Source organism: Gemmatimonadota bacterium (assembly GCA_041390105.1).
GTDB lineage: Bacteria > Gemmatimonadota > Gemmatimonadetes > Longimicrobiales > Gaopeijiaceae > JAGQIF01.
In genome coordinates, this window is sequence record JAWKQO010000003.1 from 230686 (window position 1) to 288356 (window position 57671).

At 68.2% G+C, this 57671-nt stretch carries 46 protein-coding genes (2 of these 46 only partly in view); 26 read left to right on the forward strand and 20 right to left on the reverse strand.

From position 1 onward, the window contains the following. The 3 genes from R3E10_14095 to R3E10_14105 all read left to right on the forward strand — a co-directional run. On the forward strand, positions 1-1498 hold the 3' portion of the coding sequence (locus R3E10_14095) for an ABC transporter permease (protein ID MEZ4416877.1). 1169 nt of this gene lie to the left of the window's left edge; only the last 1498 of its 2667 coding nucleotides appear in the window; its start codon lies beyond the left edge, outside the window; the stop codon is at positions 1496-1498. 41 nt (positions 1499-1539) lie between these two features. After that, positions 1540-2685: a hypothetical protein gene (locus R3E10_14100; protein MEZ4416878.1), complete on the forward strand. Its 1146-nt coding sequence runs from the start codon at positions 1540-1542 to the stop codon at positions 2683-2685. Positions 2686-2770: 85 nt separating this feature from the next. Further along, a complete protein-coding gene (locus tag R3E10_14105; GenBank protein ID MEZ4416879.1) occupies positions 2771-3205 on the forward strand; it encodes a nuclear transport factor 2 family protein in 435 nt (144 codons plus the stop codon). Between the two features lie 39 nt (positions 3206-3244). On the opposite strand, the gene R3E10_14110 is transcribed toward R3E10_14105, so the two are convergent. Continuing rightward, complete coding sequence (locus tag R3E10_14110; GenBank protein MEZ4416880.1) at positions 3245-4735, reverse strand: hypothetical protein; 1491 nt, start codon at positions 4733-4735, stop codon at positions 3245-3247. A 129-nt stretch (positions 4736-4864) separates the two neighbouring features. On the opposite strand from R3E10_14110, the gene R3E10_14115 reads away from it, so the two are divergent. Then, positions 4865-6436, forward strand: a complete 1572-nt coding sequence (locus R3E10_14115) for a benzoate-CoA ligase family protein (protein ID MEZ4416881.1) — start codon at positions 4865-4867, stop codon at positions 6434-6436. Positions 6437-6451: 15 nt separating this feature from the next. Here R3E10_14115 and R3E10_14120 read toward each other — a convergent pair whose 3' ends face one another. Together R3E10_14120 and R3E10_14125 are read right to left on the reverse strand one after the other, a co-directional pair. Beyond that, positions 6452-7549, reverse strand: a complete 1098-nt coding sequence (locus R3E10_14120; protein MEZ4416882.1) for a hypothetical protein — start codon at positions 7547-7549, stop codon at positions 6452-6454. A 66-nt stretch (positions 7550-7615) separates the two neighbouring features. Next, entirely contained in the window at positions 7616-8320 is a 705-nt protein-coding gene (locus R3E10_14125; GenBank protein MEZ4416883.1) for a hypothetical protein, read from the reverse strand. A 176-nt stretch (positions 8321-8496) separates the two neighbouring features. Here R3E10_14125 and R3E10_14130 point away from each other — a divergent pair, with 176 nt between their 5' ends. Beyond that, entirely contained in the window at positions 8497-9177 is a 681-nt protein-coding gene (locus tag R3E10_14130; protein ID MEZ4416884.1) for a hypothetical protein, read from the forward strand. Positions 9178-9323: 146 nt separating this feature from the next. Continuing rightward, positions 9324-9884, forward strand: coding sequence for a hypothetical protein (locus tag R3E10_14135; protein ID MEZ4416885.1), 561 nt, complete (start codon positions 9324-9326; stop codon positions 9882-9884). Here the strand turns inward: R3E10_14135 and R3E10_14140 are convergent. Then, positions 9820-10431 carry a hypothetical protein gene (locus R3E10_14140; protein ID MEZ4416886.1) on the reverse strand — a complete coding sequence of 204 codons (612 nt, stop codon included), beginning with the start codon at positions 10429-10431 and terminating at the stop codon, positions 9820-9822. The genes R3E10_14135 and R3E10_14140 overlap by 65 nt on opposite strands. Positions 10432-10571: 140 nt before the next feature. On the opposite strand from R3E10_14140, the gene R3E10_14145 reads away from it, so the two are divergent. From R3E10_14145 to R3E10_14160, 4 genes are all read left to right on the forward strand, one after another. After that, complete coding sequence (locus R3E10_14145) at positions 10572-12641, forward strand: S9 family peptidase (GenBank protein ID MEZ4416887.1); 2070 nt, start codon at positions 10572-10574, stop codon at positions 12639-12641. Between the two features lie 68 nt (positions 12642-12709). Then, positions 12710-12886: a hypothetical protein gene (locus tag R3E10_14150; protein MEZ4416888.1), complete on the forward strand. Its 177-nt coding sequence runs from the start codon at positions 12710-12712 to the stop codon at positions 12884-12886. A 3-nt stretch (positions 12887-12889) separates the two neighbouring features. Further along, positions 12890-14389, forward strand: coding sequence for a sodium:solute symporter family protein (locus tag R3E10_14155; protein ID MEZ4416889.1), 1500 nt, complete (start codon positions 12890-12892; stop codon positions 14387-14389). Further along, positions 14389-14988, forward strand: coding sequence for a GNAT family protein (locus R3E10_14160; GenBank protein MEZ4416890.1), 600 nt, complete (start codon positions 14389-14391; stop codon positions 14986-14988). Before R3E10_14155 ends, R3E10_14160 begins: the two co-directional genes overlap by 1 nt. A gap of 51 nt (positions 14989-15039) precedes the next feature. Here R3E10_14160 and R3E10_14165 read toward each other — a convergent pair whose 3' ends face one another. The 7 genes from R3E10_14165 to R3E10_14195 all read right to left on the reverse strand — a co-directional run bounded on the left by R3E10_14165 (position 15040) and on the right by R3E10_14195 (position 24454). After that, the gene (locus R3E10_14165; protein ID MEZ4416891.1) at positions 15040-15831 is read right to left on the reverse strand and encodes an ATP-binding cassette domain-containing protein; all 792 of its coding nucleotides are present in this window, start codon (positions 15829-15831) and stop codon (positions 15040-15042) included. Between the two features lies 1 nt (position 15832). Beyond that, positions 15833-16783, reverse strand: a complete 951-nt coding sequence (locus tag R3E10_14170) for an ABC transporter permease (protein ID MEZ4416892.1) — start codon at positions 16781-16783, stop codon at positions 15833-15835. Positions 16784-16793: 10 nt separating this feature from the next. Further along, positions 16794-17789 carry a sugar ABC transporter substrate-binding protein gene (locus R3E10_14175; GenBank protein ID MEZ4416893.1) on the reverse strand — a complete coding sequence of 332 codons (996 nt, stop codon included), beginning with the start codon at positions 17787-17789 and terminating at the stop codon, positions 16794-16796. Between the two features lie 122 nt (positions 17790-17911). Then, positions 17912-20269: a hypothetical protein gene (locus R3E10_14180; GenBank protein MEZ4416894.1), complete on the reverse strand. Its 2358-nt coding sequence runs from the start codon at positions 20267-20269 to the stop codon at positions 17912-17914. Continuing rightward, complete coding sequence (locus tag R3E10_14185) at positions 20266-21516, reverse strand: hypothetical protein (GenBank protein MEZ4416895.1); 1251 nt, start codon at positions 21514-21516, stop codon at positions 20266-20268. Before R3E10_14185 ends, R3E10_14180 begins: the two co-directional genes overlap by 4 nt. A gap of 243 nt (positions 21517-21759) precedes the next feature. Further along, positions 21760-23118, reverse strand: a complete 1359-nt coding sequence (locus tag R3E10_14190) for a hypothetical protein (protein MEZ4416896.1) — start codon at positions 23116-23118, stop codon at positions 21760-21762. Positions 23119-23263: 145 nt separating this feature from the next. Then, positions 23264-24454, reverse strand: a complete 1191-nt coding sequence (locus R3E10_14195; protein MEZ4416897.1) for an ArgE/DapE family deacylase — start codon at positions 24452-24454, stop codon at positions 23264-23266. Positions 24455-24648: 194 nt separating this feature from the next. Between R3E10_14195 and R3E10_14200 the strand changes: the two genes are divergently transcribed. The 3 genes from R3E10_14200 (at position 24649) to R3E10_14210 (ending at position 27580) form a co-directional block, all read left to right on the forward strand. Beyond that, positions 24649-24918: a hypothetical protein gene (locus R3E10_14200; protein MEZ4416898.1), complete on the forward strand. Its 270-nt coding sequence runs from the start codon at positions 24649-24651 to the stop codon at positions 24916-24918. Next, positions 24915-25826: a hypothetical protein gene (locus R3E10_14205; GenBank protein MEZ4416899.1), complete on the forward strand. Its 912-nt coding sequence runs from the start codon at positions 24915-24917 to the stop codon at positions 25824-25826. Before R3E10_14200 ends, R3E10_14205 begins: the two co-directional genes overlap by 4 nt. A gap of 218 nt (positions 25827-26044) precedes the next feature. Continuing rightward, positions 26045-27580, forward strand: coding sequence for a multicopper oxidase domain-containing protein (locus tag R3E10_14210; GenBank protein ID MEZ4416900.1), 1536 nt, complete (start codon positions 26045-26047; stop codon positions 27578-27580). Positions 27581-27625: 45 nt separating this feature from the next. Here R3E10_14210 and R3E10_14215 read toward each other — a convergent pair whose 3' ends face one another. From R3E10_14215 to R3E10_14235, 5 genes are all read right to left on the reverse strand, one after another. After that, positions 27626-29896, reverse strand: coding sequence for a hypothetical protein (locus R3E10_14215; GenBank protein MEZ4416901.1), 2271 nt, complete (start codon positions 29894-29896; stop codon positions 27626-27628). Positions 29897-30137: 241 nt separating this feature from the next. After that, complete coding sequence (locus R3E10_14220) at positions 30138-30704, reverse strand: hypothetical protein (GenBank protein MEZ4416902.1); 567 nt, start codon at positions 30702-30704, stop codon at positions 30138-30140. A 168-nt stretch (positions 30705-30872) separates the two neighbouring features. Further along, entirely contained in the window at positions 30873-32294 is a 1422-nt protein-coding gene (locus R3E10_14225) for an Ig-like domain-containing protein (GenBank protein MEZ4416903.1), read from the reverse strand. 71 nt (positions 32295-32365) lie between these two features. After that, positions 32366-32947 (reverse strand): hypothetical protein, encoded by a 582-nt coding sequence (locus tag R3E10_14230; protein ID MEZ4416904.1) that lies wholly within the window; start codon positions 32945-32947, stop codon positions 32366-32368. A gap of 389 nt (positions 32948-33336) precedes the next feature. Next, positions 33337-34413: an adenylate/guanylate cyclase domain-containing protein gene (locus R3E10_14235; protein MEZ4416905.1), complete on the reverse strand. Its 1077-nt coding sequence runs from the start codon at positions 34411-34413 to the stop codon at positions 33337-33339. Positions 34414-34589: 176 nt separating this feature from the next. Between R3E10_14235 and R3E10_14240 the strand changes: the two genes are divergently transcribed. The 10 genes from R3E10_14240 (at position 34590) to R3E10_14285 (ending at position 47088) form a co-directional block, all read left to right on the forward strand. Then, positions 34590-34916 carry a helix-turn-helix transcriptional regulator gene (locus tag R3E10_14240; protein MEZ4416906.1) on the forward strand — a complete coding sequence of 109 codons (327 nt, stop codon included), beginning with the start codon at positions 34590-34592 and terminating at the stop codon, positions 34914-34916. Then, positions 34913-37522: an ABC transporter permease gene (locus tag R3E10_14245; GenBank protein ID MEZ4416907.1), complete on the forward strand. Its 2610-nt coding sequence runs from the start codon at positions 34913-34915 to the stop codon at positions 37520-37522. The genes R3E10_14240 and R3E10_14245 overlap by 4 nt, the downstream gene beginning before the upstream one ends. A 152-nt stretch (positions 37523-37674) precedes the next feature. Further along, positions 37675-39192 carry a D-alanyl-D-alanine carboxypeptidase/D-alanyl-D-alanine-endopeptidase gene (gene dacB / locus R3E10_14250; protein ID MEZ4416908.1) on the forward strand — a complete coding sequence of 506 codons (1518 nt, stop codon included), beginning with the start codon at positions 37675-37677 and terminating at the stop codon, positions 39190-39192. 135 nt (positions 39193-39327) lie between these two features. Further along, positions 39328-40173 (forward strand): creatininase family protein, encoded by an 846-nt coding sequence (locus tag R3E10_14255; GenBank protein ID MEZ4416909.1) that lies wholly within the window; start codon positions 39328-39330, stop codon positions 40171-40173. 243 nt (positions 40174-40416) lie between these two features. Beyond that, entirely contained in the window at positions 40417-40932 is a 516-nt protein-coding gene (locus tag R3E10_14260) for a (2Fe-2S)-binding protein (GenBank protein ID MEZ4416910.1), read from the forward strand. Next, positions 40929-43112, forward strand: a complete 2184-nt coding sequence (locus tag R3E10_14265) for a molybdopterin cofactor-binding domain-containing protein (protein MEZ4416911.1) — start codon at positions 40929-40931, stop codon at positions 43110-43112. The genes R3E10_14260 and R3E10_14265 overlap by 4 nt, the downstream gene beginning before the upstream one ends. A 163-nt stretch (positions 43113-43275) precedes the next feature. Then, a complete protein-coding gene (locus R3E10_14270; GenBank protein MEZ4416912.1) occupies positions 43276-43590 on the forward strand; it encodes a hypothetical protein in 315 nt (104 codons plus the stop codon). A gap of 190 nt (positions 43591-43780) precedes the next feature. Continuing rightward, positions 43781-44917, forward strand: coding sequence for an FIST C-terminal domain-containing protein (locus tag R3E10_14275; protein ID MEZ4416913.1), 1137 nt, complete (start codon positions 43781-43783; stop codon positions 44915-44917). Positions 44918-44938: 21 nt separating this feature from the next. Continuing rightward, positions 44939-46849 (forward strand): EAL domain-containing protein, encoded by a 1911-nt coding sequence (locus R3E10_14280; protein MEZ4416914.1) that lies wholly within the window; start codon positions 44939-44941, stop codon positions 46847-46849. Positions 46850-46923: 74 nt separating this feature from the next. After that, positions 46924-47088, forward strand: a complete 165-nt coding sequence (locus tag R3E10_14285) for a hypothetical protein (GenBank protein MEZ4416915.1) — start codon at positions 46924-46926, stop codon at positions 47086-47088. Here R3E10_14285 and R3E10_14290 read toward each other — a convergent pair. Continuing rightward, positions 47052-48206: an NAD(P)/FAD-dependent oxidoreductase gene (locus tag R3E10_14290; GenBank protein ID MEZ4416916.1), complete on the reverse strand. Its 1155-nt coding sequence runs from the start codon at positions 48204-48206 to the stop codon at positions 47052-47054. The two genes, R3E10_14285 and R3E10_14290, sit on opposite strands and share 37 nt — an antisense overlap. Before the next feature lie 61 nt (positions 48207-48267). Beyond that, positions 48268-50775, reverse strand: coding sequence for an ABC transporter permease (locus R3E10_14295; protein ID MEZ4416917.1), 2508 nt, complete (start codon positions 50773-50775; stop codon positions 48268-48270). Positions 50776-51040: 265 nt separating this feature from the next. Between R3E10_14295 and R3E10_14300 the strand changes: the two genes are divergently transcribed. Next, positions 51041-52141: a cystathionine gamma-lyase gene (locus R3E10_14300; protein ID MEZ4416918.1), complete on the forward strand. Its 1101-nt coding sequence runs from the start codon at positions 51041-51043 to the stop codon at positions 52139-52141. 82 nt (positions 52142-52223) lie between these two features. Here R3E10_14300 and R3E10_14305 read toward each other — a convergent pair whose 3' ends face one another. Next, positions 52224-55040, reverse strand: a complete 2817-nt coding sequence (locus R3E10_14305) for a serine/threonine-protein kinase (protein MEZ4416919.1) — start codon at positions 55038-55040, stop codon at positions 52224-52226. Positions 55041-55170: 130 nt separating this feature from the next. On the opposite strand from R3E10_14305, the gene R3E10_14310 reads away from it, so the two are divergent. Next, on the forward strand, positions 55171-56883 hold the full coding sequence (locus R3E10_14310) for an amidase family protein (GenBank protein ID MEZ4416920.1): 1713 nt from the start codon (positions 55171-55173) through the stop codon (positions 56881-56883). Between the two features lie 68 nt (positions 56884-56951). Further along, positions 56952-57194: a zinc ribbon domain-containing protein gene (locus tag R3E10_14315; GenBank protein MEZ4416921.1), complete on the forward strand. Its 243-nt coding sequence runs from the start codon at positions 56952-56954 to the stop codon at positions 57192-57194. 88 nt (positions 57195-57282) lie between these two features. Here R3E10_14315 and R3E10_14320 read toward each other — a convergent pair whose 3' ends face one another. After that, on the reverse strand, positions 57283-57671 hold the 3' portion of the coding sequence (locus R3E10_14320; protein MEZ4416922.1) for a hypothetical protein. 145 nt of this gene lie beyond the right edge of the window; only the last 389 of its 534 coding nucleotides appear in the window; its start codon lies off the right edge, out of view; its stop codon occupies positions 57283-57285.

A 57671-nucleotide genomic window follows, 5' to 3' on the forward strand; every position in this document is an offset into this window, starting at 1 on the left:
CATCCGCGCTTCCCTCGGCGCCTCGGGCGCGAGCATCCTGCGCCTGCTCATCACGGAGAGCCTCCTCATCACGGGCTTCGGCGCGGTGTTGGGGCTGGTAGCAGGACGCGCGGGCGTTGCCTGGATCTGGTCGATGCGACCTGCCGGACTGGCGCGTGCCGAGGTGGTTGCTTTGGATGGCAGGGTCGTCACCTTCGCGGCAGCACTTGCCGTGGCCACGGGACTGATCTTCGCCGCGGTCTCCGCCTTCGCGGCGCGCACCCTGCGGCCCCAAGGCGCGCTCGGAAGCGGAACCCGGCTGCTGGGTGGTGCGGGCACCCGCATGCGGGAGCTGCTCACCGCCGTCCAGATCGCGATCGGTGTGGTCCTGGTGGTCGGTTCGGCGTTGATGGTACAGAGCTTCTCACGGCTCGGACGAGAAAGCGTGGGGTTCGATCCGCGAAGAGCGATCACCTTCAAGACCGCGCTCTCCGCCTTCGGCGAAGACGAGCGGCTTCTGGTGGTCGACGAACTGACCCGGCGCCTCCAGGCACTCCCTGGCGTGCAGACGGTCGGAGCGACTTCGCACCTGCCCTTCGCGGACTGGGCGAACTGGGCCGACGCCGCCCCTCCGCAGGGGACTGCCGAGTCCGAAGCCAACCGCTACTTCGCCGATCTGCGCTCGGTCACGCCCGGACTTCTTTCAGCGCTGGGGGCGGAGCTCCGCGCCGGACGGTTGCTGGACGAGCACGACGACGGGAGCGCGCAGTCGGTCGTGGTCATTGATGAGACGATGGCGGCGCGCGCCTTTCCCGACGGTGACGCGGTGGGACGCTCGCTCGTGCCCTCGCGATACCGGGAGGGGGGCTTTCAGCCCACCCCGGCTGTGGTCGTCGGTGTGATCCGTGATCTGCGCGACCGCTCCCCTTCTCGCCCCTCGGAGGGTCAGGTCTTCTGGCCCTACGCCCAAAGCCCGCGCTGGGAACTCACCTGGTTCGTGCGAACCGCCGGAGTCCCGGCGCTGTCGAGCGAGCAACTTCTCCGCGAAGCCCAGGCCGTTCGGCCCGAGCTCACGGTGTCCGACGTGCGCCCAATGGAGTCGTACGCCCGCCAGGCCACGGCCCTCACGCGCTTTCTCGCCCTCGTGGGGTCGGCGTTCGCGCTGGTGGCCCTCACGGTGGCCGCCTTGGGACTGTACGGGGTCGTCACCTTCGTGACGCTCCAACGTACACCAGAGTTCGGAATGCGGATCGCGCTGGGGGCCAGCGCGCGCCGTGTTCTATCCGGGGTTCTACGGCAGGGCGTACGCATCGGCGCGCTGGGGGTGACGCTGGGGGTCGTGCTGTCGATCTCGCTGGCGCGCTATCTGGAAAGCCTGGTCTACGGGGTGGAGGCTCGGGACCCCCTGACGGTTGGGTCCGTTGCGGCCCTGCTTCTGGTCGTGGCGCTGGTGTCCAGCATGGGTCCAGCGCTACGAGCGACCCGCACGGACCCGGCGATCGCTCTGCGCGAGCTGTAGGGCCGACAACGGTAGGGGCCCCACGCGCGTCGAATCACGCGATGAGGTATTCCGGCATGCAGCGGCAGCGAAGGTCCTCGATCGTCTCGAGGTGCGGGGCGCCCCTGCGCGTCGCCCCGGCCGCTCTTCTCCTCGCCGTCGCCTGTACGGATCAGGGCGATCGGGCGTCTCTCCTCGCCCTGCTCGACAACGAGCGCGCCGCGCACCTCACAGCCGATGCGTCCCTCCTCGTCCAGTCGATCGCAGACACGCTGCTCACGGTGGACGCGGGGGTCGTCCGGCGTCAGGCCCGGGACGAGGTCGAGGCGTCGTTTCGCGACTATTTCAGCGGAGCCCGCTACAGCGAGTGGTCGGATGTAGAGCCCCCGGTGATCCGGCTGTCCGCAGACGGGTCCCTGGCTCACGTCACGCGCGTGGTCATCTCGGATCGCGAGGCTCCCGCGTTCGGGGGCGGACGCGAGCGGGAGCGCTTCCAATCGGCGTGGACCGCCACCTATGAACACAGCGCGGGTCGCTGGCGGATGACGTCCGTGACCTCGACGTTCCTCGAGGGTCCCGCGGCGGCCGCCGTCGTGGCCGGCGCCCTGCGCCGGCTGAGCGCCGACGGCGTGCCGCGGCTACCCGGCATGGTCCGCTTCGACGCCTCGGCACGGGGACCGGGAGGCGAATTCGATGTATCCGTGCAGTCCGCCGCGGACCGATCGCTGCGGATCGACTTCCCACCCGGTTTCTCGGCAGCCATTACGCGGGACGACGCCTGGCTGCTGGCACGACCGGGCGAGCCTCCAGGTCCCTTGGGCGACACGCTGATCTCCTACGTGCGCGGGCACGACCTGATCATGAACCTGCTCGATCCCGAGAGCCGGGTCGGACCGCTCCACCACGCCGGCCTCGAGGAATTCGATGGGCAACCGGCGCTGCGGCTGCACGGCCTCGACGCGCTCGGAGGCCCCGTGGAGCTGTACTACGCCGCTCGTGACACGCTGCCGCTCGGCTACCGGGTCGTGGACCACTTGCGCGGGCAGGGGCCCGTCACGGTGACGGTCTCCGACTGGCAGCTGGTTGGCAACGTCCGTCTACCGCAGTTTGCCGTCTTCACCCAGGGCGCCGAGCGTTTCGAATACCGGATGCGGCTGCAGGCGTCCGAGGTTGTGGATCCAGCCGCCTTCCTTCGGCCGGGCGCCTGAGCAGAGCGCCGGATCCGCAGAGCGCGCGCCGGGCTGTAAACCGCCGGGCGTGGCACACGTAGCTCCAGGCCAGAGGAGGCAGGTCATGAGACAATCACGTGGCTGGGGATGGATGGCGATCGCGGTCTGGGCGCTGGTCGCCGCTCCGGTCAGCGCCCAGGACGCCGAGGCGAGCGTGCGTACCGTGGTCGAGGAGTTCGTCGCCGCCTGGAAGGCGGGTGATTCACAACGGCTGGCTGGCCTCATGGCGCCCGCGGGGACCGTCGTGTGGGTGTCGGACACGGCATCGGGCACAACGGTGGAATCCATGACCTTCGAGGAGCTCCTGCGCAATCGTCGTCCCCAGGAGCGCTACGAGCTCGAGGACATGCACAACCTCCACATCGTAGACGATCAGCTCGCGACGGTGGATGTGGAGATCCGCATCGCCACCGGGACCTACCACGACCACTACGTGCTCTACCGTGTCGGGCAGGAGTGGCTCATCGCGAACAAGGCGTTCGTCCTCAGGCGCCACTGAGGAGAGGTGACCAGGGCCTCCTGCGCTTCGGCACGTGTCCTACGCGCAGACCAGCTCCACTACGGTGTCGTACTCCGCGCGCACTGTCTCTCCGCGCCAATAGGCCAGGTTGAAGGTCGGCACCTCCAGGAACGTGAAGCCCACACACCCGGCGTGGGCAACACGTACGATCGCGACGCCGTTCGCACCGTATCCGTGGAGGATGGGGCCGTCCGCGAACGGGTTCCGACCGATCGCGACCCGGCCTTCTCCGTCGGCGACGGCGGTCAGATCGGGAATGTTGTCGAAGCGCTTCGCGAACCGCTGGATGTTGGGCTCCGCCCGATACACGGACACCTCCGCACCCGACAGCGGCTGACCGGTTCGGTCGGTCAGGCGCAACACGTTGTCTTCGGGCAGATCCTGCAGGAATACCCCGATGTTGTCCGGAGAGTTGGCGTTGCCCGCCACGGCTCGATGGCCGGCGATGAGGTTCAGAGCCGCGGCGCTGTACCGGTCCATGCGATCGTACTGCGCGTTCATGAGACCCTTGTAGCTCTGGTGCACGAGGATCCCGTTCTGGACCCCCGCAGGGCTACCGAAGATCACGGGCCCCAAGCTCGGCATGTAGTCGGATCCAGCGATCAGGACGCCGCCCTCCTCGATTTCGATGGTGTCGCCGCGGATGCCGTTGGCGACCTCGAAGCCGTACACATCGATGAGGTAGCGTGCATGGCCGAGCTCGTGCAGCAGGCTTCCGTTGGCCCCGGTGCGCAGGAGAGCGGCGTAGTAGGGCGCATCGTAGATCGGAAACCCCCACTGCAGATCGATGGACCGGTCGTCCGGTGCGGGTCGTGTCGGGCCTTCCAGGCTCTGGTCCGGAACCAGAACGATCTTGTCGATCCGAACGCGATCCAGAACGCCATTCGGCGTCTCTGGAAACACCGCGCCCTCGAGCATCGTGTTCCAGCGCTCGATCTCGAAGTGCGCCCAGTCCTCGAACGGAATGCGGACGCCCTGGAAGGTGTCCTTGTAGAGCCCTTCCTCGATCCAGAACCCGATCGAAAGAGCGTCGCTGTAGAAGGTACGCGTGTTGTTGAAGGGGTTGGACTCCCCAGCGCCGTCCACGGGCTCGATGTCGATGGCGATGCGCTGGCGCTGGAACGACCAGCGCAGGTCCAGGTCCACCGCAGCCTCGCCCCCGGGAGGCACCTCCACGGCAGCGAAGGGCGCGGCCACGCCGTCGACGGTCCAACGTCCCCCCACGGAGCGTGACGTCGCCGACGTGTTGAGCAGCACGGCGTGCCAGGTGACCGTCGAGCCCTCCGCCGGCCACCCCTCGCGAGTCGGATCCGCGCTACGCTCCACGTAGTCAATGGTCGGGAGTCGCTGCACGTAGCGGATCAGCAGGTCGCCGGACCCGTCGCGCGCCGACGGACCCACGCCGTCGCCACAGGCCGCGCCGCCCAGCAGCAACAGCCCGGTGATTGCCGCCCAACGGGTCCCGGCGTGGACGCCGCCAACCCGGGTGCCCCGCTTTCCTGCACGCATCCGCCACCTCTCGAGAATGACCCAAGGGTCTACGAGGGTGCCGAGCTCGCCTTACCGGAGCTGAGCGAACGTGGCGAAACCCGTGACCTTCCCCGACATTGCCCCGCTTCACCGAAGGAGCACACGCCCATGGAGCCCCATTCCATCGCGGTGGATCGCACCAGCGCCACTGCAACGATCACGTTTGCGGACCCCTTCAACGTGGCCGTGCCCTTCATCGACCGACACGTTCAGGAGGGCCGCGGAGCCAAGGCCGCCATCGTGGGGGACTTCGGTGAAGTGACCTATGCCGAGCTGGCTGAGCGGGTCGATCAAGCCGGCACAGCGCTACAGTCCCTTGGGGGATCGCCCGGCGCCCGCGTCCTCCTGTTGCTCCAGGATGGCCCCGAGTTCTTCTACCTCTTCTGGGGCGCGATCAAGGCAGGCTTCATCCCGGTTCCACTGAACACGCTGCTGCGCGCCGCAGACTATCGCTTCATCATCGAGGATTCGCAGTGCTCGTGCGTCCTCTACTCGGAGCGCTTCCGGGACGAGCTGCTGGCCGCGCTGCCGGAAGTCGACACCCCGCCACCGGTGATGCTCCCCTACGAAGGCGATACCGGCTTCGCGGCGGCGATGGCCCGTGCCACGCCTGCCCTGGAGGCCGCACCCGCACACGCTGAAAGCCCCTGCTTCTGGCTCTACTCGTCGGGCTCCACCGGTCGGCCCAAGGGAGTGGTGCATGCGCACAAGGACATCCCCGTCACCTGCGTCCACTATGCCACTGGCGTCCTGGGGCTCGGGGCAGCGGACATCTGCTATTCGGTGGCGAAGCTGTTTTTCGCGTATGGCCTCGGCAACGCCATGACGTTCCCGCTCTGGGTGGGTGCCACCGCGGTGCTGTCTTCCGACCGACCCACACCGGCGCTCAGCGCCGACCTCATCGAGCGCTACCGCCCCACCTGCTTCTTCGGTGTCCCCACACTGTACGCCGCTCAGTTGCGCGACCTGGGTCCCGAGCGCGACCTGTCCTCCGTCCGGACCTATGTCTCCGCCGGCGAGGCGTTGCCTGCCGACATCCTGCGGCGCTGGAAGGAGCGGACCGGCTGCGTGATCCTCGATGGGATCGGATCGACTGAAATCCTCCACATCTTCATCTCCAACACGCCGAGTGACTATCGCCCCGGCAGTAGCGGTCGGGTGGTTCCGGGCTACGATGCCAAGGTCCTCGACGCAGACGGAACCGAAGCCGCGCCGGGCACGCCGGGCGCTCTCTGGATTCGTGGTGCATCGGTGACGCCCGGTTATTGGAACGATCCCGAGCGAACCCAGCGATGCATCCGCGACGGATGGATCGACACCGGCGATACCTACGTCCGCGACGCCGATGGCTGGTTCATGTACTGTGGCCGCAACGACGACATGTTGAAGGTCGGCGGCATCTGGTGCTCTCCCTTCGAGATCGAGGCCGCGCTCGTCGAGCATCCCGATGTGCTGGAAGCCGCGGTGGTGGGGCGGGAAGATCAGGACGGCCTGGTCAAGCCGGAGGCGTTCGTTGTGACCATGAGCGCCGAGATCCCGCTCGAGCGACTGGCGGGAGAACTGCGTGAGCGCTGCAAGTCCACCCTCGCGCCCTACAAGTACCCGCGTTGGATCAACTTCGTCCCTGACCTCCCCAAGACCGCCACGGGCAAGATCCAGCGGTTCCGCCTCCGTCCCTGACGCCGGCGTCGCGAATCAGCCCCCGAGCCGATCGATGTCGAACTTTTCCTTGAGGTAGCTCTTCAGCCATGCCCGCGTGTCAGGATCCAATTGGGACGCGCGCGTGACGAGCCCCCGGATCTCCTCTCCGATCAAGAAGGGGTAGTTGCCGACCTCCACTCGGGCTTTGGCCACGAACTCGGGGTCGGCCACCATGCTCCGCGCTGCGGCCCTGAGGTCTCGCACCGCAGCTTCCGGGGCGTTCCCGTGCAACCAGAGCACCTTGGCCATGTTCACGCCCGCAACCAGGGTGGCGTGGTAGGCGTCCCAGACCGGGCCGGATGGTTCCTGGCCGTGCATGGCCAGGAACACCTCCCGCACGGTGGGCAACTCGGGAACTGACGGATCGCGGATGACGGAGCCGTCCGGGCCCACGAGCCCGAAGCTGAACATGGGAACCGCCAGGCCCTGATCGACCAACGGAACCACGTTGCTCAGATACGCCGGCATGGTCTGGTAGTCGATGTTGGTCTCGCCTTGTTCGAAGGCGATGCGGGCCGCCCCCTTGGAGGCGTACCCCAGGATGGCCTTCACATCGAGATCCAACAGCTCGAACGCGAGCAGCGGAACGATATCGAAGCCTGAAGCGGCGATGCCCCCATAGACCAGCTGGCCGCGCAGCGATCCCAGCTGGGCGGGGTCCGTCACCCCGAACGAGGGCGAGAGAAACACCACGCCACCACCCGGCGAGGCCACGATGGGCGACAGTTCACGGAAGTCGTAGCGGACCATGGGCTCTTCCAGGAGCGCCGACAGGAACGTCGAGTTGCTGCTGGCCAACGCCGCCAACCCGTCCGGACGCCGCCGTAGCACATACGCATTGGCGCCAGCCACGCCCGACGCGCCCGGCTCGTTGATGACCGCCACACCCGCACCCTCCCCCAACCCCGCCTGCAGGTAGGGAGCGATCATGCGTGTCCACGTATCGGTCCCTCCGCCGGGGCCGTAAGGAACAACGACTTCGAGGGTCTGGCCCACGTAGAAGGGGCCTTCGGAGTCATCGCTCTCCGCGCCGGAACACCCCAGTACCGCAGTCGTGATCAGGAGGTGGGGGATGGCGCGCGCAAGGGACACCGGACGAACTCCTGGGGAAACAGGGGACTCGCAAGATGGGCGGGCGCGCGGGAGGACGGCAACCGCTCAGGGCTCGTCTGCGCGCCTGTCCAGCGCGCCGCGCTCCGCACGCGCAAGCAACTCGTGCTCGAGCCGATCCGCCACGTTTCGCAGCAGCCGCACCTTGGCACGGGCGCTCAGGGCCCAGGGAAGCGCCGCGGCAGCGACACCCGCAGCAACGGCCGGCGGAAAGGTGAGCGCTGCCCACCCCAACGTAGACGCGCCCACACCGGCGAAGATCCCGCCCAGCGGACCCGTGCCGAGGAAGCCGCCCAACACCGCTTCGCGGAAGCTCCCCATGAGGTGCAGCCGTGTTCCCCCTGCGTCCGGGCGGATCGTCACATGAACCGGCCCCACCGCGCTCTTCCCCCGCCACTCCACCCCACCCAATACCTCACTCACGGTGCCCTGGATGCCGGCGATCCGCCGGATAAGAGCCACGAGATCGGGCAGGTGATCCGGATCGAGGGGTGCGTCGACCCATCGCTCCTGCTGCGCCACGAGCGGTATGCCGAGGATCCGGCGCACCTGCATGTCCGCCCGGTCGAGACCTCTCGCCGCCGCCTCGATACGCACCGGATCGATCCCGACCTCACGTCCGATCACCTTGAGCTCGTTGAGACTGAGGTCGAGCCCCGCGTCGCGGCGGGCGAGGTCGGTCCCCGGAGAGGGTCGAACGGCCTCCTCGAGGATCCGCGCCACCTCCGTTTCGCTGTAGCGTCGTTCCCCCATCCCACCTCGCTCTCGGTAGCCTGCTCCTCGCGCAGAGATTGCGACGCCAACGGCCTGTCCGTCCAGGCGCCAGGACTCCTTCCCCCACCCGCCTCAAGCATCCGCGTGGGCCGTCCGATCCTCGAAGCGTGGAGGGAGGCCCTCCCGAGGTGTCCGCTCGCCGTCAGAGACTCGTCATGAAGACATCCGCCCTTCCGGCCGTCATCACCGCGGTCGGACTCTCGGCCCTCGGCGGCCCGGCCGCCCCCCGGCTCTCCGCTCAGGAGGCGGCAGACAGCGTGTCGGCTCCGGCTCCCACGCCCAAGCTCCCGTTCTTCGTGACGCTGGGGTTGGGCTATGGACAGCGCAGCGATCCGTGTGCGTTCTGCACCAGTCCAGACAACACCGACAGCTTCACGGCCCACCTGAGCCTCGGGAAGTACGTCGGCAATGGGTTCGGCGTGGGACTCGATGCCAGCGTGTGGCAGCGCTCTCACCCTGGCCCCATCGTCCAGGGGGAAGCAGACGCTGAACCGGCCGCCACGCCCCTGGTCAACCGCCTGGCCAACCTCTCGGTAGCTCTGTCCTGGCAGACCTGGCACGTGTTCGTGCGCGGCGGCGCCGGGGTGGCTCTCGGCAGCCAGGGCATGGAGGACAACGCGGTCGGGCAGGAAGCCACGGTGATCACCGCCTCCGGCAAGGGCATCGGGTACACAGTCGGCGGAGGCCTGACCCTGCCTGTGCACAGCCTCGTCTCGCTGGCGCTCTTCGCCAACCTGAACAGCGGGACCTACGACCTCACCACCCTGCATGGCGTCCTGCAGCGGGATGCCGAGCATCGATACCTGGAAGTCGGCTTCGGCGTGTCGATGCGCTAGCGCATCGGCGCCCGCAGGGACAGCCCGCGCGCCTGACCTGACCCCACGCACCACGCGCGACCGTTCCGGGTCCCTCGGGGGTAGCAGCCCCTCGTCCCACCGGAGCCCCCCTGGCCCCGTGGGCCCCACTCGGAGCGGAGCACTCGATGCAGCGCAGCTGCTGGACCACCGCGGCCTGGCTCGCGGCTCTCGTCGCGGCTTCTCCTCTCGCCGCACAGGACTTCACAGTCGCGGCGGGTCTCTTTGCACAGTCCCAACCGGGGGTGGCACCCACGCGCTGGGGAAGCGGGGGCGTGCTGGCCGTCGATTTCGGCAGCGGACAAGCCCCCATCCGGGCCGAGGTGGGCTACGCGCGCACGGACTACTCGGTCCTGGGTGACGACTACCATTCACACTACGGGAACGTGCTCGTCGGTTTGGCGAGTCGGGGCCGTCCCGGTCGTGACCGCACCAACGTGGGACTCTACATCGGCGTGGGCGCGCGCGTCCGCGATGACGTCTCCGAGACCGATCCCACCTTCGCCAGCTCCGCCGAGTGGCAATCGCTCGTCTCGCCGGGCTTCACCTTCGACGTGCGACTCACCGAGAGCACCAGCGTGGCGGTGCTCGCCCGGTACTATCTCACGGGCATTGCGGGCTCGATCATCGACTCCGCGGAGCGCGACGTGCGAAGCTCGTTCGGGCTGATGGTCGGGCTGCGTCGCTAGTCCGGTCCTCCGGGACCGCTGCGCCGCGGGCGTGCTTCAGTCCCAGGATCACGGCGGCCACGGCGATCACGGAGCCCGCCAGGCGGATCCCCGCAGCGATCTCCTGATCGTGCGGAAGCAGCCGCCAGGTGGCCAGCAGGAAGGCCCAGTCGTGTTCGCCCCCTCCGACCAGCGGCAGCACCTGCGCACGCGCGTCCGCGACATAGGGTGCGATGTGCCAGAGGTTCTCGCCCACCCACCAGAAGGGAATCGCCGCGGCGTAGTGATCTCCCCGTCGGAGGAAGTAGGCGACGAACGCCGCCGGCACGATGAGTTGGAGCAGCGTGCCGCCCAGGGCGCCCACGACGTCGCCGAAGGGCATGAAGACGAGGTGCCCCGCCTCATGGATCGCCAGGTCGATGGAGGATAGTGGGCCGCCTCCACCCATCCAGCGCAGCTGGTAGAGCCCCAGCAGGCCCAGGAGGCCGATTCGCGCGATGGTGGTGAGGTCCCCGGCTGCGTCGTGTGGGCCGGCGCCCGGCGGAGAAGAGGCGGGATCGTGGCTCATGGGGGGGCTGCCCTCGCAACGGACGTGCCGGGCGGCGCCGAGACCGCAACTGGCGCGCTCGCGAGAGGGGACCTAACCCTTGAGCGCTGGAGCCGGCAGCACCTGCCCCTCCTGGTTCGACCCTGACGTCGGAGACCACCATGCGACGCGCACCCGCCGCCCTCGCCCTCTATTGGTCACTGCTCCCTCTGGGCCCCGCCGCCCTGCGCCCCGCCTCGCTGCATGCGCAGCAGGTGCTCCAGCCCCTGGACGTGTTCGAGTTCGAGTACGTACAGGATCCGCAGATCTCGCCGGACGGCGCTCAGATCGTCTACGTCCGACAGTTCTCGGACATCATGACGGACCGCAACTACACGAACCTCTGGATCGTGGGCGCTGACGGACGGGGCAATCGGCCTCTCACCACGGGCGACGTAGGCGATGCCTCACCGCGCTGGTCACCGGACGGCTCCAGGATCGCGTTCATCTCCGACCGGGAGGGCTCGGCCCAGATCTGGGTGCGGTTCATGGACTCCGGGCAGATGGTGCGCGTGACCAACCTGCAGCACGGCCCCGAGGGCATCGCCTGGTCTCCGGACGGCAGGCAGATCTCCTTCACGTCGCTGGTGCCGCGGGAGTCGACACACGTGGCTCAGCTTCCCGCGCCCCCCGAAGGCGCCACCTGGGCCGCGCCCGCCACCACCAACGACGATCTGATCTACCGGTTCAACGGCCCCGGATACCTCACGCCCGGGTACGTGCAACTGTTCGTGGTGCCAGCCGAAGGCGGCACACCGCGCCAGATCTCGAGCGGCGACTTCCAGCACGGAGGCGTGTTCCGCTCCAGCGCCGCCATGTGGACCCCGGATGGCCAGTACCTCTTGATGTCGGCGAACCGCCGCCCCGACTGGCGGGACGAACAGGTCGACACGGACGTCTTCGAGTTCCGGGTGTCGGACGGCGCGGTCCGCGCGCTGACAAACCGGTACGGGCCGGACGTCGCCCCGGCCATCTCCCCGGACGGGCGCCGCATCGCCTACCTCGGCTTCGACGACGAACACCAGGGCTATCAGGTCACGCAGCTCTACGTGATGAACCGCGACGGCAGCGACGCCCGGCTGCTCTCGGGCTCGCTCGACCGCAGCGTCTCCGATCCGCAGTGGGCGCCCGACGGCCGGGGCGTCTACGTGCAGTACGACGACCAGGGCAACACCAAGGTCGGCTTGTTCACCCTGGATGGGCAGCTGCGACCGGTCGCGGCCAACCTGGGCGGGGGCGGCAGCGCCTACTCGGGGGCGAGCTACGACATCGGCCCCACCGGCGCGGTGGCGTTCACCTACAGCCGTCCGGACCTCCCTGGCGACATCGCCTACGTGGCCAATGCCGGCCGTGAGGCCACGCTCCTCACGGCGGTGAACGCCGATGTGTTGGCCGCACGCACGCTCGGCGCGGTCGAAGAGATCTGGTACGAATCCTCGCACGACGGCCGCCGGATCCAGGGCTGGATCGTCAAGCCTCCGGAGTTCGACGCGCAGCGCACATATCCGCTCATCCTCGAGATCCACGGGGGCCCCTTCGCCAACTACGGGGATCGCTTCGATTTCGAGAAGCAGATGATGGCGGCGCGCGGCTACGTGGTGCTGTACACGAATCCACGCGGGTCGACCAGCTACGGCGGCGAGTTCGGCAACCTGATCCACCACGCCTACCCCGGAGACGACTTCTTCGACCTGAACTCCGGTGTCGACGCGGTGATCGCGAGGGGATACGTCGATCCCAACCAGGTGTTCGTCACTGGGGGAAGCGGTGGCGGCGTGCTCACCTCCTGGATGATCGGACGGACCGACCGATTCCGCTCGGCGGTCACGGTCTATCCGGTCATCAACTGGTACAGCTTCGTGCTGACGGCGGACATCGGCTCCCGGGTCATGAACTACTGGTTCCCCGGTGCGCCCTGGGACTACCCTGAACACTATGAGAGCCGCAGTCTGCTTTCGGTGGTCAAGAACGTGAAGACGCCCACCATGGTGATGACCGGCGAAGAAGACTACCGCACCCCGATGTCCGAGTCCGAGCAATATTTCCAGGCGCTGCAGATTCTGGGCGTCGAGTCCGTGCTGGTCCGGGTGCCCGGCGAGCCCCACGGCATCCGGCGCCGTCCCAGTCACTGGATGGCCAAGATGGAGAACATCCTGGGCTGGTTCGGCCGGTCGCGACGGGCAACCACGTAGTGGCCAGCCCCTCCCCCAAGGGCCCCGTCCCTCGACCGCACTACCTGCCCCGCACCCGTGCGGGGTGGGTGGCCACCGTGCTGTTCCTGCTGCTCAGTGCCCTGGCCCAGCCTCCGGTCGTGCACGACTGGGCCAACCGCATCGAGCCCTGGGTGCTGGGGATGCCGTTCCTCTACGCCTATCTGCTGTTCATCTACGTAGCCATGATCGCGGTGCTCCTCTGGGCCCTGCGCCGGGGGTTGTAGCCGATGCAGCCCTGGGTGGTCGCGACCTCGCTGATCTTCGTCTATCTGCTGTTCAGCATCATTCTCGGCATCATGGCCAACCGTCGCATGACGGTCGACCTGGAGGACTTCCTGCTGTACGGTCGCAAGGCCGGGTTCGTGGTGCTGTACCTCACCGTGTGCGCCACCTACCACTCCGCCTTCGCGTTCCTGGGCTCGGGCGGCTTCTTCTACACGCACGGCATCGGGTTCTGGGAAGCCGGCACCTGGACCGTGCTGGTCGGCGCCATCACCTATGTGCTCGGTACACGCATCTGGGCGCTGGGGAAGAGGTTCGGCTACGTGACCCCGGCGGACATGCTGGCCGACTTCTACGAGAGCGAAGCCGTACGCGTGGTCGTCGCCATCGTGAGCGTCCTGTTCACCATCCTCTACATCCAGGTGCAGGCACAGGGGCTCGGCTACATCATCCAGGTCGCGTCCGGCGACCGCATCAGCTTCGAGCTGGGCACCTTCATCCTGCTCGTGGTGGCGGCCGGCTACCTGATGGCCGGTGGGCTGCGGGCCGTCTACTGGACGGATGTGTTGCAGGGCATCTGGATGTATGCCGCCGTGTGGATCGGCGCGATGGTGCTGGCCTACGAGCTGTTCGGTGGGCCGCTGGAGCTGTGGCGCCGCGTGGCGGCCGAGCGGCCCGACCTGCTCTCGCTTCCGGGACCGCGCGGCTTCTTCTCGCCGGGCATGTGGTTCGGCATGACCATCTCGCTTTCGTTCGGGATCGTCTTCCAGCCGCACATCTTCATCCGCTACTACACGGCCGCCTCGGCGCGCACGATCAAGTTCCTGGGTGCCACCACGCCCATCTATCTGATGACGCTGTACATCCCCACCGCGCTGGTGGGGCTGGGCGGGGCCCTGGTGCTTCCGAACCTCGAGATCGCCGATCGGGTCTTTCCGGAGCTGCTCTTCCAGTTCGCGCCCGCCTGGCTCACCGGCTTGATCCTGGCCGGGGCCACCGCCGCCGCCATGTCGACGCTGGATTCGATCCTGCATTCGAACATGACCGTGCTGACCCGCGACGTATACCAGCGCTACGTCGCACCGGATCGCAGTCCGGGCCACTACATCTGGGTGGGGCGCGCCATCGTGCTGGCCTTGCTCGTGATCGGCTACCTACTGTCGGTCAAGACGTTCGCCTTCCTCGTCACCCTGGTGACCCTCTCGGGGTCGGGGGCACTGCAGCTCATGCCGGCCATATTGGGAGTCACGCTCCCCGGCCGGCGGCCCTTCACGCGCGCGGGAGTGCTCAGCGGCATCGGGGTGGGTCTGGGCGTGCTCTATTGGACGCTGGTGGTACACCCCCATCCTCTCGGGATGCACGCCGCGATCTGGTCACTGCTCGCCAACTTCATCACCACCTGGAGCGTGTCGCGCATCACGCCCCCGCCTTCGGCGGAGACGCAGGAGCGCATCCACGGTGAGATCGAGCGCTTCGTCTACGGAGGCGCGGAGGAACCCGCTTGATGATCCAGCCTGCACCCGTGCTGCTCGAAGGACACGGCGTTCGCCTCGAACCCCTGGAGGCGGGGCATGCTGCCGATCTCGCCGAGGCGGCACGCGATGGAGCGCTGTGGGAGCTGTGGTACACCTCCGTCCCCAAGCCCAGTGAGGCTGAGGCCTACATCGCTCGCGCGTTGGAGGGAATGAGTGCGGGGCACATGCTGCCCTGGGCGGTACGGGAGATGTCCAGCGGCCGCATCGTGGGCAGCACGCGCTACCATGACATCGTCGCCACCATCGACCGCGTGGAGATCGGCTACACCTGGTACGCGGCAGGCTGGCAACGCAGCCATGTCAACACGGCGTGCAAGTTCCTCCTCCTGCAGCACGCCTTCGACGACCTGGGCTGCGCGGTCGTGGGTTTTCGGACGGACAACTTCAACTTCACCTCGCAGCGGGCCATCGCAGCGCTGGGCGCCAAACAGGATGGCGTCCTCCGTCACCACCAGGCTCGAGCGGACGGCACGGTGCGCGATTCCGTCATGTACAGCGTGCTCGCAGCCGAGTGGCCGGACGTGCGACGTCACCTGCTGGGCCGCATGGCGCGGCACGCCGGTCCCTGACGGGGCGGGAGTGGGTCACCGGGGGATGCGCCATTCCCCGGAGCGGACCGCTCAGCTCGTCCGCCAGGACGCAGGGACCTGATCGGGCGGGACGGCACCCGTCATCACCGCCACCGCGTCGTTCATGGTGACGGCTCGCGGATCCAACACCGCCGCACGGCGTCCCAGACGCGCCACATGGATGCGGTCAGCCAGCTCGAACACGTGAGGCATGTTATGGCTGATCAGCACGACCGCCAATCCCCGGTCGCGCACCCGGCGGATCAGATCCAATACCATGTTGCTTTCCTTCACACCGAGCGCCGCCGTGGGCTCGTCCATGATGACCACGTGCTGCGCGAAGGCGGCCGCTCGCGCCACGGCCACACTCTGACGCTGGCCACCCGAGAGTGTCTCGACCGCCTGGGTCATGGACTGCACGCCCACCTCCAGGCGCGTCAGGTGCTCGACGCTCTGCCGGCGCATCTCGGGCTTGTCCAACATGCGCAGCACGCGCCCGGCCAGTCCGCCCCGTCGGAGCTCCCGACCCAGGAACAGGTTCTCGGCGATGGTCATCGCCGGAGCCACGGCGAGCTCCTGGTAGACCGTCTCGATCCCCGCACGCCGCGCATCCAGCGGTGTCCGGAATTCCACGGCCATGCCGTCCAGGAAGATCTCGCCGGAGTCGGCCCGGGTCGCGCCGGAGAGACACTTGATGAGCGTTGACTTGCCCGCGCCGTTGTCCCCGATCACCGCCAGGATCTCGCCGGCACGCAGCTCGAAGTCCGAGCCGTCCAGAGCAGTGACGTGGCCGTAGCGCTTCACGAGGTTTCTGGCTTCCATCACGACACCGGACATGGCCATGTCAGCGCACCTCGCGGCGCGACATCTGGTCTGCCGTGACGGCCAGAATGACCAGGATGCCCGTGACCAGCACCTGGTACACGGACGAGACTCCCATGAGCGTGAGGCCGTTGCGGAACACGCCCACGATCAGGGCGCCCACCAATGATCCCAGGACCACCCCCCGCCCGCCGAAGAGGCTGGTTCCGCCCAGGACCACCGCCGTGATCGCGTCGAGGTTCTCCGTCTGTCCAGCGTTGGGATCGCCCACTCCCGTGCGCGCGACCGACAGCAGTGAGGCGACGCCGTAGAGCACTCCCGCGCTCACGTAGACGGCCAGCAGCACCCGGTGGGTCGAGATGCCGACCAGGCGAGTGGCTTCAGGGCTGTTGCCAACCGCGTAGACGTGGCGTCCACCCGCCGTTTCCCGCAGAACGAACCAGGTCAGCAGGTACAGCGCCACCATCACTATGGCGCCCCAGCCGATCTGGGTGGCTCCCACGGCGAAGGTGTTCCCGAGCGCCGTCATCGAGGGAGGAAGCCCGGTCACCGTCTGGGCCCGCGAGTAGAGCTGGGTGATCGCGAACGCGATGTTCAGGGTGCCCAGCGTCACGATGAACGGAGGCAAGCGCACCTTCGTGACCAGAAGGCCGTTGACCACGCCGAACAAGGTGGTCACGCCGATACCGGCAGCGATCGCAAGGGCAGGGCTCACGCCCCCGTCCACCGCGAGCTTGGTCATCACCACGCCACCCAGCGCCATGACCATCCCGCAGGACAAGTCGATACCGGCCGTGAGGATGACCAGCGTCTGGCCGATCGCGATCACACCGACGACCATGACCTGCTGCAGGATCAGGGAAAGGTTGGCGCCGGTCAGGAATCGCGCGCTCTGCGTTGCGAAGAAGGCACAGGCGAGCACGAGGGCCAGGAAAGGACCCAACGTGCCCAGCGGAGGCAGCCGACGCTTCACAGCCAGCTTCCTACTGACCCCAACACGACTCCAGCCCGACCTCGACGCGCTCGCTCTCGACGCCCTCGGCAGGGGTGGCGGTGATCAACGCGACCCCCGTGTCGGTATAGCCCGACGGCTTCACGCCGGTGGCCACGTACTCCAACGCGGCTGCCACCCCGAGCGCCGCCATCTTCAAGGGATACTGCTGGGCCGTCGCCGCGATCACGCCCCGCTCAACGTTGCGCACGCCCTCGCAGCCGCCATCGACCGACACGATGAGGACATCCTCGGCGCGGCCCGCGTTGCGCAGGGCCGTGTACGCGCCCGCGGCCGTGGGCTCGTTGATCGTGTAGACCAGGTTCACCTCCGGGCTCTTCTGCAGGCAGTTCTCCATCCCGGTTTGGCCGCGCGCCTGGTCGCCGTAGCTGTCGGCCTGGCACACGATGGCCGGATCGGCACCCAGCTCGTTGCTGGAGCGGTCGGGGGCCGGGAGTCCCAGCCCTCGCATGAACCCGTTGTGACGCTGCGCTCCGACGGGGTGGCCGGCGAACAGATCGAGCGTGACCACCCGAGGTGGGCGATCTCCCAGCGCCGCCTTCGCGTAGCGACCGATCAGGATCCCGGCTTCATAGTTGTCCGTCGCGAATAGGGCGTCCGCCGCATCGATGGGATCGGTCGGGCTGTCGAGCGCCAGGACCAGCACTCCCTGGGCCTGCGCCCGTCGGACGGCTGGAACGATGGCCTTGGCGTCACTGGGCGTGATGAGGATCGCCCGCACCCCCGCGGCCACCATGTTCTCGATGGCCGTGACCTGGCTGGCGTTGTCCGAGTCCGCCCGGCCGGCGGCCGCGATCAGGCGTGCGCCACCCCGCGCCGCTTCGGCCTCGGCACCTTCCTTCATCTTCACGAAGAAGGGATTGGTGTCGGTCTTGGTGATGAGACCGATGATCACCTCGTCCGACGAGGTGCGGGTGCCGCTGCAGGCGGCGAGCAGGAGGGCGAACGCGAGTGCGATCCGCTTCATACCTCAGGCGGGTTCAGGGTGGGCCGATCGGGAGTATCGGACCCTCTCGCACCACGGGCAACGCCGGGCGGGTTCGGAATCCGGGGGCCGCAACGAAAGCCCCGTGGCGGAAGGACGACCTGCTAGAGAATCGCGTCCAGATAGAGGTCCAACCGCCACTGCCGCAGGGATCCGTTGAGCCCCCGGGACAGGTCCATGCGGAAGAGCCCATCGAGCAGGCTACCGCCGACCCCCACGCCGTAGAGCAGATCATCGCCGGAGAACGCGTCGCGCTGGCCGGCCCAGCCGACGTCGCCGAAGGTACTCACGCTACCGATGCCGTCGAAGACACGGGCCAACTCGAGTCGTCCCCGCGTGAAGGACGGGCCGCTCACCACGGAGGGCGGGTAGCCGCGCAGGGTGCTGGCCGAGCCCAGGAACCAGGCACGCTGCGGAGGCGGCGCGCCCCAGCTCGTGCCGGCACCCGCCTCCATTCCCACCCGCCATGCCCCTCCCACCAACGGCACGGCGATCCGAAGCACCGCGCTGGCGCGCGCGTAGTCGCTGGTGGTGTCAGCGCGAATGGTGCGCCAGCGGGCTCCCTGACCGTAGAGATCGAGCCCCACCTGCGCGCCCATCGGGTCGCCTCCCCACCAGGGAGACATCCGCAGCTCGCCGCCCACCTCCTCCAGATCGGTGGAGGCGACATTGGGACGGAAGTCCCAACCGCCGTCGAAGGCATGGAAGAGGGCGAATCCCGCCTCGGTCTCCACAGCGTCCTGGCGCTCGGCGTAGGCGCGGAACTCGAAGGATTCACGCGCGCCCACCGGCGGCGCCCAGGTGAGATCCGCGCCCGTGGCCCGGTAGTACTCCCCGTTGTCCCGTCCGAAGAAGAACGCGTCGACCGAGTTCCCGAACCCCAGGTAACCACCGCGCGGGTCGGTGGCCTGCAGCTCGCGATACGCACCCAAGGTCAGGGTGCGAAGCACGGTCGATCGCTCCAGATCGAGTCGCAGCGACGGATCGAGGTTGGCGAATCCGAAGAATCCGGACGCGCCCAGCGTGTAGGGGCCGCCAATGGCCGCTTCCAGGCGCCCGCCGATGGCAGGACCTTCGATCCGGTTGTAGCGGATCAGGTCCGGTCGCGCCCATCCCCAGTTCGCCGACCAGGGGATCCCCTCCACGCGGGGGGCGGGCAGATCGGCAAGCGTCCGAACGAACTCCTCGAGGTCCTCATCGGAGGGAAACCCTTCCGCCTCCTCCCAGATGGGCGGGGGAAGATAGGGGCTTTCGGCGACCTGGCTCCGTTCCTCCGGCACCAGCAGCAGCGACTCTCGCCCGCGGGCCCCAGGTTCCTGGCGTGACATCTGCTCGTACGCCACCGGCTCGCCGTCGGAGAGGAGCTGAGCGATGAACGCCATGGCCTCGGCGCGTGTCTTGAAGTGCACGTCCCTGACTGCTCCGCTCGGATCCGAGCCCACCGAGAGGTCTACAGTCTCCTCGACTCCGTTCTCCGCCATCGTGACCGACTCGATCTGGTAGGCCACGTCCATGGACACCGGAAACTTGAGGATCCCCGCGGCTGCCTCCCCTTCAAGGCGCATGCTGCGGGGCAACCAGGTGCGGAAGTCCCACAGCGCGTAGTCCACCGCAATCATCGTGAGATCGAACGTCCAGGGCTTGAACAGCCCGGGCACGTACTTGAACTCACCGGCCTCTTCTTCTTCCTGCAGCTCGGGAACGTCGCGCATCGCGTCGAACTGCTGGCTCAGGCGGAACACCGCCCGCACGAGCGCGCCCGACTCGGGTTCGATCCACAGACTTCCAGTGATGCGATGGACGTCCGCGCGGCGCGGAATCACGTCCAGCTGCACCGTGCGCAGCTGTCTCCCGCCGGGCAGGCTCAAGGTGAGCGTGTCACCGCTCTGGAACCGGTAGAGCGAGTCTGCGCCGCTCGCCAACGGATGGGCGAACCAGAAATCTTCGTCGTCGGGTTGGTAGTTGGGCTCGTCGCTGTCGTTCAGTCCGAAGAAGAGCCGGTCTCCCCCGGGTTCGAACGGCTTGTCGAACGGCAGGTCCTCCAGCCAATCGAGGTCCCCTTCCCGCACGGCGATCGAGCGACCCGGGTACTGGGAGCGCGTGCCCAGCACCTGCACGACGGCGTCGTAGTCCTGATCCCAGAACGCACGTACCGCGGTCTCGTTGCGATAGAGCACGCGGTCCTTGAGCGGCGTGCGGATCGCGGCCGCGATGCGCTGATCGATGCGCGCCGTGTAGCGGAGGATGGACTCGTCCAGAGCGCCCCAGTTCTCGGCGGCGGCCGTGTAGAGCAAACGGGCCGTCGGATCCACGAAGGCGTCGGGCCGGTAGGGATCCTGCGCGTCCAGACCGGGTGGGGCGAAGGGTGAGGCCGCCACCGCAAGAGGTGCCGCCAAGCGGAGGACCTGCCACCCCCTGGCCTTCATCCGGGTCGGACGCAGCGCCCGCGAGCTTCCGTTCATCGCCCCCCCGTCTCCGCCCGCCCTGACCCGTGCTGCTGGAAGCGTACCTCCTTGAACTCCTCCCAGGACACATACCGCTGAGCGGGTGCTCCCGCTTCCCCGCCCTCCGCGTCCTCGGCGGTCACCAGGATGCCCTTGTTGTCCCAGTCCACGTCATTGGAGTCATCGAGCTCGAACGTGCGCCCGTCGAGCAGCGTCACCCGTGCACCGAACACTTCACCGCGCTCGATGCGTGCGATCTGACCGAACTCGATGTCGAACGAGACCTTTTCCGATACGCCGTTCAGTAGCTCCCACGAGGACTCTTCGTCCATGTCCCAGCGGATGAGCCCGCTCACCTCTTCACCCGCCTGCGTCGTGACGGTGCCGACCAGGCGGTGGCCCCCGTCGAAGGCGTCGTACCCCGGCTCCGCCGGAGCCGCAGAGAACTCGATGCGCGCGAACTCATCCCACTCCACCTCGACCATGCCCAACCCGGGATCCGAGATCTGCACGCCGCGATGCCCCCGCCCGACATCGTTGGAGCCGGAAAGCTCCAGGGTCCGACCCGAGGCGAGTGTGACGGTGGAGCTACGCCGATGCCCCTCGATGCTCCGGATGTCTCCCATGGGGATGTCGCGGTCGTCCCCACCCTCGTCCCGCCCGTCCAGGATGTCGGTGGTCATGACCTCGTCGAGGTCCCAGGAGATGAACCCGGTGAAGGAGCGGCCACGGTCGTCCTCCACGGTCCCGTACAACCGGGAGGCCGGGGGCCGCTCGCCCGCAGGTGCGGCGCTGAACTCCACCCGCTCGATCTGCTCCCATTCCAGCTCGGTGCTGCGACCCGAGGACTCGACGAGGAGCTCTCGCATGCTGGGACCGAAGTCGGTGGAGCCGCCGGAGAGCCCGATGCGCGCTCCGGATCTGAGCACCACATCCACGCTGTCTTCGTCCGCAGCGACGATCTCGGCGATCTGCCCGAAGCGAAGGCCCGAGGTCACGTTCAGCGGAAAGTCCGGATCCTCCTCGTCCCAACTGACCCGGTAGCCTCGAAGCTGGATGGTGCGCGTGGGTCGATCGGTGTCCCCGTGCAGCGCCAGCCAGGTGTCGTAGTGCTCCTGCGGCACGCCTTTGGTGCCGTCCAGCTGGTCGACCCAGCTCGCCTCGTTCCGGTCCCAGCGGATGAATCCTTCGTGCACCTCGCCGTCCTTGGTGTGCACGCGCCCCCAGATGCGGTGCGCATCCTGGGCATACAGGGGAGTCGCCAACGAGCAGAGGCCCCAGAGGAGCCATAAGCGAGCGTGGTGTCGCGGCATACCTTCGCGGGAACGGTGAGGCGGGTCGACACCCGGACCTACGGTGGTTCCGGCGAGGGGGTTTCAGACGAAATCCCGTGGGTATGGGAGGGGGCCAGGCCGCGCTCGGTCCCGATCGCTGGCTCGTCGTCGGGGGGACGCTCCGGGGCGGCCGACCAGAAAGGCCGCCGCCCCGGAGCCCTCCTGTCCGCGTTCCTACTGGTTGGGGAGCACGTTGACCGTAAACGTCTGGGGCGCCACGTCACCCACGCTCAGGGTCAGCGTCTTTTGGGTGCTGGTGGCCTGGATCCCCACGATGAGCAGGCCCGTGGTGCTTCCCGGGGGGATCGTCAACGAGTTCACCGCCACGGCCCCAGGATCGCTGGCCTGGACCAGAACCACGTAGCCTCCGGCCGGCGCCGGCTGGGAGAGCGTCACGTCGAGGCGAAGCGCGTCGCCGCCGACCACCGATGCGTAGGACCCGGAGCCCCCTTCCGGGGAGACATCGGTGACTACGACTGCATCGGGATAGACCATGACCCCCGCCGACCTCGAGACGCCGTACCCGGTCACCGTGACCGTTACCTGCTGCGGCGAGGTCACCGTTCCGAAGTTCACCGGGACGTTGAGCATGCGGCTCGTGCCTGGGGTGATGGAGACGGACGTCTGGACGCTGGCCGGTCCCGAAACGCCCAGCTGGAGCGTGCCGCCCTTGATGGGCTCATGGGCCAGACGGATCCGCACGGACCGCGTCTCGCCCGACGTGGCCGGCGTTGCCGGAGGCGGACCCGCATAGGAGTTGTTGCCGAAGTCCCAATCACCGGTCCCCACGTTCGGGAAGAGGGCCAGGTCCGGCGATGGTGCGTTCAGCACACGCACGTTCCGGGTCGGGCCGCTCGTGTACGGCACCTTGCGGGCCTGGACTTCGATGGTCCAGGGGTCACCCAGGTAGATGTACTCGCTCACGCCCTTCAGCTCGAACGCCGCCTGGATCTGGCCGGCAGGCACCACCACCACGCCGGGTGCCTCGAGCGACTGGGGCCGCTCGCTCACCACCTCGACCTCCACCGGTTGTGAGGAGAGCGTGGTCAGCCGGACCCGACCCGGGACGGTGCCCCCCACGTAGACGTCGTTGGCATCGACCTCGATGGTGGCCACCTGAACCGAGGCATCCGAGGCCGGCGGGAGGGTTGCGGGTGAGCCCTGGTTGCGGCTGGCTACCAGTGCCTTGGCCGGCACGCGGATCGGCTCCTTCAGGCGGGAGCCCCGCAACTCGATGTCGATCCCGTCGAGGGGGCTCAGGGCGTCGTCCGCTGCGATGGTGAGCGTGACGTAGCCACTCGTGGCGCGCACGGTGGACGTGATGCCACGCACCTCGCGACCGTTCTTGAGGAATTTCACCTCCGTGACGTCCGCCAATCCCGCGCCATCGACGCGGAACATGAGGTCCCGAGTGCCGGGCACGATCTCGAGGGTCTGCTTCGAGACGGAGCGGATCGTCTGCGCCGCAACGTTACCCGCCAGAAGGGGCAGGAGGGCGGCGAGGAGCAGGGTGAAGTAGCGTAGGCGAGACATGGCAGGCTCCCGTGGGATCCGGGGGGTGAAAGGTCACACCCTCCCCCTAGCCGGTTCCTGGGAGCGAGGGATCACAGACCGACGCACCCGTCCGATCCGGCCCGAACCGAGTGTCCGTCGGACGCCTCGGCGGGGATCGCCGCTGTCAGTGCCCTGCCAGTTGGAGTGCCGTCAGCGCGTAGATCTTGGCGCACTCGACCAACCGGTCCACGGACACGCTCTCCTCCGGGCCGTGGGAGACCTCCAGCTCACCGGGACCGTAGGACACGGCGGGGATCCCCGCCGCTGTGTAGAAGCGGTTCTCCAGGAGCCCGGGGCAGAGCGCGCAGGCCGGCTCCGAGCCGGAGATCCGCCGATGTGCCGCTCGCAACGCGCCGATCAGCGGCTCGGCTTCGTCCGTGGCACTGGAGGCGCCCTCCTGGAACACGTCCACCTCCACGGCCGCCCCCTCCGGGATCGCCGTTCCGATCACGGCGAGCAGACGCTCCCGCTCGCGTTCCAGGTCCTCCTCCGGGTTGAAGCGGCGCTCCACCGTGAAGGAGAACGCGTCCGGCACCAGGTTGAACTGGTGCCCGCCCCGCACCTCCCCGCCCAGCATCAGGATGGACTCCCGGGCTTCGGGGGGTTCGATGGCGAAGCCCGTGTGGACGGAACGCACGTCGGCCTTGAGGCGGCCGAGCGCCTCCAGGATGGGCAGCGCTGTCTCGAAGGCGTTGACCCCCTGGAAGTGCAGGCCCACGTGCGCAGGCTCGCCGCGGACGGTGACGCGCACGGTGATGGCGCCCCGGCTGGCGTTCCAGATCACGCCCGAGGTGGGCTCCCCGAGGATGGCCCCGATCGGTTCCTCGTCCAGGACGTTCAGCTCGAACAGGCGGCGCGTCCCGGCCTGCCCACCGGTCTCTTCGTCGGGGACCAGCACCAGCGCGACGGCACCCGGAAAGCCATGGCCAACCAACGCAGCCTGGGCCACCATCATCGACGTGAGCGCCGCCTTCATGTCGGACGAACCTCGACCGTAGAGCCGCCCGCCTCGCTCCACCGGCTCGAACTGTCCAGGCACGGTGGCCGGGACCACGTCGTAGTGGCCGTGCAGGACCAGCGGGCGGCCGGTTCCGACCCGGCTCAGCACCGCCAAGCGGTCCGGCGTCAGTTGGACGCGCTCCGTGGGCAGGTCGAGCGACTCCAGGTGACCCACCAGCACCTCCACGCATGGCGGATAGGTCGTGCCTGGTGGGTTTTCGGTCGGGATGGCGATCAGTTGCGAAGCGAAGCGGACGATCTCGTCGCGACGAGCCTCGATCCACTCCAACATCGCCTGTTGCGCGCGCGGGTCCACGCCTTCCTGCTCCCTTCGCGCGTTGCGCGCGATGATGACTGTCAGGCCGGGTCGTGACCGGAGAGCGGCCCGACCGCGGGGGCAGTCTAGCCGGACGGACGCGCCCCGGGCGAGCCTTGCGTGGGCTTCGACGCCCACCCAAGCTCCCGATCCCTCCTCCGTCACAGTCGATCCCCTTCCTCCGAAGGGCCGTCATGGACAACGCCCAGCTCCGCGCCGTGATGATCTACCAGCTCGGCGCCTTCAACACCTCCGGTAGCGCCATCGACGAGAACACAGTCCACGGGGACATCCTGACGGACGAAGGGCCGGGCAACGCCACGCCCAAGCGGATCTACAAGGCGTTCATCCGTGCCACCTTCGTGATGAACGGGCTGCCTGATCCGACGTGGCCCGAAGCGTGGATGGACCTCACCGTGGCCGAGCTCGCCGACGAGTTGTTGCCGCCGGAGCCCCAGCCATGAGCGAGCGCCACTCGGCGCCGCAGCGACGCCCGCCGTTCCCGCGAGTCACTCGCTGGGGGGTTCTAGGATCCCTCGCCCTCGTCGTGACCAGCCTCTTCGGGGGCGCGGACGAGGCGCAGGCGCAGACCCGCGATCTGTCCGTGTCGTTGGGCACCGTGCGCACAGAAGCCGAACGGGCCGCGATGCGGATCGCGGTCGAGTACGCGAAGAACCTGGGGGACGTCTTCCAGATACGCAGTCGCGAGGGGCGTTCCCGCATCGTCGACCTGAGTCCGGTGCTCACGTTGGAGACCGGGGAGGCTGACGCCTTCAACCGCGTGATCGCCAAGATCAGTGGGAACGTGATCTGGGTGCCGGATACGACCATCGCGGGCGTGCGCACTCCGTGCGGCACCTGCTTCTTCCACGTGCTGACGCTGTCCGGCGGCATCGAGGCCGATCGGGCCTTCGACGATGTGAACGTGCTCGCGGAGGCGGGTTGGGTGCCCTGGTATCAGAACCTGGCGGGAGCCCGTCGCGGGCTGCTGGGACAGACCAGCGTGGGCGTCTTCGTGCAGGCCGGCTACCGCGCGGATCTGCCGGACGCTGCGCTGGACAGCACGAGCGCAGCGAGGGTGCCCGGGACGGAGGAGGAGCCCGGGAGCGCGCTCCTTCGCCTGAAGACGGACTTCACGCTCACGTCCCCGATCTCGCTCGTGGACTTCGGAGGAACGGGCCTCGCGCTGATCGGCCGGGCAACCGCCTGGTTCGACCTCGCCAACAGCGCGCTGTACCACCGCGTGGCCGGGGGTCTCCGTATCGAGCTGGGCGACGGCGAGAGCTTCGACTTCCTGTACCAGGATGGCTCCGGCGCACCCAACTTCAACGAAGGGGAGCAGTTCAGCGCGAGTCTGGTGATCCGGTTCTGATTCGGTGCCGCCGAAGGGGCGGGCGGGTTGCGGCAGGTCGGCGCTCGGGCGGCGTGCGCTCCGTGCGATCTGATTCCTCCCCACAGCCCGGCCTCGACTCTCCCGACGCCCCGTTCGCGCCTCACCGGACTAGCTTCTTGATGGCCGCGCCTGGCCACAGGGCCCAGGCAGCGCATGGGAGAGGGGCAATCAGGACTATCCACGGGCACGAGGGAATCATGCTCAGTCGCAGACAGTTCATCACCACGGCTACGGCCGGATCCGCCATCGCGCTCCTTGGGCGGCCGTACATCCTCCGCGGTGCCGTGGGCGTGGTGGCAGGACAGCCACTCCCCATCCCTCCGCTGCTCGAGCCCTCCGCGTCGGCTCCCGGCGTGTTGGACGTCATCACCGGCCATACCGACTTCCTGGACGGGGCGTCCACCCGGACGGCTGGCTTCGGGCAGACCTTCCTGGGACCCGTGATCCGCGTGAAGCGCGGTGCCACCGCACCCATGCGCATCACCAACCGCATGTCCGGCGAAGCCGTGACTTGCCACTGGCATGGCCTGGCGGTCCCTGGGTGGCTGGATGGCGGCCCGCACGAGATCATCGCGCCAGACGCGACCTGGAGCCCCGAGCTGGAGATTGACCAACCCGCCGCCACGCTGTGGTACCACTCGCACCTGCACGGCCGCACCGCCGATCAGGTTCTCCAGGGATTGGCCGGGATGCTGATCATCGAGGACCCGGCTGCCCCCGATCCCGGACTGCCGAAGCAGTGGGGCGTCGACGATCTCCCGCTCATCCTTCAGGACCGCACCTTCAGCTCGGACGGGTCGTTTGCGTACGCAAAGATGGGCCCCACGCTGATGCACGGATTCCGGGGGGAGGAGATGCTCGTGAACGGTGCGATCCGGCCGCTGGCCGACGTGCCGGCCGGTCTCACGCGGCTCCGTCTGCTGAACGGCTCCAACGCCCGCACCTACGTGCTCTCCTTCAGTGACGAACGTGCGTTCCACCAGGTCGCGTCCAGCGGCGGCCTGCTCAGCGCTCCCGTCGAACGCACGCGCCTCGAGCTTCCTCCCGCTGCCCGCGCCGAGATCGTCGTGGACTTCGGGCGCGGTGGTGAGGTGGCGCTCCGCTCGGGGCAGGACCCCTACGAGCCCATGATGGGCATGGGGATGGGCCCTATGGCCGGGCGTTCGCCCTCCGGTGGGGACGACTTCGAGGTGCTGCGCTTCCGGCCCGATCCGTCACGGCGAGCGGGCATCACCGCCCTTCCCACGCGCATGGCCGGAGCCCCGGCAGCGAACTCGGACGATCCCGTGCGACGTCGCACGTTCCGCCTGGCTGTGCATGGCGGCGGCATGGGGATGGGAATGGGTGGCATGGGCCGCGGGGGCGGAATGGGTCGGGGCGGAGGAGGCATGGGAGGTATGGAAGGCGGGATGACCATCAACGGGGTCTCGATGGACCTGGCGGTCATCAACGAGAGCGTGCGCCGAGGAGAAACCGAGCTCTGGGAGATCGTCTCCGAGGAGATGGCGCACCCCTTCCACGTGCATGGAGGGAGCTTCACGGTGGTGAGTCGCAAGGGCGAGCCGGTGCCCTTCGAAGCCCGCGGGCTCGACGACATCGTCGTAGTCGACGGCACCGCCGAGATTCTTGTGCGTTTCGACCACCAAGCCGATACCGCCAAGCCGTACATGTACCACTGCCACATCCTCGAACACGAGGACTCGGGCATGATGGGGCAGTTCACGGTGGAGTGAGGGGGGGGCGGGTCCTGTAGCCTCTCGGTCCCAACGGCAGGCGCGCTACGAGAGTCCCGGCGCAAATGTGCCCCCGGGACCCAGCAGATCGTCCAGCCCTTCCGCGTGGATCCGCTGCAGCATCACGCGGTTCTCCGAACGTACCCCTTCCAGGAGGGTCTCGAACTCCGGAAGACCATGCAGTGAATCCAGCCCCGGCCGGACCTGGAACTGACCTGTAGACCGCCAGCCGTCAATGCGCGCTTCCTCGAGCCATGACAGCGCCGCTGCGACGTCGCCCTGCACGGCCTCGATGGCGGCGAGCTCCAAACGCGGCCCGAAGGCGTCACTCCTGCGGCGAATCAGATCCTCCGCCATCGTCCTCGCGGCGCGCAAGTGCGGCCCGGCCTCGGCGGTCCGCCCTTGCGCCGCGAGGATGAACCCAAGCTTACCCTGCGCAGAGATGCTCGTGGGATGCCGGAAGTTTGGCGCAGCTGAGAGCAGCTTTCGTATCTGCATCTCGGCACCATTCAGGTCCTGCTCAGCCAAGGAGACATTGGCGCTTGCCCACAGGAGCCCGGGCTCATCTCCCCGAACCAACAGGGCGGAGTCCGCAAGGGCACGTGCACGATCCAACTCCCCGGCCATGGTATGGAGCAGAATGAGCCCCGAGAGGTGTTCTGGCCACTGCGGTGAGATCCTCATGCCCACCTCGCGGAGAGCGCGCGCATGGTCGAAATCGCCAAGCACACCCAGGACCAGCGGAATCATGTGGCGTGGTGGACCCCAATCCGGGGGAGCCATCTCCAAAGCCGAACGGGACCACTTCAGCGCGTACACGTAGTCGCCCCGGTAGAACCGAATGAAGGCGAGGTTGTTCACGACGAAGAAATTGGAAGGCTGAAGCTCCAACACCTTCTGGGCGGCGACTTCGGCCTCATGGTACTGTCTTTGCCAAAACCGAGCGAAGTGTAGGGCCATGTGGGCTTCGGGTAGCAACGAATCGATCGCGATGGCCGTGGTCGCGATCGTCGCAGCCGAGTCTGCGAACTCCTCGGGAAATCCGAAGAGCATCTGGCGACCGCCGATCACGAAGGACAACTCGGAGTACGCGGCTGCAAAACTCGAGTCGAGCCGGATCGCCTGATGGAGGAGCTCCTCGGCTTTGTAGCTGTCCGCCTCCAGCAGGCTTCGGTTCAGCATCCTTCCACGCAGATAGAGGTCCAGCGCCCTTGGGTCTGCCGTAAGTTGACGCGGCTGCCTGACCAGAGGGACGTCGACGGCCTCACTGATTTCGGCTACCCATCGTGGAAACAGGCCCAGCCACTTTCCACTTCCGGGCGCGACGTTGGAGCCATCGATCCACTCCACACCTCCTGTCTTGACCGCGACCAGCTCCAGCCGTACGTCAACGGTGGATTGCCTGGCTTCAACCTCGCCGGTAAGCACGTGGTCGACCCGCAGGTGTTGAAGGGCTTCCCGCAGCTCCTGCGGATCATCGAGGCCACGGGGTGTGGCAACCGCGGGAAGGACGGCGATTCTGGGATTGCGGGCCAAGTGAGCAACCAACTCGTCGCGCAGGATGTCCGCCGTTTCCTTGCCCGCGGAATCAGATGTGCTGGTCGAGAAGGGGAGAACGGCCAGCGTCACCGCGCCGCGACTCACTGCCGTCCGACCCGCCTGGCCTACGGCGTTCCCCAGCCAGAGAGCCGCCACGATCCCAGCGACCAGAAGGGAGGCCACGCTGCGGCGGGTCCGCGGAACGGCTGGGCTTGTAACGGGCGCACTGGCCGGAGTCGGGCCCGGTGGAGTCCGTTCCAGGGGGCGGCGTTCGCGCTCAGAACCGCTCGTGGCACTCTGCTGCGCCGGCCCTTCCTTGCCCGTCTGCCTGGCGACTCCGACTTGTCTTCGGACCCGGTCCACCCATTCCTCCCACTCCTGCGTGGCCCCCGAGATGTGGAAACCCTCCAGGAATCCCCCAGCGTGGTCGATTTCTCGGGGTGCGGATGTAGGCTCGTGCCCGTCCCACTGGATTACGGAGTGGTCGAGTAGGACCTGATCGTGCCCAATGGACTCAACGACATCCGTGCCCAGGGCGCTCCGCAGGAAGTGCAACGAATTCCGCAGGTTGCGGCGAGCGCGAGCCTGGCTCGACTCTGGCCAAAGGAGCGCGACGATCGAATCCCGGCTCACTGGGGAATCCGACCCCTCGATGGCCAAGTAAACGAGGAGCGCCAATCGCTTGGGCTGCGCCAACACAGCAGACACACGCCGCCCATCGGCGTCGGTCAGATCGACGCCACCCATCGTGCGCAGGCGGAAGGGCGGCCGCGCCATCGGGTCGCTCCAGGAACGGGATCCGTGATGGTCGAACCCGTCCGGCCGCCCCACGAAGGAGGGTGCCGGTATGGAGCGGGACGGGCTATCCCCAAGATGTGGGGCGGGGCCTCGCGGGCAACCCCGGTGCTGCGCCAAGGGTTCGGCCGGCGGTTCTAGCGAAGCGGGGACAGGGTCCCCGACTGGGACCCCATCCCCGGATGAAAGGCGGCCAGCGTCGCGTCGGGCGCGACCCTCGGTGTCAGCGGCGGTGAATCGTGAGGTTCCCAACCTGACTGCCACCCGGGTGGGGAGGACGATCGTTGCAGTCTACGACCGACAGGTCGCGGGGTCGTCCAAACCACACCCGATCGTTCGCCGGACCGTTGTCTTCGACAATCACCATGAAGGGGTTCCCGGGCGGCGGAGTCGGGACGGGAAAGTCGAAGTCCTTGATGACGGTCACGACGCCGGAAATCCAAGCGGTGTTGCCCTCGACCACAAGGCAGTCGGCCTCGGAGACGAAGTGCAGGCCCGCCTCCACGTCATTCACGTTTCTTCCAGGCACGAAGCGGAAGTTGAAGGAGAACCTGCCGCTCACGGACCCATCCTCTTGCTCAGCGACGTTGATCTCGCCGGTGCCGAGGAGTCCGGTACTCGGGTCGAAGCCCGCTGCGCCGCCCGTGACGCGGTAGACCCACGGGTTGGGCGCTTGGGCTACCGTCAGGCCGAGGTCAGGCAGTTGTCCCTCGGGTGATGTGATGTCGCCATGGCCGCAGGCCGCAATCAGGAGTAGCAGGGTCGCGACTACTGTTGCTCTGCCCTTCATGGAATCCTCCTGCTTTGGGAACGGATGATGCTGCTGTCATCCAGTCTCCGCAGCAGACGCCCTCCGACTGCCCCCTACCCGTCACTGTTCTCGTCAACATCCCCTAAGCTGTTGGGATGCAATGGACTCCAGTTAGCGTCGATAGCGCCCACGTGGAAGAATCTGTGCTTACCTGGGGTCGACCACCCGCACTGGGATTGGACTGGGAGGGGTGTAGTCACCGATCCCCAGCGACCCCTGGCCGTTGTTTCCCCAGCACCAGGCAACGCCATCGCGATCGAGCCCACAGGCGTGCTGGCTCCCGGCATGGATCTCGCGGAAGCGATGGCCCCCCACCACGGCCGCTGGGACCAGCCGATCGTCCGTCGTCCCGTCCCCCAGCCTGCCGCTATTGTTGCCTCCCCAGCAGTAGCCAACGCCGTCACCGTCGACTCCGCAGGTGAAGCTAGACACTCGGATCGACTCGAACGCGATCGCGCCACCGACCGGGACGGGCTCGAAGCTGGTGGCGCGTGTACCGTTCCCAAGACCGCCGTCTCGGTTGTCCCCCCAACACAGAGCGGCCCCCGAAGCGAGCAGTCCGCACGTGGCCAGGCCTCCCACGGTCAACCGCGTGAAGGTGTGGCCTCCTGTCACGGGGCCGCTCCGGAAGGTCGGTGCTCCGGACCCATCGCCGAGGGCGCCCAGGTCACCCCGCCCCCAGCAGATGGCCACACCGTCCGTCGCGAGCCCACATCCGTGGCCCAGACTCGAGCCCACCGATTGAAACTCGGTGGAGGAAGGCACGGGGGCCGGTGTCGAGCGGTCGATCGTGGTGCCGTCCCCGAGACCGCCCCACACGTTCGATCCCCAGCACAGTGCTTGTCCCGAAGTCGTGACGCCGCAGGTTTGAATGGCCCCGGCATCGATATGCCTGAACGCGAATCCGCCGGTCACGGGCGTGGGAGCGCTTCGATCGACCAGCGTTCCGTCCCCCAACTGGCCGCTCGCGTTGCCGCCCCAGCAGTAGGCCGCTCCTCCGGCGATGAGTCCGCAGGCGTGGCCGCCTCCGACGGAAAGCATCGTGAAACGAAGGCCGCCCAGGACACGGACGGGAGCGGGTTGGAACTGCGTGCCCCCGTCCCCCAACTTGCCTTCGTAGCCGTTTCCCCAGCAGTAGGCCGAGCCCGCTGCGGTCAGCCCACACGTGTGCGACCCTCCTTTGGTCGATATCGACGCGAGGCGGAACACGATGCGCGCGTCGGCGAGGCCCGTCACGTCTTCGCTGATCGCGAAGACCTGGGTCGTCCCAAGGGCCACGCCGGTCACCAGGCCCTCCGGCGACACTGTGGCCAGCCGCGCGTCCGCTGTTCTCCAACTCACCGCGCGGCCCGCAAGCGGGTTCCCCCGTGCGTCCCTGAGGACGGCTGAATACCGGAGTGTGTCGTCCAACCCCACTTCACCAGACCCTGCCAGCACCTCTATTGACGCTACCGGAGCCGGTCCGGACGGCCCGGCGGGTCCCCCCGGATCGCCGGAGTCTCCAGCGCACGCAGCCAGCGTGGACAGGGCGATGCACAGCGAGACCTCGACCGCTCCCCGCATGGTCATGCTGCCTCCAACATTGTGTGTTCGGACCTCAGCGGCGGGGAGCCGGAGCCCCCCACCCTGGGCTGCGGTCTTCAGCGAGCGTGGATCGTGTAGGCCCCGTTGATCCGACCCGTAGGCGGGAGCGCCGGGATCGGCGGCCGGTCGTTGCAGTCGACCGCACCCACGAAGCGGGGGGGGCTGAACCAAGCGCCAGCATCCGACGGGCCTCTCACCTCGACGATGGTCATGTAGGGATTTCCGAGCTGTGGAGGGACGGGCGCCGGGAAGTCGAACTTCTTGATCTTCGTCATCTTCCCGGAGATCCAAGCAGTATTGCCCTCAACGATCATGCAGTCCGCCTCGGCAACGATATGGACCTCCGTGGCCTGGCCGTCGACATCCTGCCCCTGCGGAAAGCGGCTGTGGAATTCGAACTCGCCGCTGATCGTTCCATCCGTTGCCTGCCTGACGTTCACACGCCCGGTCGTCAGCAGGCCCGTGTTCTCCACCATGCCACTGCCGCCGCCCGTCACGTGGTAGACCCAGGGATTGCCTTGGCTGGCAGCGAACAGGGAAGGCGCTTCCTCCGGCCCGGACGGCGCCGCGATATCGGACTGCGCGCATGCTCCCAAGAGGACGGCCCCAAGCGCGACGACTACTCTCCGTGTTCTCATACATCTTCTCCTTCACGGCAGGGAACGACTCTGTGATGGCGCCAACCTGAACCCGAGCCGCCACCTGATCGCCTCCTGGCCGTCACTCTTGGGGACTGACCCGTGAAGCCCTTTTCCCCCAAGCGCTTGGCGTTCGCGCACCGATCCCCAGAGCCGACCTCGATACCGGTGGATGGTCGCGTTCCGGTTGAACGCCCAGCTGGGGGAGCCAGGGTGAAGTCGCCTGGCTCGGGCCTGCCGAGGCAGTCCGTGTCACCCCGGAAGGCTGGCGGAGCGCATGGGGTCAATGAGGAGGGCCGAGGCCTGGACGATCACCATCGCAGGGGCGCCGGGTGGCGGACCGCCCAGTGGTCACGAACGGTCGCCGAGAAGACGTCGGATCGCCCCCCCTACGCCTCCACCGCCTCGTACACCCTCACCGGCTGCTGCCGCCCCCGCAGCTCCACGCTCCCCACCAGGCCGAAGTTGAAGCCTGGGTGCTCGTGCATCAGGTGGCACAGGGATTCGGAGATCAGGATCTGCGTCCCGAACTCGTTGCACTTCCCCTGGATGCGGGAGGCGGTGTTGAGCACGTCTCCGTGGTAGGCCAGCTCCTTCTTGATCTCGCCCACCTCGGCTGCGGTGACGCGCCCCGCATTCAAGCCGGCCTTGAACTCGGGAACGAGACCGTAGCGTGACTCGTAGTGTTCATGCCGCGCTTTCAGCGCGCGGTCGAAAGCGAAGAACGAGCGCACGCAGTTGGCCTCGTGCAAGCCCGTCTCCAGATCCCAGGTCAACACCACCTCGTCCCCCACGTACTGGTAGATGACGGCCTGGTGGGCCACCACGACGTCCGTGAGATCGTAGAAGCAGTCCTGGAGTAGACGACTGTACTGCATGTGGCCGAGCGCCTCGGCATACGTCGTCGACGATTTCAGATCGATGAAGAGAAAGATCCGGTCCTCCTCTTTGGGTTGGTGATACTTACCCATGAGGAAGCTGAGCAGCACCCCCTGTCCGAACTTCTCCCCCACCTGCACCACGAAGAGCGCGATCAGCACGACCGCCCCCCAATACGCGGTGGTCATGATCACGTAGGGGCTCGACAGATACTCGACGTAGCGCCGCCGCACCTCGGCGCCGAACAACGATGCGCCCGACTGCGAGGAGAGGATCAACACCTGCGCCACCGAGTTCAGCACCACGATGCACACCAGCCAGAACGCGGCTTTGGTGAGGATGGTTCGGCCGAGCGGGCGGCGGCGGAACCAGCGACTGAGTACCAGCACGTCGAACGACGCAGCCGCCGTGCCCCCGACGAAGGCCACGCCCAACGCCAGGAAGAGATCCCTCCAGAAGCTGCGGGTCGGATTGAGGGGTGTGTGGGTGTAGCGCAGGAGGGCGTTGTCGTAGAGCACGATGAACACCGCGCACAACAGCCAGAACGCGACGAGGAAGATGATCTTCCGACCATTCGGATTGCGCATCGGGACGCGGGGTTGGGGCCGACCGGATCCTGATCCTTCAACCTAGGCGTTGCCCAGCGGCGAGTCAGGGAGGGCCCCCGTACGCCGCGGCGCCTGGACCCTCCCTCTTGCGAGGCGCTGCTCCCCAATACTACGTTCACCGTAATATTACGTCTCCCGTAGTATCGGAGGATACGATGACGCCCGACGTCCTCACGCCCACGGTCTTCCACGTGCTGCTCGCTCTCTCGGAGGGACCCCTCCACGGCTACGGCGTCATGCAGCGGGTCGAGACGGAGTCCGGTCTGGCCACCGGACCCGGCACCATCTACGGATCGCTGGACCGCCTCGCAGCGATGGGGTGGGTAGAGGAGACAGACCCGCTCGGCGACGATCCGCGACGGAGGCGCGCCTACCGCCTCACGCGGCAGGGACGCGCGGCGCTGCAACGCGAGGTCGGCCGGTTCCAACGCTTGACCGAGCTCGCCCGCAGCCGGGGCCTCTTGCCGGGGGACGCGCGGTGAGCCTGCGAGAACGGCTCTATCGCTGGGCACTGCGGCTCTATCCACCCGCGTTCCGTAGACGCCATGGCGAAGCCATGGTCGAGGACGCCCGTGCGCTCCGGCAGGCCGCGCAGGCACGAGGCGGAAGCGACACGGTATGGCTACGCCTCGCGGCGGACCTCCTCCGCTCGGTGCCCCAGGAGTGGTGGCGGGCCTGGGGGGCGCGTTCGGCAGGAAGCGTCTCGCCCCCTTCGGCATGGGCCGCAGACGGTCATGCCGCAGTGCGGAGCCTGGTGCGCAGTCCCCGCTTCTCGGTCGGTGTGGTCACGCTGCTCGGTGTGGGGATGGCGGCTTGTGTGGCCGTCGCCTCGGTGGTCTCCGCGTACCTTCTGCGGCCGCTCCCCTACCCGGAGCCCGACCGGCTCGTGCTGGTCGACCCCTCCGTGCCCGTCAGCACCACCGAGGTGGACGACCTGTTCGAAGAGACCGTCTCCTGGGACCTGGACGTCTTCACACTCCTCGATGGGGAGGCGCCAGAGCTGGTGTACGGATCGTGGGTCTCCTCCGGCTACGCCGACGTGTTCGGGCTCCGCACCGCGATCGGCCGTCTCTTCACCGCCGAGGAGGCCCTGCCGGGAGGCCCCGCAGTGGCCCTCATCAGCCACGAGCTCTGGCGGACGCGCTATGGAGGTGATCCCTCGGTGCTAGGCCGAACGGTGTCGGCCTTCACCTCCGACCGCCCCGAGGACGCGGAGCTTTTCACCATCGTGGGCGTTCTCGCGGCCGATGCTTGGCACTACCAGCGCTACACGGACCTCCTCACTCCGCTGCGCGAGGAGCGCAACGTCTACGGAGGCCGCCTCCGCGAGGGCGTTCCCCCCGCAGAGGCCGCACGCACGCTGAAAGCGCGCGCCCGCCCGCGCCTGGGGGCCCGCGTCGACAGCATCGACGTGAACGTGATTCCGCTGCAGGAGATGTACACGCATACGATTCGACCCGTGCTCGACGTGGCCGTGGCTACGGTGCTGCTGGCGCTCCTGATCGCCTGCGGCAACACGGCCGCGCTGCTGCTGGTGCGTGCCGCCGGCCGCCAACGTGAGTTCACGATCCGGAGCGCCCTGGGCGCGGGAACGGGCCGGCTCACGCGACAGCTCCTGCTGGAGGGCCTTCTCCTCGGCGGAGCGGCTGCACTGCTGGGGGTGGGTCTGGCCTGGGGGGCGCTCTCCGCCTGGGGCGCGGGACTGCAGGCGCAGCTGGGGCGTGAGGTGCCTGGGGGCGCGGCGGCGCTTCGCCTCGACCTGCGTACCTGGTTGACGGCGCTCGCGCTGGCGGTCACCACCGGCACCGTGTTTGGTCTCGTCCCCTTGGCGGGCCTGCGGCGTCCCCAAGTCGCCGCTCTGGCGGAGGGCGCGCGGAGCTCGGCGGGGCGCTCACGCCGACGCAGTCTACGTGCTATCGTGGCCGGTGGGGTCGCGCTCTCCCTCACGCTGGTCGTGCCCGCGGGTCTGGCGTTCCGGTCTCTCCGGCACGTCGCCACGCTGGACGTGGGCTTCCACGGTGAACAGGTCTACGGCGGCGGCGTGCTTCTGCGCTCGGCGAGCTATCCGACGCTCGAGGAGCGCTCGCGCTTCTTCGAGCGCTTGCTGGAGGGTGCCCGAGACCTCCCCGGCGTCGAGGCTGCCGCGATCGGGGTTCAGCTGCCCTTCCACAGCGGACGTTCGGTCCGAATGGTCGAGGGTGAACGGGAACCGGGGCTGGGCTCGGGGACGGTGATGCAGTCCGAGATCCTCACACACGACGCGGACTGGTTCGACGTGCTCGCGGTACCGGTGGTCGAGGGCCGCAGCTTCACCGTCGAAGACCGAGCCGGCACGGAGCCGGTCACCGTGGTCAGTCGCACCTTGGCGCACCGATTGTGGCCGGGTTCGGATCCACTGGGTCGCCGCATCCGAGTGCGCACGATGACCATGAGCTCCGGCGAGCCGGGCCCCTGGATGCGGGTCGTGGGCGTGGTACCCGACGTAATCACGGAGATCGGTGCGTCCCAAGGCGTCGGCCTGCATGTGCCCCTCTCCCAGAACGCGGGGACGTGGGCGCTGTTGACGGTGCGGATGCGCCCGGGCTCAGGGGACCCCGCGGACGACATGCGGAGTCTGCTCCGCGCGCTGGACGCGACCGTGTCCCTTTCAGAAACCGGATGGCTGCGCGACGAGCTGGAGGCTGCGGCCCGACCGTCCCGCTTTCTCGCGTCGTTGCTGGGCATCTTCGCCGCCTTCGCGATCGCCGTCGCGGTGCTGGGCCTCTACGCCGTCCTGTCCTTCGCGGCGGTGCAACGTACGCGCGACGTCGCCATTCGCATGGCGGTGGGCGCCGCGCAGCGCGATGTGGCTCGCCTCTTCCTCGGCGAGGGGATGGCGCTGGTCCTGGTCGGACTGGCGGCCGGCTGCGCAGGCGCCTGGACGGTGTCTCGCGCGCTGACGGACCAGCTCCACGGCGTGCACGGGTTCGATCCGTTCGTGTACTCGGCGTGCGTGCTGCTGCTGGCCACGGTCGGCGGCATCGCTGCCTGGGTGCCGGCCCGCCGCATGGCCCGCACCGACCCCATGACAGCGCTGCGCGAGGAGTGAAGCCGGGCTGCGCGCTTGCGCCCCGGGCGTTTCCCTCCGGATCCTAGGGGCGCTCCCTCCCTCGCTGACACAAGGAGGCACCGCCCGTGGCCCCTCTCGCTCGCGCGCCCCGCCCACCTCGTTCATCCGCGCCCGCCGTCGCCTGGGGTTCGATGCTGCTGCTCGCCCTGTGCGTGCCCTCCGCGCTCCAAGGCCAGTCCCTGCCCGCCCGCATCCAGGCGGTCATGGACCGCCCGGAGTTCGTGCACGCCTCCTGGGCCATGGAGTTCTACGACCTCGGTTCGAAGCGAGCGGTGTTCGGCGTCAACAACCAGCGCCTCATGGTGCCGGGATCCACCACCAAGCTGCTCACCATGGGCACCGCTCTCGAGATCCTGGGACCCGACCATCGCTTCACCACGCGCGTGTACCGCACGGGGCCGGTCCAAGACGGCGTCCTCGACGGAGACCTGGTTCTCGTGGCCGCCGGCGATCCCAACCTCTCCGGCCGGGAGCGGCCGGGCGGCACCTACGCCTTCATCGACCACGACCATTCCTATGGTGGCCCGCCGCTGGACACCGACCCGCTCACCGTGGTGCGGGACCTGGCGCGCCAGGTGGCGGGCCGCGGCATCCGCACGGTCACCGGTCAGGTGATCGTCGATGCCTCGCTGTTTCCGGAGGGCGAGCGGGACGGCGGCACCGGCGTGACCATGGGTCCTCTGGTGATCAACGACAACGTCATCGACATCGTGGTGACACCGGCCGCCAGCGCCGGAGCGCCGGCTACGGTGGAAGTGACACCCAAGACGTCGTACTTCACCGTTCAGGCCCACGTCATCACGGCGGACTCGGGTCATGCCCAACGCTTCGACGCGGTGGAGGACAGCACCGATCGCTCACATCGCATGCTCGTCGCCACGGGCAGCGTGCCGCGCGGCTCAGAGCCGCAGAACCTCCGGTGGGTCGTTCCCGAGCCGAGTCGCTTTGGAGAGGTCGTCCTCTCCGAGGCCCTCAGGGATACCGGGGTCCATGCCATCCCCCGCCTCGCCTCTCGAACGGTCGACGTGGAGGCGCTCTCGGCATCGTACGACGACTCCCTGGTCGTGGCCGAGCACATCTCGCTTCCCCTGCTGGCGGAAGCGACGGTCGTGCTCAAGACGAGCCAGAACCTCCACGCCAGCAACTTCCCGCTGCTGCTCGGCTCTCTGCCGAAGGCCCAGGGGGCTGACAAAACGGGTTTCGACCTGGAGCACGACTGGTTGGCCGAGGCCGGACTGGATCTGAACGGAGCGGCCCAGGGGGACGGGGCGGGCGCCCGTGCACACTTCTCGCCGGCCTTCATGACCCGCTATCTGGGGGTGGTCGCGTCCAAGCCCTGGGCCGCCGGCTTCCGCGCCGCCCTGCCGGTGTTGGGGCGGGACGGCACGCTGGTGGACATCCAGGTGGACTCGCAGGGAGCGGGTCATGTCCAGGCCAAGACGGGCACGTACGGGATCTTCGACCCGCTCCACCGCCGCCTGCTCGTCACGGGGAAGGGCCTGGCCGGCTACTTGACCACCCGCAGTGGCCGCGAGATCGCCTTCGCCATCTACATCAACAACTTCGCCACGGACCAACCCGACCCCGCCGTCATCGCGGGCCAGGCCCTGGGCGAGATCGCGTCGATCGCCTGGGAGGAGATCCGGTAGGCGGGATGGGGAGGCCACGGGTTCGCCGCGGATCGCCGCCGCCGGGGCCGCCCGGGGCGAGGTCCGCAGTGCTGGATTGCCCCCTGCCGGTGCCCCCCCGAGATTGCGCGGCCACCACAACACCTGGGAGCCTACATGCGCACCACGACGCTGATCGCAGCCGCCCTCTTCGGGCTGACCTCCACGCTCGCAGCCCAGGAGGCCGCGCCCGGCGCAGCCGGCGTGCGCGCGCCGAACGTCGAGTTCGAGATGATGACCTGGGTCGAGGTGAAGGAGGCCTTGGCCGCCGGCAAGACCACCGCCCTCGTCTACAACGGCGGAACCGAGCAGCGGGGCCCGCAGAACGTGAACGGCGGTCATACGCTCATGGGGCGTGAGATCGCCCGACGGATCGCCATCGAGCTGGGCAACGCGCTGGTAGCGCCCGTGCTTCCCTTCTCGCCCAACCGGGCCAGCGCCGAGCTACCCGGCACCATCGGGCTCACCAACGAGCTGTTCGCGGCCATGAACGAGCAGATCGCCGAGGAGCTCATCAAGAGCGGCTTCAAGGCCGTGGTGTTGATGGGAGACCACGGGGGCGGGCAGCAGCAGCTCGGGGAGGTCGCGGCCAAGTTGGACGCCAAATACAAGGGTCAGGGCATCCGGGTGGTCTACTGCGACGACGTCTACGCCAAGGCCGGCGCGGACTTCGATGAGTGGATGGAGCAGAACGGCTATCCGGCCAGCTCGCACGCCGGTATCCCCGACACCTCCGAGATGATGTACCTCGGGGGTGACCGCGGCTGGGTGCGGATGGATCTGGTCAAGGATGCCCTCGGGGATCCGGTGATGCCCCGGGGCCAGCGGCCCGACCCCAACACCCCGCGCCTCAACAACGGCATCACCGGCGACGCGCGCCGCTCATCGGCCGAGCTGGGCAAGAGGATGATCGACATGAAGGTGGAGTACGCCGTGCGGCAGATCCACGAGCTGCTGCGGTAGCTCGTAGCGCCGGTCAGCCGTGACGCCGCCCCCTTCCCCGGGGCGGCGTCACGGCGTCGGCCCTCCCGCGACGGCGGGATCCCGCCGGTAACCCTCCCCCGGGAGTCCACCGTAGATCTCTGCAGCCCCCCGGGTTGGGGCGGCAGGGGCCGCCGGCATCCCCGATTTCCCTTGCCGTACTGCCCGCTGCGGGTCTACGCTTGAAGTCTCCACCACCGCTTCTGCGTCCAGGGAGCACCAGCCATGCCCATCTCCTTCAAGGTCAACGGCGCCCCGGTTTCGGTGGACGCCCCACCCGACATGCCCCTGCTCTGGGTCCTGCGCGACCTGCTCGACCTCAAGGGCACCAAGTTCGGGTGCGGCGTCTCCGAGTGCGGGGCCTGCACGGTCCACGTGAACGGTCGACCCCAGCGGAGTTGTCAGGTCCGCGTCTCCACGCTCGAGGGGGACGAAGTGACCACCATCGAGGGGCTCTCGCCGGACGGGAACCATCCGCTGCAACAGGCCTGGCGAGAGCTGGACGTACCACAGTGCGGCTACTGCCAGGCAGGACAGCTCATGGCGGCCGCTGCCCTGCTGGAGCGCACGCCGCAACCCAGCGACGAGCAGATCGATCAGGCCATGAACCGGAATCTTTGCCGCTGCGGGACCTATACCCGCATCCGCGAGGGGATCCACCGGGCGGCCCGTGCCACCACCAACGAAATGGAGCCGAGCGGCCGGGAGCCGGGCTCCGCCGACGGTAGGGAGGGCGCATGAGCGGCACGACGATGAAACGGAGGCAGTTCCTCAAGGTGAGCGCCGCCGCGGGTGGTGGCCTGCTGATCGGCAGCTACTTCGATGTGTTGGGCCTCGGCACCGCAGTCGAGGGAGCCGTCACCGACTTCGTCCCCAACGCGTTCATCCGCATCAGTCCGGAAGGTGCCGTCACGCTGATCGCGCAGAACCCGGAGATCGGGCAGGGCATCAAGACCATGCTGCCCATGCTCATCGCGGACGAGCTGGACGTGCGCTGGTCGGACGTCACCGTGGTGCAGGGAGACCTGGACACCGACAACTTCCAGCGACAGTTCGCGGGGGGAAGCACGGCGACGCCCACGCATTGGCTGCCCATGCGCCGCGTCGGCGCCGCCGCCCGCCAGATGCTGGTCGAGGCTGCCGCCCAGACCTGGGGAGTCTCCGCCTCCGGACTCGAGACCGAGAACGGGCGCGTGATCAATCCCGCCACCTCGGACTCCCTTTCCTACGGTGAGCTCACCGCGAAAGCGGCCACGCTGCGCGCGCCGGATGCGGAGGCCGTGCGCCTGAAGGATCCGTCGCAGTTCCGGATCATCGGTCAGCCCATCCCGGACGTCGACAACGACAACATCGTGAACGGAAGGCCGCTCTACGGCATCGACGTCACGGTGCCCGGCATGCTCTACGCGGTGTTCGAGAAGTGCCCGGTGTTCGGCGGGAAGGTGCGCAGCGCCAACCTGGACGACGTCCGAGCCCAACCCGGCGTAAAGCACGCGTTCGTGGTCGAGGGCGGTACCGATCTGGCCGGCCTCCTGCCGGGCGTGGCCATCGTCGGCGACAACTGGTGGGCGGTCAACGAGGCGCGCCTCAACGTGCTGCAGGTGGACTGGGACGAAGGCCCCACTGCCTCCCAGAGCAGCGCCGGCTTCCAGGCGGCGGCCGAGCGCCTCTACGGCCAGCGTCCGACCATGAGCATCCGTTCCGACGGAGACGTCGCGGCCGCGATGGCGAACGCGGCGCACCGCGTGCAGGCCGATTACACCTATCCGTTCATCTCGCACGCGCCGCTGGAGCCGCAGAACTGCACGGCGCATTTCCAGAACGGCAAGCTGGAGCTGTGGGCCCCCACCCAGACGCCGGAGAGCGGGCGCACCATGGCGGCTGAGCTGCTGGGGATCTCGGAGCGGGACATCACGCTGCATCTGACGCGCATGGGCGGCGGCTTCGGACGACGCCTCTACAACGACTACCTGGTCGAAGCAGCCTGGATCGCTCGTGAAGTGGGCGTTCCCGTGAAGCTGCTGTGGACGCGTGAAGACGACATGCGCCATGACCTCTATCGCCCGGCCGGCTTCCACCGGCTGGAAGGTGGTGTGGACGAGTCCGGTAAGCTGGTGGCCTGGCACAATCACTTCGTGTCCTTCGGCCAGGGCGAGCGCTTCGCGCCCAGCGCAGGGACCAGGGACACGGAGTTTCCCGCCGGCTTCGTGCCCAACTTCTCGTTGGGCGCCAGCCTGATCCCGTTCGGTGTGCCCACGGGCGCACTCCGCGCGCCCGGCAGCAACGCGCTCGCGTTCGTGTACCAGTCGTTCCTGGATGAGCTGGCCCATGCAGCCGGCCGGGATCCGATCCAGTTCCGGCTGGACCTGCTGGATCAGGCCGGGGAGAACCTGGGCTTCGATCCCGCCCGCATGCGCACGGTGCTACGCACGGTGGCGGAGCGCTCGGGTTGGGGCCGGACCACGCTGCCCCGCGAGTCGGCCCTGGGCGTGGCCTTCCACTACAGCCACCGCGGCTACTTCGCCGAGGTGGTGCAGGCGACCGTCAGCCAGGGGGGCCGGGTCGGTGTGGACAAGGTCTGGGTCGTGGGTGACGTCGGCAGCGTGATCATCAATCCGCTCAATGCGCTCAACAACGCCCAGGGTGCGGTGATCGACGGACTCTCCCAGGCGTTCGCTCAGGAGATCACGATCGAAGGGGGCCGCACGGTCCAGGGGAACTTCGACGAGTATTCTCTGGCGCGGATTCCCGACACGCCCGAGATCGACGTCCACTTCGTGCTGACCGACAACTCGCCCACCGGCTTGGGCGAGCCGGCGCTGCCACCGGTGATCCCGGCGCTGTGCAACGCCATCTTCGGCGTGACCGGAAAGCGCATCCGTGCGCTTCCCATCCGGCAGCACGACCTGAGCTGGGCCTAGCCCGAGCGCGCCAAGCGCGGGTCCCCTGCTCGCGGGGGGCCCGCAGGGGTCGCTGCAACTTACGGGGCCCCGGATTCGTCATATCTCAACGAGCGGCCTACAGAACGGCCGCCCGGGCCGCCCCGGGATGTGGCCCGGACGCCACAGACCCGTCGATCGTCGTATGGCCTGGTTCATCGGACTGCTTGTCGGAATCGTACTGGGCGTGTCGGTCCAACTGGTGCTCCGGCGCCGCCGGCGACTCCGGCGGCTGGCCAGCCGCCGGGTGGAGGCCCCCAACTCGTCCTTCACGTCCCCACTGGTGCGCCAGGCCGAGCAGCGCGACCGCTGGATGGGCATTCACCTGGGTGAGCTCCACCCCCTCAATCGCAAGGAGGTCGAACGCCTCCTGTCCATCGTGACCTCGAGCGGGGTGATGGCGCTCTCCGAGCGGGAGCGCGTCTTTCTGGAGCAGCTCGCCCGGGACGACGCGCGCTGAACGGCGGGGCGAGCCTCGCCCCGACCCGGCGACCGCCCCGAGCGCCCCCGGCGCCTCGCCCGGGAATCCCGCCGCCCCGCCCTGGGACCAGGCACTCAACTCGCGGCTAGATCCTTCCGTTACTTGAACATGGATATCCTCGTCCGACCCCCCGGGCGCAGGAGTCCGTTCCTGGTCAGGAAGGAAGCACATGCGCCCGCTCATCGACATCGCGCTCTCCACCGACGGGTCCACCGTCAACGACCTCATCCGTCTCATCCGACAGGCGCTGGACCGCGGTGCGCAGAGCCTCTTGCTGCTCTCCTGTGACGAGAATGGCCTTGAAGCTGCGGCCATCGATCCGACACTGCGCTCGCTGGAGGTTCCGGTCTTTGGAGGTTGCTTCCCCACCCTGCTGCACGGACGCTCCTATCTGGACCGGGGCTTCGTGGTGGCCGGACTCTCGGAGCCCGTCGAGGTGGCAGTGTACTCCGAAGTCAGCAGCCTCGACCCGCTCGGTGGAATGCCGATCCTCTTCCCGCCGGCGCTTGCAGAGTCTCGCGGCTTCGTTGTCCTGGTCGACGGACTGAGCAGCACGATCGATCACCTGGTGGGCGAGGTCTACGATCAGGTCGGTCCCGACCGTGCGGTGCTGGGAGGCGGCGCCGGCTCCCTGAGCTTCCAGCAGCGTCCCTGCCTCTTCACCAACAGCGGGCTGGTCCAGGACGCGCTGCAGGTGGTGGGATTCCGCAGACCGTTCCAGACCTCGGTGCGCCACGGTTGGGAGAAGCTGGCCGGTCCCTTCCTGGTGACCGAGTCGGACGGGAACGTGATCCACTCCCTGAACTACCGACCGGCCTTCGAGCTGTACTCCGAGGTGGTACAGCCCTACAGCACGGCGCGCTTCGAGGACACCGACTTCTTCGAGATCGCCAAGACCTTCCCCTTCGGCCTGGAGAAGCTGGACGAAGCCTTGCTCGTCCGGGATCCGATCATCGCCGAGGACGGCAAGCTGGTGTGCGTGGGGCATGTCCCGGAGAACGCGATGATCTACGTGCTCCGCGGCGACCCTGCCGCCCTCAAGCGCGCAGCGGGGGAAGCAGCGCGGGCGGCCTGCCCCTCCGGTGATTGCTCCAGAGACGTCCTCGTCTTCGACTGCATCAGCCGCAAGCTCTTTCTGGACGGTGGATTCGCCGAAGAGCTGGGAGCGATCCGAGAGCCGTTCTCCGGTGAAGCCAATCTCGTAGGCGCCCTTTCCCTGGGCGAAATCGCCAACTCGGAGGGTGGTAGCGTCCAGTTCCACAACAAGACCTGCGTCGTGGGGGCGTATTCCTCCACCGCGTCCTGAGCCGCACACCCGGTCACCACTGTGGAGGCGAAGGACCTCAAGACGCTGCAGCTCGTCGCCATTCAGCACGAGCTGGCCATGGTCACCGGTCTGGATCTGAACCTGGACCGGATGCTGTCCCCGTTCATGCGCACCTGCTTGCGACGGCTGGGGCTCCGGAGCATCCACTTCTATCAGTTCCCGGAGACCGATTCATCGCTGGAAGCAGCCCCCGAGTATGGGTACGGCGACGCCGTACGACGGCTCAGCGTGCCCTCGCTGGCTTCGGGCTCGGCGGATGCCGCAGTGCTCGACGGACTCCCGCTCGATCGGGCGTTGGAGCCCCCCACGGGCACCCACCACGTCCATGGGGATCGTCACTACCTCACCTTTCCGCTCGAGGGTGTGGGATTCATGGTGCTCGAGCGGGCCCGCCGGCCGATCGACGTCGAGGTGGCGCGGTCGCTGGAGCCCATCTTCGCCCGACTCAACGTGAGTTGTCGCGCGTGCCTGGAGCACCACCGCATCCTCGAGGAGATCGCGGCGCGCAAGGAAGCCGAGGCGGTCATCGTGCGCCAAGCCGCCTACGACACGCTGACGGACCTCCCCAACCGCAAGACGCTCAACCAACGTCTACGGCAGGCGGTGGCGGCTGCACGACGGCATCGACACTACGGAGCCGTCTACTTCATCGACGTGGATCGCTTCAAGAGCGTGAACGACTCGCTCGGTCACGCCGCCGGCGACGCCTTGTTGGTGGAGATCGCCAGGCGCCTCGCGTCCGTGGCGCGGGAGGAGGATACGGTGGCGCGCGTGGGCGGTGACGAGTTCATCTTCGTGGCCAGCCAGCTCGGCGACACCGTGGAGCGCGCCACCTATTCCGCACGCGTGCTGGCGGAGCGCATCGTGGAGATGGCCGGGGAGTCGGTCCGCACCCAGGGAACGTCGGTCGTGCCCTCGGCGAGCGTCGGGCTCACCCTGTTCCCCGACCCCAACCTGGACACCCTTCCCCTGGGGCAGTACTGCGAGGACCTGGTGCGCTTTGCGGATACGGCCATGTACCGCGCCAAGGAGCACTCGCGCGGAGGGTTCGAGTTCTTCGCCCCCGAGATGCAGGCGGCCAGCAATCGGCGGCTCCGCATGGAGACGCACCTCCGACAGGCCGTGGCGGGATCGGAGCTTCAGCTCCACTACCAGCCGGTGGTGACACCGCTGGGGACCATCCTCGGGGCCGAAGCGTTGCTCCGCTGGAGCAGCGACGACATGGGAGCGGTGTCGCCGGCGGACTTCATTCCCGTGGCCGAGGAGACCGGCCTGATCCTGGAGATCGGTGACTGGGTCCTGGGCGAGGCCTGCCGCCTGATCGCCCACATCCTGGAGGTCTCGCGCTCACCATCCTTCCGGAGCCTGAGCGTAAACCTGAGCGCCCGCCAGATCCGACAGCCGGGCTTCGTGGCTTGGGTGAAGGACGCGGTGCTCCGGTCCGGCATTCCCCCGCGGGCGCTGATCCTGGAGTTGACGGAGAGCGCCGCCTTGACCGATCTCGAGGACACGGTGCGGAAGATGTCCCAGCTCACGGAGCTCGGCGTGCGCTTCGCGCTGGACGACTTCGGAACCGGCTACTCGTCCCTCTCCTATCTGCACCGGCTGCCGGTCAGCATGCTCAAGATCGATCGCTCGTTCGTGACGGGCATCCGGGAGCGCCCTGATCACCAGGGCATCGTCGATGCGACCCTGGCCATGGCACGGCACCTCAAGATCGCCTGCATCATCGAGGGCGTGGAGTCGCAGTCGGACGTGGACTACTTCGGCGGCGTCCCGGTGCTGGCCATGCAGGGCTACCACTTCAGCAGGCCGCTCCCCGAAGCGCACTTTCTGGAGCTGCTCGCGTCGGGCACGATCCCGGGGTCCCCGGCCGCCGCTTGCCCGGCCAGCACCGTCAGAGCCTATTGAAGCTGCGAGCGCCGGGCCCTCGCCCCACGCCTGCGCTTCACTCGACCCTACGGCCCGCCCCCGGAGAGCCCGCCGTGCTCAAATGGATTCGCGGCAAGCGCTTCGACCTGCGCACCACCATCCTCGTGATCGCGTTGGCCCTTGCGATCTGGGGGCTGGTGGTCGCCTCCAACGTGAAGAACTTCGTACCCGAGGAGTTGCGTCAACCCACCGACGACGCCGCCGCCACGCCCCGTTGAGCGGCGATGCCCTCGACCACCCGTTCTGAGTCGCGAACGATCGCACCCAGTACGCCGCCCGGCCGGTAGTTGTCGAAGCCGACGAAGTACAGGCCCGCCCAGGGTCCCTGCCCCACCACGGTCGCAGGAAGTCCGTTGCGATCCATCAACCGGTCTCCGCCCTCGACGAGGTGCTCGAGGTCCGGACGATACCCCGTGGCCAGCAGGACAACGTCGAAGCGCTCGCTGCGGCCGTCCGCGAAGACCACACCGTCGGACGTGAAGCCCTGGATCTCGGGAAACACCCGGATGTCGCCGCGTTTGATGCGGTCGACCGTGCCCAGGTCCACGACCGGCGTCTTTCCGTACAGACGAAGCTGCTGCAACGGCGCGATGCGCGGCGTCTCGATTCCGTAGCCGGACAGGTCGCCCACCGTCAGTCGACGCAGAAGCGTGCCCAACCGGTCTCCCAACCAGTTGGGAAGCCTCGCGAGCAGCAGCGCCGTGCGCTGGGTGGGACGGCCCAACACGTCCCGCGGCACGATGTTGACGGCGCCGCGCACGGAGAGCGCCACCGCGACGCCACTCTCGCAGAGATCGAGGGCCACCTCCGCACCGGTATTGCCCATGCCCACCACCAGGACGTGCTGACCGGCGTAGGGGTCGGCTCGGCGATATCCCTTGGTGTGCTCCACCACGCCCTGGAAGTCCTCCTCGCCGGGGAGGATCGGTCGGATCGGGACGCGGTTCACACCGGTGGCGACCACCACCTGTCCGGCCTCGAACCGGGACCCGCGGTGGGTCTCCACATGCCAGAGCGCTCCGCTGCGGCGGATGGAGCGGACGTCCTCACCGAAGCGCGGCTCCAACCGGAAGTGCTCCGCGTAGCGCGTGAGGTAGTCGGCAAGCAGGTGCCTGGGCACGTAGCGGGGATAGTCCGCCGGGAACGGGAGTCCCGGCAGCGAGGACAACTCCTTGACCGTGTGCAGGTGCAACCGGTCGTAGTGCTCGTGCCAGGCGTTCCCGACCCGGTCGCTCGCCTCCAGGATCTCGAACGGCAGACCCCGCTGGCGGAGCCGGCCGGCCACGGCCAGTCCGGCCGGCCCGGCTCCAACGATCAGCGTTGCGGTCTCGGTCACGGGTCATCCGGGTGAAGAGGACGGGTACGCGCCCTCCTCCCCGCCGACGCGCCCCGAGGCGCTATTCGTACCGGAGCGCCACCATCGGGTCAACCTTGGACGCCCGGGCCGCCGGCAGGTAGCCCGCGGTGAAGGCCACCGCGGTCATCACGGCCGCGACGGCGCCGATCACGAACGGATCCGACCCGCTCAGGCCAAAGAGCAGCGAGGCGGCGGCCTTCCCCAGCAACACCGCCAGTACCAACCCCACGACCGCACCCACCACCAACATGCGGCCCACCTGCCGGAGCACCATCCCGCGGACCTGACCCGCGTCCGCGCCCAGCGCCATGCGGAGACCGATCTCGCGCGTGCGCTGAGTCACGGTGAAGGCGAGCACGCCGTAGAGTCCAACCGCCGCGAGCAGGGTGGCCAGGGCCGCGAAGGCGGATGCCAACGTGCTGATGAGCCGATCCGTGACCAGGTTCTCCTTGATCTGCCGGTCGAGGGTCTTGAGGTCTTCCACGGGCAAGTTGGCATCGAGTCGCCGGATCACGTCCGGAATAGCGCGTTGCACCGCCTCCGGATCTCCCGCGGTGCGTGCATAGAAGGTCAGCGCGCCGATCGACTCGTCCTGACGGTAGGGCACGAAGAAGACGGGGGGAATGTCGTCCTTCACGTCGTTGTACTTCGCGTCCTTGACCACGCCCACGATCTCGGTGTTCAGCTCCTCGGCAGGCGGTCCGAAGCTCGGACGCATGAACTTCCCGACCGCGTCCGCTCCGTCGAGTCCGAACTTTCGGGCGAACGCTTCGTTGACAATCGCGACATTCGCGCCCCCCAGCGCGTCCGCGGTTGTGAACTCCCGACCCGCGAGCAGCGGAACACTCAGCATGCTGAAGTAGTCGGCACCGACCTGGTTGTAGCGCGAGTTGGAGTCGATGTCGGGCCCGCTCTCGAAGCCCTGCACGCGTACGTCGGTACCCCAGCTGCTCCCACCGATCACGGCCACCCGCGCTGCGGAGACGGATGTCACCCCCGGCAGCGCGCCCAACTCCTCCTCGATCCGACCGAAGAGCACTCGGGACCGCTCGGCCTCGTAGCCGTTCCGGACGGGAGAGACGGTGAACTGGACGATGTTGTCGGGCACGAGACCGAGGTCGATCCTGCTCACGTTGGTTAGGCTCTTGATGAACAAGCCGGCAGCCACCAGCAGTGCCATGGACAGCGCCACCTGCGCGGTGACCAGCGACGAGCGGAAGCGCGCGGCCGAACGTGACCCCGAGGCCTGACCCGTCACCGACTTGAGCATGGTGACCAGATCCGGCCGGGTGCTGTGCAACGCCGGGTACAGTCCGAAGAGGAAGCCTGTCCCGATGGAAATGGCCGCGGTGAAGATCACCACCTGGGGCCGGAGGGTGAGGCTCATCATGCCGGCGGCCTGGGGCGGCAGAGCGGACCCGATGAACACCAGCGTCCAGCGGGCGATCAGCAAGCTGGCCACTCCGCCCAGCACCGCCAGCGTGAGTGACTCCACGATGAGCGGGCGCAGCAGCTGCTTGCGGCTGCCTCCCAGCGACCCTCGGATCGCCATCTCCTGTCCGCGGCCGGCGCCTCGCGCCAGCAACAGGTTGGCGATGTTCGCACACGCGATCAGCAGGACCAGCCCGGTGATGGTGAGCAGCATGATCAGCGGCACCTTCACATCGGCATGCAAGGAGCTCTGTCCGCGTTGACCCGGCTTCACTGTGACGCGTTTGGCCAGGAACGCCGTCATGGTCTCTTCGCTCATGCCCGTCTGCAGCGGTGCTTCCACGTCCGCGAGAAGGCCGCTGTAGACGGTGTTCACGCGACCTTCGGCCTGTTCGGCCGTCAGCCCAGGCTGGAGGCGCCCGAAGAGATAGAGGAAGTAGGTGCGACGGTTCTCGAAGCCCTCCCAACCGCGCACCATCTGGCTACGCATGGTCAGAGGAACGAACACGTCCGGGAGGTTTCCGAGGGTCGTGCCCGTGAACGCCCGCGAAGCCACGCCCACCACCGTCAACGGCTGTCCGTTGACGGTGATCACGCGATTGAGCACGCCCGGATCGGATCCCAGCTGTCGCCTCCAGAAGCCGAAGCTGAGCACCGCGACCGGATGCCCTCCGATCGTGCGGTCGTCCTCGGGGCCCAGGAGGCGGCCCAGCGCCGGCGTCACCCCGAGCACCGGGAAGTACGAGCCCGACACCAGCAAGCCCTGACCATCGGTGGTGCGGTCGGACAGGGCCAGGTTGGCCCCGAAGTTCACGTGGGCTGCCAGCCCGCTGAAGCCGGCGTCGGCGGCCTCCAGATCCCGGAACATCGGATAGCTGAACACCTCGTCACAGCCGCCCGCCTGACCGCACGACTGGGAACCGGGCTTGGGCCCCGGATTCGCGAGGTTGACCAGCTCGTCCGGGTTCTGGACCGGCAGCGGCTGGATCAGCATCTCGTCGAACATCGAGTAGATGGCCGCGTTGGCGCCGATCCCCAGGGCCAGGGACAGGATCGCCACCAGCGTGACGAACGGGGTCTTGGACAGCGTACGGAGGGCCAGTTTCAGATCCGCCATAGTGGTGACTCGCGTTGGGGCGGGCAGGTGCGCGGGCGTCGACCCTTATAGACGGCAAAACCACCGACCAAGTTGCAGCGGGCCCCAGACCCCATGCGCGGGGACCGCCTTTCCAGGGAGCTTCGCTGGATCGGGCGGGCGCCAGGGCGGCCGCGCCGGGTCAGGGCTCTCCCTCCGCCGGCCCACCACCCTTGCGGGCCCCGGAGATCGCCACCGAAGGTGGTGCGTCCGATCGGCCCCCGTTCCCACATCCGGCTGCGTCTCCATGCGTGATGCCACCCGAATCGTGCGCGCTGGCGCCCCCGCCCCCGAGCCGGGCGCGCCGTTCCTCGCTGGCCCTACCTTCGCATCCGTCTATCACCTTCCTGGTGACCCCACCGGAGCGCCCTATCAATACGGACGCTACCAGAACCCCACCTGGACTGCCTTCGAAGCGGCCCTGGAGGAGCTGGAAGGGGGGCCCACGGTCCTGTTCGCGAGTGGAATGGCCGCGACCTACGCGCTGCTCCAGACCACACTCGGCGCCGGCGAGCGCGTGGTCCTGACCGGAGACGGCTATTACGCCACCCGTTCGGTGGCCGCCAAGCACCTGGGCGCCCGCGGCGTCGACGTGTGCACGGCCGCGACCGAAGCCGACCTCCTCGAACAGCTGGAGGGCACGCGTCTGGTCTGGGTGGAGACGCCGAGCAACCCAGCTCTGACGGTCTACGACGTACGCCGCATCGTGGAAGCGGCCCATGCCGTGGGCGCGTTGGTAGCCGTCGACAATACCACGCCGACCGTGGGTGCGCAGAAACCGTTGGCGCTCGGTGCCGACTTTTCCTTGGCCTCCGACACCAAGGCTCTCTGCGGACACAGCGACGTCGTGCTCGGTCACGTCTCGGCCGCCGATCCCGAGCGGGCGGCGGCGCTGCGCACCTGGCGTATCGAGACCGGAGCGATCCCAGGGCCGATGGAGGTGTGGCTGGCCCATCGGTCGCTGGGCACGCTGGATGTGCGCCTCGAGCGCATGTGTGCCAACGCGCAGGGGGTTGCCACCTTCCTGGCTGGCCGCAGCGACGTGGTGCAGGTGCGTTATCCGGGGCTGGCCACCGATCCGTCCCATGCAGTGGCCCAGCGTCAGATGAGTCGCTACGGACCGGTGGTGTCGTTCGAGTTGGGCACTGCCGCGGCCGCGCAGGCGTTTCTATCTGCGGCCACCCTGGTGGACGAAGCCACCAGTTTCGGCGGCCTGCACACCTCAGGCGAGCGCCGCGCGCGCTGGGGTGGAGACGCTGTGGCTGGAGGGTTCATCCGTCTGAGTCTCGGATGTGAGGCGCTGGAAGACCTGCTGGAGGACTTCGAAGCGGCGCTGGCGGGACGCTAGGATCGCCGCGGCGTCCCGACAAACTCGCGGACGCGGTTGGACGGCCACCTACGGGCGCTGTACCCGTGATGCCGAGCCTCCCTCAGGGCTCGATCAGCTCCATCGCCTTGCGTGCGCGCTGCGTGAAGCGATTGTCCTCTCCGCGGCCCGCCAGCACGAGCTCATAGCCGCCGCGAATCAGCTCCCTGACGTCGTCGCTGTGGTCGCCCGACCGCCAGCGCGCCTCACCGAGCAGGTTGCGCACGGCACCGAGCTCCCAGTGACCCTCCTCCAAGGACGTAGCGAGAGCACGCAGGCCCTCCGCAGCCTCCGGGACCGCCTGGGCCGGTCGGTCCTGACTCAAGTACAGCTTGGCCAATTCCACATGGATGCGCGCCACCTGGGGGTGGTCCCTTCCGACCGAGGCCTCGGCCCACCCGAGCGCACGGCCGAGCTCTCGCTCCGCCTCCCCGAAACGCTTCAGCTCGCCCAGCACGGACGCGATGGCGGTCAGGTCCTGCGCCACGTAGACGTGGTCGACACCCAGCACGACGCTGTCGACGCGAAAGGCCTTCCGCTGCAGGTCCACCGCACGCTCGAGGTCACCGAGCTGCTGATAGACACTGGCCATGTTGTAGTAGGACGTCGCCACGTCGGGACCGTTCTCGCCCTGTAGCTCCAGGCTCAGGGTCAGGGATCGTTCGTGGAACTCCAGGGCACCGCGCAGATCGTCCTGGTCCTGGCGGAGGTTGGCCAGGTTGTTGTACACCGTGCCCAGTATCGGAGCACGGAGTCCGTAGCGCGCGACAAAGATGTCGTGTGCTCTTCGGATCGCCGCTTCGGCATCCGCGAACTGGCCCTGCTCCTTCAGGACATTCGAAAGGCTGATCAGGTTGAAGCCGACCTGGGGATGCTCGCTTCCCAGCACTCGCTCGGCCTGTGCGATGTTCTCGCGCAGCCCTTCTTCCGCCAGGTCGAACTCGCCTTGGAGCCGATAGACCCCCGACAGGTTGCTCCGCAGGATGATGAGGTTCGAGTTGTCCTCGTGCAGCAGCGTCTCGGCAAGCTCGAGCGCACGTTCCATGTCCTGCCGGGCCCCCACCAGGTCGCCGTTGTTCAGGCGTGCGTTCCCGCGCGCCCCCAGCGCATGGTACAAGGTCGTATCCCGCACGGCGCCCTGCAGCTGCCCAGCCAACTCCACCGCCTCGCCGGCAAGCGTCGCCTCCTCCTCCACCTTCGTCGCTTCCTCCAGCACGTCCGCCAGCGCCAGGAGGCTCACGGCCAGCTCGCGCACGTCGGGCGGACGCCGAGCCCGAGCCGTCTCCACCAACTCACGCGCCAGGCGCTCGGCTTCTTCGAGGTCGCCCTGCGCCGTGTACACACGCCTCAGGCGATCCTTCGCCGTGGTCGCGGCTTCCGAGTCGTCGCCTTCCACACTCCGGGTCAGTTGCAGGGCCTCCTCCAGCGCAGGTCGAGCGCGGTCGAGCAGTCCCAACTGCTGGTAGACGTAGCCGATGAGCGAGAGCATCTCACCGCGGACTTCGGGCTGCTCCGCCAGTTCGGTCCGCAGGCGAACCTCGCCCGAGTCCACGAGCTCACGAGCCGTGATGTCTCGACCCTGGGAGGCGTCGGGATCGGCGACGCGGAACAGCCCCGTCACGAAGGCCGCGACCTGCTCCGCTTTGCGTGCTTCGATGCGCGCCGTGTTGCGCTCCACGGCCAGGCGGTAGGTGTAGAACGTCGAAAGCACGCCGAGGGCCGCTGCAGCCGCCACCCCCAATCGGTTGCGGACCACGAACTTGTGCGCACGGTATGTCCAGGAGTTGGGGCGCGCCGAGACCGGATGGCCGGCAAGGTAGGCTTTGATGTCGTCGGCGAACTGCGCCACCGATGCGTAGCGCCGCTCCGGCTCCTTGCGCATGGCCTTCAGGACGATGGCGTCCAGGTCGCTACGGATCGGCCGCTCTGCCGCCACCCGGCTCGGTGGCTCCGGCTCGCGCGTGGTCACGATCCGCTCGATCTCGGCGGCGGACTGCGACTCGAGCTTGAAGGGGAGAGCGCCGGCCAGCAGCTGGTAGAGCAGGACGCCCAGCGCATAGACGTCCGTGGCGGTCCCCACCGGCTCGCCACGCACCTGCTCCGGGCTCGCATACTCGGGCGTCATGAGCCGACCTGCCGCATTGCGCGTGAGGGGGCCGTCTCCCGATTCGCCGGGCTCCAGCAGCTTCGCGATCCCGAAGTCGAGCAGCTTCGCGGCTCCCTCGTGCGTCACCAGGATGTTGGCCGGTTTCAGATCCCGGTGGACGACCAGGTTGTTGTGCGCGTACTGGACCGCCGCGCACACCTCCAGGAACAGCCACAGCGTGCCTTCGGTCGTCAGGTTCCGGGTACGCGCCGACTCGGTGATCGGTACTCCGTCCACGTACTCCATGACCACGAAGGGCGAGCCGTCCTCCGTGGTGCCGCCGTCCAACAGCCGGGCGATTCCAGGGTGCTCGAGGTGCGCCAGGATCTGACGTTCGGCCAGAAAACGGGCTCGCCCCACATCGTTCGCGATGCCCCCGCGCATGAGCTTGATGGCGACGCGTTTCTCGAACTCGTCGTCGGCCCGCTCCGCCAGATAGACCGCGCCCATGCCGCCGGCGCCGAGCGGCTCCAGGATGCGGTAGGGCCCGAAGCGGCGACCCGACGGAGCGGCCAGATCCTCCGCGCTGAGCTGCTCCAAGGCCCGACCCAGCTCCGCATCGATGAACGCGCCTCGGGGCTGTAGACCATCCGCTCGCAGCAGAGAGCGGATTTCCTGCAGCAGCGCTTGGTCACCGGCACAGGCCCGTTCGAGGAACGCGTCGCGCTCCGCGGCGGGAACCTCCAGGGCCCCGTTGAACAGCTCTTCGAGCCGGGTCCAGTCGTTGTTCCCCACCGCTTCTCTCCCCGGTGTGAGGGGGCAGCGCCGGTCCACCCGTCCCCGCGCCCCTTACCCAGAAGGCGCCGTTCCGGTCTCCCCGACCTCACTCGGTGCGGCGCGGGGCGAGGCGCGCTAACGTGGGGCCATGTCCCGATCCTTGAACAGTCTTGTGGTCCTGGCCCTCCTCGCCGTAGTGGGCGCCTGTGCCCGGCCGGCGGCCCAGAACGCGCCCTTCGACGTGGTCGAGGCGACCATCCCCGAGATGCAGGCCGCCATGGCCGCCGGCACGCTCAGCGCCCGTCAGCTGGTGACGGCCCATCTGGTGCGCATCGCTCGCTACGAGGACCGGCTCAACGCCGCAGTCACCATCAACGCCAACGCGCTCGCGGAGGCGGACTCGCTGGATGCCGGACGCGCCCGCGGACACGTCCGCGGCCCCCTGCACGGGATCCCGGTGGCGCTCAAGGACAACATCCAGACGACGCACCTGCCCACCACCGGCGGCGCGCTGGCCTTCGCGGACTATGTGCCGCCGTACGAGGCCACGCTCACCACCAACCTGCGGGAGGCGGGCGCCATCATCATCGCCAAGGCCGGACTGACGGAGTTCGCCAACTTCATGGCCGGCACGCCCGACCCGATGCCAGGCAACTACAACGCGCTCTCCGGCCAGGGCTACAATCCGTATGATCCGCGGCGCGATCCACGCCCCGCCACCTTCGACGGACGACCGGCGCTCAGCACGGGCGGGTCCAGCTCCGGAATCGGGACGGCGGCGAGCTTCTGGGCGGGCAACGTGGGCACCGACACCGGCGGCTCCATCATCAGCCCTTCGAACGCCACGATGCTGGTGGGGATCCGTCCAACCCTCGGGCGGATCAGCCGCCACGGTATCGCGCCGGTCACGCTCGACCACGACATGGCCGGTCCCATGACGCGCACGGTCACGGACGCCGCCATCCTGCTGGGCGCGCTGGAAAGCCCCGCCCCGGATCCCGCCGACGCCGCCACCGGCGTGTGCGAACCACCGCCTGGCAGAGACTATACGCAATTTCTCAACGCCGACGCGCTGCGGGGCACCCGCATCGGGATTCCCCGTGCCTTCTACTACGATGCGATCACGCTGGACGGGGAACGCCGCTCACGCGGAGGACTGGACACCGAGGCCGCCGCCCTGATGGCCGACGCCATCGCGGTGCTGCGACAAGCGGGCGCCATCGTCGTGGATCCGGCCGATCTTCCGAGTCTCACCGCAACCGACCCCGACGAGAGCTTCGCGGCCTGGGACCTGTGCGTGGGCGGGGAACAGCATCGCGGGGCCGATGCGGCCTGCTCCATCAACTTCAAGTACGGCATGAAGCGCGACTTCAACGCGTGGTTGGAGAGCTTGGGCCCTTCCGCCCCTGTCCACTCCCTCACCGAGCTGCGGGAATGGAACCTCGCCCACGCGGCCGCCGGCGCCATGAAGTACAAGCAGTCGCGCTTCGACATCTCCGACGAGATGGAGGTCGAGCGCGATCGCGCCCGCAACCAGGCGGACATGGCCAAGGACGAGCGACTCAGCCGCACGGAAGGCATCGACGCCGTGCTGGCCGCTCACGACCTCGACGCGATCCTGACACCGGGAAGCCGGGGGGCGGGACTGGCCGCGCGCTCCGGCACCCCGATCATCGTGGTGCCGTTCGGGTTCGTGCCCAACGAGCCCGATCCGCCCTTCCCCGCCGGGTTCGACGCGTTGCCGGCCCCCTTCGGCGTGGGCTTCAACGGAGCGGCGTGCAGCGAGCCCCGCCTGATCGCGTTGGCCTATGCATTCGAGCAGGCCACCCACCGGCGGGTCCCACCACCTAGGCTGCCGTAGGGGCCCGGCCGGGAACCCCCGGTCCGACGCGTCGGTACGGGAAAGCGAACCTCAACCCCAGAAGCCTCATGCCGTACTACGAATACCGCTGCGCCGCCAACGACCGGACCCTGGAGGTCCGCCACGGGATGAACGAGACGCTCAGCACGTGGGGCGAGCTCGCCGAGCGGACCGGCACCGCCCTGGGCGACGTGCCCGCCGACACTCCGGTGGAGAAGCTGCTGAGCACGCCCGTGCCCGTCACGGCAGCCGCCAACGCGCCCGTTTCCGGGGGCTGTGGCGCCGGGTGCGCCTGCGCGCGTCCCGCCTGATCGGTTGACCGGTCCCGCCCGCGGGGGACCCTCGGGCGCCAGCGCCACCGGCCGTGCGGCCTCGGGACAGTCAGCGCCCGCTGCCCAGTCATCGGGATGCGGTGGGCCCCTTCCCCGGTCTCAGCACCACCCTTCCCGACACTGCGTAGACAAACACCCAAGCAAGCACTGCTGTGACGCCAGCGGCGATCAGGAGGGGCTCGGCACGCGAGGAGGCCACTCCTTCGACACAATTTGCAAGAGCGACGGACAGCGCGATCACGGACGGCAACAACGCTACCTGCGCGAGCAACAACCCGATGATCACCCACATCGCGACCTGGCCAGCCCCCGGTATCCACGCCGAGGCCGCGGCCACCCCGGCGGCGGCTCCGAGCGCGAGCAGGGCAGCCGACTGGGCGATCAGCGCCGCGACAAGCGCGTAATACTCATCGCTACAGGCTGACGGACGGCCCGCGCACTCGTAGTAGACCTGCG

What these genes read in the sequence shown, in the direction of transcription:
- R3E10_14205 (MEZ4416899.1), top strand. Translation starts at nt 24,915, where the DNA reads ATGAGCGAGCGCCACTCGGCGCCGCAGCGACGCCCGCCGTTCCCGCGA.
- R3E10_14180 (MEZ4416894.1), bottom strand. Translation starts at nt 20,269, where the DNA reads ATGAACGGAAGCTCGCGGGCGCTGCGTCCGACCCGGATGAAGGCCAGG.
- R3E10_14215 (MEZ4416901.1), bottom strand. Translation starts at nt 29,896, where the DNA reads ATGGCGCGGCCGCCCTTCCGCCTGCGCACGATGGGTGGCGTCGATCTG.
- R3E10_14210 (MEZ4416900.1), top strand. Translation starts at nt 26,045, where the DNA reads ATGCTCAGTCGCAGACAGTTCATCACCACGGCTACGGCCGGATCCGCC.
- R3E10_14260 (MEZ4416910.1), top strand. Translation starts at nt 40,417, where the DNA reads ATGCCCATCTCCTTCAAGGTCAACGGCGCCCCGGTTTCGGTGGACGCC.
- dacB (MEZ4416908.1), top strand. Translation starts at nt 37,675, where the DNA reads ATGCTGCTGCTCGCCCTGTGCGTGCCCTCCGCGCTCCAAGGCCAGTCC.
- R3E10_14240 (MEZ4416906.1), top strand. Translation starts at nt 34,590, where the DNA reads ATGACGCCCGACGTCCTCACGCCCACGGTCTTCCACGTGCTGCTCGCT.
- R3E10_14100 (MEZ4416878.1), top strand. Translation starts at nt 1,540, where the DNA reads ATGAGGTATTCCGGCATGCAGCGGCAGCGAAGGTCCTCGATCGTCTCG.
- R3E10_14145 (MEZ4416887.1), top strand. Translation starts at nt 10,572, where the DNA reads ATGCGACGCGCACCCGCCGCCCTCGCCCTCTATTGGTCACTGCTCCCT.
- R3E10_14200 (MEZ4416898.1), top strand. Translation starts at nt 24,649, where the DNA reads ATGGACAACGCCCAGCTCCGCGCCGTGATGATCTACCAGCTCGGCGCC.
- R3E10_14115 (MEZ4416881.1), top strand. Translation starts at nt 4,865, where the DNA reads ATGGAGCCCCATTCCATCGCGGTGGATCGCACCAGCGCCACTGCAACG.
- R3E10_14125 (MEZ4416883.1), bottom strand. Translation starts at nt 8,320, where the DNA reads ATGGGGGAACGACGCTACAGCGAAACGGAGGTGGCGCGGATCCTCGAG.
- R3E10_14135 (MEZ4416885.1), top strand. Translation starts at nt 9,324, where the DNA reads ATGCAGCGCAGCTGCTGGACCACCGCGGCCTGGCTCGCGGCTCTCGTC.
- R3E10_14310 (MEZ4416920.1), top strand. Translation starts at nt 55,171, where the DNA reads ATGTCCCGATCCTTGAACAGTCTTGTGGTCCTGGCCCTCCTCGCCGTA.
- R3E10_14295 (MEZ4416917.1), bottom strand. Translation starts at nt 50,775, where the DNA reads ATGGCGGATCTGAAACTGGCCCTCCGTACGCTGTCCAAGACCCCGTTC.
- R3E10_14300 (MEZ4416918.1), top strand. Translation starts at nt 51,041, where the DNA reads ATGCGTGATGCCACCCGAATCGTGCGCGCTGGCGCCCCCGCCCCCGAG.
- R3E10_14175 (MEZ4416893.1), bottom strand. Translation starts at nt 17,789, where the DNA reads ATGAAGCGGATCGCACTCGCGTTCGCCCTCCTGCTCGCCGCCTGCAGC.
- R3E10_14255 (MEZ4416909.1), top strand. Translation starts at nt 39,328, where the DNA reads ATGCGCACCACGACGCTGATCGCAGCCGCCCTCTTCGGGCTGACCTCC.
- R3E10_14110 (MEZ4416880.1), bottom strand. Translation starts at nt 4,735, where the DNA reads ATGCGTGCAGGAAAGCGGGGCACCCGGGTTGGCGGCGTCCACGCCGGG.
- R3E10_14160 (MEZ4416890.1), top strand. Translation starts at nt 14,389, where the DNA reads ATGATCCAGCCTGCACCCGTGCTGCTCGAAGGACACGGCGTTCGCCTC.
- R3E10_14220 (MEZ4416902.1), bottom strand. Translation starts at nt 30,704, where the DNA reads ATGAAGGGCAGAGCAACAGTAGTCGCGACCCTGCTACTCCTGATTGCG.
- R3E10_14230 (MEZ4416904.1), bottom strand. Translation starts at nt 32,947, where the DNA reads ATGAGAACACGGAGAGTAGTCGTCGCGCTTGGGGCCGTCCTCTTGGGA.
- R3E10_14105 (MEZ4416879.1), top strand. Translation starts at nt 2,771, where the DNA reads ATGAGACAATCACGTGGCTGGGGATGGATGGCGATCGCGGTCTGGGCG.
- R3E10_14265 (MEZ4416911.1), top strand. Translation starts at nt 40,929, where the DNA reads ATGAGCGGCACGACGATGAAACGGAGGCAGTTCCTCAAGGTGAGCGCC.
- R3E10_14275 (MEZ4416913.1), top strand. Translation starts at nt 43,781, where the DNA reads ATGCGCCCGCTCATCGACATCGCGCTCTCCACCGACGGGTCCACCGTC.
- R3E10_14315 (MEZ4416921.1), top strand. Translation starts at nt 56,952, where the DNA reads ATGCCGTACTACGAATACCGCTGCGCCGCCAACGACCGGACCCTGGAG.
- R3E10_14155 (MEZ4416889.1), top strand. Translation starts at nt 12,890, where the DNA reads ATGCAGCCCTGGGTGGTCGCGACCTCGCTGATCTTCGTCTATCTGCTG.
- R3E10_14140 (MEZ4416886.1), bottom strand. Translation starts at nt 10,431, where the DNA reads ATGAGCCACGATCCCGCCTCTTCTCCGCCGGGCGCCGGCCCACACGAC.
- R3E10_14190 (MEZ4416896.1), bottom strand. Translation starts at nt 23,118, where the DNA reads ATGTCTCGCCTACGCTACTTCACCCTGCTCCTCGCCGCCCTCCTGCCC.
- R3E10_14235 (MEZ4416905.1), bottom strand. Translation starts at nt 34,413, where the DNA reads ATGCGCAATCCGAATGGTCGGAAGATCATCTTCCTCGTCGCGTTCTGG.
- R3E10_14130 (MEZ4416884.1), top strand. Translation starts at nt 8,497, where the DNA reads ATGAAGACATCCGCCCTTCCGGCCGTCATCACCGCGGTCGGACTCTCG.
- R3E10_14270 (MEZ4416912.1), top strand. Translation starts at nt 43,276, where the DNA reads ATGGCCTGGTTCATCGGACTGCTTGTCGGAATCGTACTGGGCGTGTCG.
- R3E10_14225 (MEZ4416903.1), bottom strand. Translation starts at nt 32,294, where the DNA reads ATGACCATGCGGGGAGCGGTCGAGGTCTCGCTGTGCATCGCCCTGTCC.
- R3E10_14165 (MEZ4416891.1), bottom strand. Translation starts at nt 15,831, where the DNA reads ATGGCCATGTCCGGTGTCGTGATGGAAGCCAGAAACCTCGTGAAGCGC.